Here is a 56,500-nt window from a genome sequence, read left to right on the forward strand (position 1 = left end):
CCATGAGCGCGGCGCTGGAAACCGGCCGCTGGAAGCCCACCGACAAGGTCGAGGTCTACCCCGGCACGCTGCAGATCGGCCGTTACACCATTCGTGACGTGTCCCGCACCGAAGGGCCGGTGCTGGACCTGACCGGCATCCTGATCCGCTCCAGTAACGTGGGCATGAGCAAGGTCGCCTTCGATATCGGTGGCGAAGCCATCTACAGCCTGATGCAGAAGGTCGGCCTCGGCCAGGACACCGGTCTGGGCTTCCCCGGCGAGCGCGTCGGCAACCTGCCGAATTACCGGGAATGGCGCAAGGCAGAAACCGCGACCCTGTCCTACGGCTACGGCCTCTCCGTCACCGCGATCCAGCTGGCCCATGCCTATGCGGCGTTGGCCAACAATGGCCGCAGCGTGCCGCTGACCATGGTCCGCGCTGATCGCCCGGCAGAAGCCACCCAGGTCATCCCCGAGCCGGTCGCCAAGACCATGCAGGGCATGCTGCAGCAAGTGATCGAAGCGCCGAACGGCGTATACCGCGCCCAGGTGCCGGGTTACCACGTGGCCGGCAAGTCCGGTACCGCGCGCAAGACCGCGACCGGCGCCAAGGGCTACGCCGAGAATTCCTACCGCTCCCTGTTCGCCGGCTTCGCGCCGATGAGCAATCCGCGCTATGTCGCCGTGGTGGTCATCGATGAACCCAGCAAGGCCGGCTACTTCGGTGGCCTGGTGTCCGCGCCGGTGTTCAGCAAGGTGATGTCCGGCACGCTGCGCCTGATGAACGTGCCGCCGGACAACCTGCCGGCGACCCCGCAGCAACAAGCTGATGCTGCGCCCGCTGCCAAAGGAGGGCGTGGCTGATGCCGATGAGCCTGAACCAGCTGCTGCCACAAGCCGAAAGCGGCGAACTGATCCGCGAACTGACCCTGGACAGCCGCACCGTCAAACCGGGCGACCTGTTCCTGGCCGTGCCGGGTGGTCGCCAGGATGGCCGCGGGCACATTGCCGCCGCGCTCAGCCTGGGCGCTGCGGCAGTCGCCTATGAGGCCGAGGGCGCAGTCGATCTGCCGCCCAGCGATGTGCCGATGATCGCCATCAAGGGCCTCGCCAAGCAGCTGTCCGCCATTGCCGGGCGCTTCTATGGCGAGCCGAGTCGTGGCGTCGAACTGGTGGGCGTGACTGGCACCAACGGCAAGACCAGCGTCAGCCAGCTGGTGGCCCAGGCGTTGGACCTGCTCGGCGAGCGCTGCGGCATCGTCGGCACCCTCGGCACCGGTTTCTATGGCGCGCTGGAAAGCGGCCGCCACACCACGCCTGATCCGCTCGCCGTGCAGGCGACCCTGGCACGCCTGAAGCAGGCTGGCGCCAAGGCCGTGGCCATGGAAGTGTCCTCCCACGGCCTGGAGCAGGGCCGTGTCGCGGCGCTGGGTTTCGATGTGGCAGTGTTCACCAATCTGTCCCGCGACCACCTGGACTACCACGGCTCGATGGAAGCCTACGGTGCCGCCAAGGCCAAGCTGTTCGCCTGGCAAGGCCTGCGTTGCCGGGTGATCAACCTGGACGACGATTTTGGCCGCCAGCTGGCCGCCGAGTCCCACGAGTCCCGCCTGATGGGTTACAGCCTGAGCGACCCGTCGGCCTACATCTACTGCCGCGAAGCCACCTTCAGCGATGCCGGCGTGCAAGCGCAGATCGTCGCCCCCCAGGGCGAAGGCCTGCTGCGCAGCTCGCTGCTGGGCAAGTTCAACCTGAGCAACCTGCTGGCCGTGGTCGGTGCGCTGCTGGGCCTGGACTACCCGCTGGGCGACGTGCTCAAGGTGCTGCCGCAGCTGGAAGGTCCGATTGGGCGCATGCAGCGCCTGGGCGGCGGCGAAAAACCGTTGGTAGTCGTGGACTACGCCCACACTCCGGACGCGCTGGAAAAAGTCCTGCTGGCCCTGCGCCCGCACGTTCATGGTCGACTGCTGTGCCTGTTCGGCTGCGGCGGCGACCGTGACAGTGGCAAGCGCCCGATCATGGCGCAGATCGCCGAGCAGCATGCTGACCGCGTGCTGGTCACCGACGACAACCCGCGCACCGAGAAGAGCGACGCGATCATCGCGGACATTCGTGCCGGCTTCGCCAAGCCCGAAGTGGTCGAATTCGTGCCGGGTCGGGGCGAGGCCATCGCCCGCCTGATCGCTGCTGCCGGCGTTGATGATGTCGTGCTGCTGGCTGGCAAGGGGCATGAGGATTACCAGGAGATCGACGGTGTTCGCCACCCGTTCTCCGATCTGGATCAAGCCGCCAAGGCGCTGGCTGCCTGGGAGGTGAAGCGTGCTTAAGCCCCTTTCGCTCAACGAAGTCGCGGGTACGCTGCAGGGCCGTGTGGTCGGTGCCGATACCAGCTTCGACGCCGTGAGCACCGATAGCCGCGCCATCGTGCCCGGCCAGCTGTTCATTGCCCTGACCGGGCCGCGCTTCGATGGTCATGATTACCTGGCCGACGTCGCTGCCAAGGGTGCAGTTGCCGCCCTGGTCGAGCGCGAAGTCGCGGGTGCGCCGCTGCCGCAATTGGTCGTGGCAGATACTCGTATCGCATTGGGCCAGCTCGGCGCGCTGAATCGAGCAGCCTTCACCGGCCGCGTCGCCGCCGTGACCGGTTCCAGTGGCAAGACCACTGTGAAGGAAATGCTAGCCAGCATCCTGCGCACCCAGGGCGAAGTCCTGGCGACCCGTGGCAATCTGAACAACGACCTCGGTGCGCCGCTGACCCTGTTGCAGTTGGCTCCTGAACACAAGAGTGCAGTCATCGAGTTGGGCGCCAACCGTGTCGGCGAGATCGCCTACACCGTCGCGCTGACCCGTCCGCAGGTCGCCATCATCACCAACGCCGGTACTGCCCACGTGGGTGAGTTCGGCGGCCAGGACAAGATCGTCCTGGCCAAGGGCGAGATTCTCGAAGGGCTGGCCGCTGACGGCGTGGCCATCCTCAACCGTGACGACAAGGCCTTCGACACCTGGCAGGCCCGCGCCGCCGGTCGCCGTATCTCCAGTTTCGGCCTGCACGACGCCCGTGCCGACTTCCGCGCCATCGATGTACAGCGTGATGCCCGCGGTTGCCCTGGGTTCACCCTGCAGGGCCCGGCTGGCGAGGCTGCCGTTCAGCTGAATCTGCTCGGTGAGCACAACGTCACGAACGCGATGGCCGCCGCCGCCGCCGCCCATGCCCTTGGCGTGCCACTGGTCGGGATCGTTTCCGGCCTGCAGAACCTGCAGCCGGTCAAGGGTCGCGCCGTAGCCCAGTTGGCGACGAATGGCATGCGTGTGATCGATGACAGCTACAACGCCAACCCGGCTTCAATCTGCGCGGCGATTGATATACTCGCCGGCTTTTCCGGCCGGACCGTCCTGGTCCTCGGGGACATGGGCGAGCTGGGTGCCTGGGCGGAATCTTCCCACCGCGAAGTGGGAACCTACGCCATTGGCAAAGTCACCGCGCTCTATGCCGTCGGACCGTTGATGAGCCACGCCGTGCAGGCGTTCGGTTCCGCGGGCCGGCACTTCGCCGATCAGGCCAGCCTGATCCAGGCCCTGGCCGAAGAAGCTTCGACAACCACCATTCTGATCAAGGGTTCCCGCAGCGCGGCGATGGACAAGGTCGTCGCGGCGCTCTGTGGTTCCTCCGAGGAGAGTCACTAAATGCTGCTGCTGCTCGCCGAGTACCTGCAACAGTTCTACAAGGGCTTCGGCGTCTTCCAGTACCTGACCCTGCGCGGCATCCTGAGTGTGCTGACCGCACTCGCCCTGTCGCTGTGGCTGGGCCCGTGGATGATCCGCACCCTGCAGATCCGCCAGATCGGCCAGTCCGTGCGCAATGACGGTCCGCAATCGCACCTGTCCAAGAAAGGCACGCCGACCATGGGTGGCGCGCTGATCCTCACCGCCATCGCCATCAGCACACTGCTGTGGTCCGACTGGTCGAACCGCTACGTCTGGGTCGTGCTGGCCGTGACCCTGCTGTTCGGCGCCATCGGCTGGGTGGATGACTACCGCAAGGTGATCGAGAAGAACTCCCGTGGCCTGCCGAGCCGCTGGAAGTATTTCTGGCAGTCGGTATTCGGCCTGGGCGCCGCGATCTTCCTCTATATGACTGCCGAGACGCCGGTCGAGACCACCCTGATCGTGCCGATGCTGAAGAACGTCGAGATCCCGCTGGGCATCTTCTTCGTGGTGCTGACCTACTTCGTGATCGTCGGCTCCAGCAACGCGGTGAACCTGACCGACGGCCTCGACGGCCTCGCCATCATGCCCACCGTGATGGTCGGCGGCGCGCTGGGGATCTTCTGCTACCTGTCGGGCAACATCAAATTCGCCGAATACCTGTTCATCCCGAGCGTTCCGGGTGCGGGCGAGCTGATCATCTTCTGCGGCGCCATCGTCGGCGCAGGGCTGGGCTTCCTCTGGTTCAACACCTATCCGGCGCAGGTCTTCATGGGTGACGTCGGCGCGCTGGCGCTCGGCGCCGCGCTGGGCACCATCGCGGTGATCGTCCGCCAGGAAATCGTGCTGTTCATCATGGGCGGCGTGTTCGTGATGGAAACCCTGTCGGTGGTGATCCAGGTCGCCTCCTTCAAACTGACCGGCAAGCGGGTGTTCCGCATGGCGCCGATCCACCACCACTTCGAACTCAAAGGCTGGCCGGAGCCGCGCGTGATCGTGCGCTTCTGGATCATCACGGTGATTCTCGTGCTGATCGGCCTGGCCACGTTGAAACTGCGTTGAGGACTGATCGAGCATGAGCCTGATCGCTTCCGACCAATTCCGCATCGTTGTCGGCCTCGGCAAGAGCGGCATGTCCCTGGTGCGCTACCTGGCGCGCCAGGGCGTGCCGTTTGCCGTGGCGGATACGCGCGCGAATCCGCCGGAGCTGGCGACCCTGCGCGAGCTGTACCCGCAGGTCGAGGTGCGCTGCGGTGACCTCGACGCCGATTTCCTCTGCCGCGCCCAGGAACTCTACGTGAGCCCCGGCCTGTCGCTGCGTGTCCCGGCGCTGATCGAAGCCGCTGCCCGTGGCGTACGCCTGTCCGGCGATGTCGACCTGTTCGCGCGTCACGCGAAGGCGCCGATCGTCGCCATCACCGGTTCCAACGCCAAGAGCACCGTCACCACCCTGGTGGGCGACATGGCCAAGGCAGCCGGCAAGCGCGTCGCCGTTGGCGGCAACCTCGGCACCCCGGCGCTGGACCTGCTGGCCGATGACGTCGAGCTGTATGTGGTGGAGCTGTCCAGCTTTCAGCTGGAGACCTGCGAGCGTCTGAACGCCGAGGTCGCCACCTGCCTCAACGTCAGCGAAGACCACATGGACCGCTATGACGGCATGGCCGATTACCACCTCGCCAAGCACCGCATCTTCCGCGGCGCCAAACAGGTCGTGGTGAATCGTGCCGACGCGTTGAGCCGCCCGCTGATCGCTGACAACGTGCCGTGCTGGACCTTCGGTATCAACAAGCCGGACTTCAAGGCCTTCGGCCTGATCGAAGAGGACGGAGAGAAGTGGCTGGCCTTCCAGTTCGACAAGCTGATGCCGGCGCGCGAGCTGAAGATCCGTGGTGCGCACAACCAGTCCAACGCCCTGGCCGCGCTGGCGCTGGGGCATGCCGTTGGCCTGCCGTTCGAGCCGATGCTGCAGACCCTGCGTGAGTTCGCCGGTCTCGCTCACCGCTGCCAGTGGGTTCGCGAGCGCAATGGCGTGAACTACTACGACGACTCCAAGGCCACCAACGTCGGTGCTGCCCTGGCTGCCATCGAAGGCCTGGGAGCGGACATCGACGGCAAGCTGGTGCTGATCGCCGGTGGCGACGGCAAGGGTGCCGACTTCCACGACCTGCGTGAGCCGGTCGCGCAACATTGCCGCGCCGTGGTGCTGCTGGGCCGCGACGCCGAGCTGGTGGGCGCTGCCATTGGCAACGTCGTGCCCAAGGTTCGCGTGAATACCCTCGAAGAAGCTGTCGAGCATGCCAGCGATCTGGCCCTGCCGGGCGACGCGGTACTGCTGTCGCCGGCCTGCGCGAGCCTGGACATGTTCAAGAATTACGAAGAACGCGGACGCCTGTTCGCCAAGGCCGTGGAGGAGCTCGCCTGATGTTCTCCTTCCTGCGCCCGTACCCGTCCCCGCTGATCAGCCGCAACGGCATCGACATCGACTTCCCGCTGCTTGCGGGTTGTCTGGCGCTGCTCGGCCTCGGCCTGGTGATGGTCACTTCGGCATCCTCCGAAGTCGCCGCGGCGCAGTCCGGCAACCCGCTGTACTTCTCGGTCCGCCACCTGATCTATCTCGCCATCGGCTTCGTCGCCTGCGGCGTGACCATGATGGTGCCGATGGAAACCTGGCAGCGCTGGGGCTGGAAGCTGCTGGCCGTGGCCTTTGTGCTGCTGGTGATGGTGATCACCCCCGGCATCGGTCGCGAAGTGAACGGTTCCATGCGCTGGATCGGCTTCGGCCTGTTCAACATCCAGCCCTCGGAGATCGCCAAGGTCTTCGTGGTGATCTTCATGGCTGGCTACCTGGTTCGCCGCCAGGAGGAGGTACGCGAGAGCTGGCTGGGCTTTTTCAAGCCGTTCGTGGTGCTGCTGCCGATGGCCGGCCTGCTGTTGCGCGAGCCTGACTTCGGCGCCACCGTGGTGATGATGGGCGCGGCCGCCGCGATGCTGTTCCTCGGCGGCGTGGGCCTGTTCCGCTTCGGCCTGATGGTCGCGCTGGCGGTCGGCGCCGTGGTGCTGCTGATCCAGACCCAGCCTTACCGGATGGCGCGTCTGACCAACTTCACCGATCCCTGGGCCGACCAGTTCGGCGCGGGCTACCAGCTCAGCCAGGCGCTGATCGCCTTCGGCCGCGGCGGCTGGACCGGCATGGGCCTGGGCAACAGCATCCAGAAGCAGTTCTACCTGCCCGAGGCGCACACCGACTTCGTGTTCGCGGTCCTCGCCGAAGAGCTGGGCATCGTAGGCGCGATGGCCACCGTGGCCCTGTTCGTCTTCGTCAGCCTGCGCGCGCTGTACATCGGTATCTGGGCCGAGCAGTCGAAACAGTACTTCTCCGCCTACGTCGCCTACGGACTGGCTTTCCTGTGGATCGGCCAGTTCCTGATCAACGTGGGAGTGAACGTCGGCCTGCTGCCGACCAAGGGCCTGACCTTGCCGTTCCTCAGCTACGGCGGCAGTTCCCTGGTGATCTGCTGTGCCCAGCTGGGGATGCTGCTGCGCATCGAATGGGAGCGCCGCACCGTGATGGGCAGCGAGGAATATGAATTCAGCGAAGAGGACTTTGCCGATGAAAGGTAACGTCCTGATCATGGCGGGCGGCACCGGCGGACACGTGTTCCCGGCCCTGGCCTGCGCACGTGAGTTCCAGGCACGCGGTTACAGCGTGCACTGGCTGGGCACCCCACGTGGTATCGAAAACGATCTGGTACCCAAGGCCGGCCTGCCGCTGCACCTGATCAACGTCAGCGGCCTGCGTGGCAAGGGCCTCAAGTCCCTGCTGCGAGCGCCGTTCGATCTGCTCAAGTCGCTGTTCCAGGCCCTGGGCGTGGTGCGCCAGCTCAAGCCGGTCTGCGTGCTCGGCCTGGGTGGCTACGTCACCGGTCCGGGCGGCCTGGCTGCCAAGCTGTCCGGCGTGCCGCTGGTGATCCATGAGCAGAACGCCGTCGCCGGCACCGCCAATCGCAGCCTCGCGCCGCTGGCCAAGCGTGTCTGCGAAGCCTTCCCGGATACTTTCGACAGCAGCGCCAAGCGCCTGACCACTGGCAACCCGGTGCGCGTTGAACTGTTCCTGGAGGAGGACGCCCGTGCGCCGTTGGCTGGTCGTCGCGTCAACCTGCTGGTGCTGGGTGGCAGCCTGGGCGCCGAACCACTGAACAAGCTGCTGCCCGAAGCGCTGGCGCAGGTGCCGGCTGAGATTCGCCCGGCCATTCGCCATCAGGCCGGTCGTCAGCATGACGAAATTACAGCGGAGCGTTATCGCACTGCGGGTGTCGAAGCGGACGTAGCTCCGTTCATCGCAGACATGGCCGCTGCCTACGCCTGGGCCGATCTGGTGATCTGCCGCGCCGGAGCGCTGACCGTGAGCGAGCTGACTGCCGCCGGCCTGCCGTCCTTCCTGGTGCCGCTACCCCATGCGATCGACGACCACCAGACCAAGAACGCCGAATTCCTGGTGCGGGAGGGCGCGGCCCTTCTGCTGCCACAGAAATCTACCAGCGCCGCCGAACTGGCCGCGCAGTTGTCCGAGGTATTGATGCATCCCGATTCCCTGACCCGCATGGCCGCTCGCGCACGCAGCCTGGCCAAGCCCGAGGCTACCCGCACGGTAGTCGATGCCTGCCTGGAGGTGGCCCGTGGTTAAAGAACCCACCGGCGTCACCCGCACCATGCGGCGCATCCGCCGCATCCACTTCGTCGGCATCGGTGGCGTGGGCATGTGCGGTATCGCGGAAGTGCTGCTCAACCTCGGCTACGAAGTCTCCGGCTCCGACCTCAAGGCGTCGCCGGTTACCGAGCGCCTGGAAAAATTCGGCGCGGAAATCTTCATCGGCCACCGCGCGGAGAACTCCGACGGCGCCGACGTGCTGGTGGTATCCAGCGCGGTGAACAAGTCGAACCCGGAAGTTGCCGCTGCGCTGGATCGCCGCGTGCCGGTCGTGCCGCGTGCCGAGATGCTCGCCGAGCTGATGCGCTACCGCCACGGTATCGCCGTAGCCGGTACCCACGGCAAGACCACCACCACCAGCCTGATCGCCTCGGTATTCGCTGCCGGCGGCCTGGACCCGACCTTCGTCATCGGCGGCCGCCTGAACGCCGCCGGCACCAACGCGCAGCTGGGTACCAGCCGTTACCTGGTGGCCGAGGCGGACGAGAGCGACGCCAGCTTCCTGCACCTGCAGCCGATGGTCTCGGTGGTCACCAACATCGACGCCGACCACATGAGCACCTACGGCGGCGACTTCAACAAGCTCAAGCGCACCTTCGTCGACTTCCTGCACAACCTGCCGTTCTACGGTCTGGCCGTGGTCTGTGTGGACGACCCGGTCGTGCGCGAGATCCTGCCGCAGGTCGCCCGCCCCACCGTCACTTACGGCCTGAGCGAGGACGCCGACGTCCGCGCCATCAACATCCGCCAGGAAGGCATGCGTACCTACTTCACCGTGCTGCGCCCCGAGCGCGAGCCGCTGGACGTTTCGGTGAACATGCCCGGCCTGCACAACGTGCTGAACTCCCTGGCGACCATTGTCATTGCCACCGACGAGGGCATCTCCGATGAGGCCATCGTCCAGGGCCTGTCCGGTTTCCAGGGCGTCGGCCGACGCTTCCAGGTCTACGGCGACCTGCAGGTGGAAGGCGGCAGCGTGATGCTGGTCGACGACTACGGCCACCACCCGCGCGAAGTCGCGGCGGTAATCAAGGCCGTGCGTGGTGGCTGGCCGGAGCGCCGTCTGGTGATGGTCTACCAACCGCACCGCTTCAGCCGTACCCGTGATCTGTATGACGACTTCGTGCAGGTGCTGGGCGAAGCCAACGTGCTGATGCTGATGGAAGTCTACCCGGCCGGCGAAGAGCCGATCCCCGGCGCCGACAGCCGTCACCTGTGCCACAGCATCCGCCAGCGCGGCCAGCTCGACCCGATCTATCTGGAGCGCGGCGGTGACCTCGCTTCTCTGCTCAAGCCGCTCCTGCGTCCGGGCGACATCTTGCTCTGCCAGGGCGCCGGCGATATCGGCGGGCTGGCTCCGGCACTGATCAAGAACCCGATGTTCGGCGCCGCTGCTGCTGGCGTCGAGGGGAAGAAACAATGAGTGACGCCCTCAAATCCGCCCTCGAGCCCCGCGCCTTCGGTCGCGTCGCTGTGCTGTATGGCGGCAAGAGCGCCGAGCGCGAGGTGTCGCTGAAGTCCGGCACCATGGTCCTGCAGGCTCTGCAGGGCGCAGGCGTGGACGCTTTTGGCATCGATGTGGGCGACGATCTGCTGGAGCGACTGACCCGCGAGAAAATCGACCGCGCCTTCATCATCCTCCACGGTCGTGGCGGTGAAGACGGCACCATGCAGGGCCTGCTGGAAATCGCTGGTATTCCTTACACCGGCAGCGGTGTGCTGGCTTCCGCATTGGCCATGGACAAGCTGCGCACCAAGCGTGTGTGGCTGAGCCTGGGCCTGCCGACGCCTGACCACGCTGTCCTCGCCAGCGAGGACGATTGCCGTGCCGCGGCCGCGAAGCTGGGTTTCCCGCTGATCGTCAAGCCTGCCAGCGAGGGCTCCAGTATCGGCATGGCCAAGGTGAACAGCGAGCAGGAGCTGATCGCCGCCTGGACCGTCGCCGCGAAATACGACCCGCAGGTGCTCGTCGAGCAATGGATCAGCGGCCCCGAGTTCACCGTCGCGATCCTTCGTGGCCAGGTGCTGCCGCCCATTCGCCTGGGCACCCCGCACACCTTCTATGACTACGACGCGAAGTACCTGGCCAACGATACCCAGTACCAGATTCCCTGCGGCCTCGACGCCGACAAGGAGCAGGAGCTCAAGGACCTGACCGCGCGCGCCTGCGATGCCCTCGGCATCCAGGGCTGGGGTCGGACCGATGTGATGCAGGACGCCCAAGGGCGTTTCTGGCTGTTGGAAGTGAACACCGCACCGGGCATGACCGACCACAGCCTGGTGCCCATGGCCGCGCGCGCGGCCGGCCTGGATTTCCAGCAACTGGTGCTGGCGATCCTCGCCGACAGCGTCGAGGCAAGGGGGTAAGTCATGAACGGCGCGCAGCTTCGTCACCAGAATCCCGGAATCGGCCGTGCCCCCGCACGCAAGCCGGTGCCGCGCGGCGCCAGCCGTCTGGTGGCCAAGGAGCCGCTCAGCGCTCGCATGCCCAAACCCAGCTTCGGCTTCCTGAAGGTGCTGCTGTGGCCTCTGGTGCTGGGCGTGCTCGGCGGCGGTGCTTACTACGGCGCGCAATACGTGCTGCCCTATGCCGACCGCCCGATTGCCAAGGTCAGCGTGGAAGGCGACCTCAGCTACATCAGCCAAGCAGCGGTGCAGCAGCGGATCAGCCCCTACGTGTCGGCCAGCTTCTTCACCATCGACCTGGCCGGCATGCGTCAGGAGCTGGAGCAGATGCCCTGGATCGCCCATGCCGAAGTGCGCCGCGTTTGGCCTGATCAGGTGGTTGTCCGCCTGGACGAGCAATTGCCCATCGCCCGTTGGGGTGACGAAGCCCTGCTGAACAACCAGGGTCAGGCTTTTGCCCCGCGTGAAGTGGCCAACTACGAGCACCTGCCGCGCCTGTCCGGCCCGCAGCGCGCTCAACAGCAAGTGATGCAGCAATACCAGATTCTCAGCCAGATGCTCCGCCCGCTGGGCTTCACCATCGCCAGCCTGGACATGAGTTCGCGCGGCGCCTGGACCCTGGGTACCGCTCAGGGCGTGGAGATCATGCTGGGCCGCGATCACGCGGTAGAACAGATTCGCCGGTTCGTGACCATCTACGACAAGGCGCTGAAAGACCAGATTACGAAAATTGCCCGCATCGACATGCGCTACCCCAACGGCCTGGCCGTGGGTTGGCGCGATCCGATGCCGGGAGCGACGGTGGCTCAGACCACCGCCGCGCAGTGAGTTGAGGAGACTTCTATAAACATGGCAAGCGTGCAGAGCGGCAAAATGGTCGTCGGCCTGGACATCGGCACCTCCAAGGTGGTGGCGCTGGTGGGCGAGGTGGCGGCCGATGGCAAGCTGGAAATCGTCGGCATCGGGACGCATCCGTCGCGCGGCCTGAAGAAGGGCGTGGTGGTCAACATCGAATCCACCGTGCAATCGATCCAGCGCGCCATCGATGAAGCCCAGCAGATGGCTGGCTGCCGTATCCACTCGGCCTTCGTCGGCATCGCCGGCAACCATATCCGCAGCCTGAACTCCCACGGCATCGTGGCGATCCGCGACCGCGAAGTCAGCGGCGCGGACATCGAACGCGTGCTGGACGCGGCCCAGGCCGTGGCCATCCCGGCCGACCAGCGTGTGCTGCACACCCTGGCCCAGGACTACGTGATCGATAACCAGGAAGGCGTACGCGAGCCGCTGGGCATGTCCGGCGTCCGCCTGGAAGCCAAGGTGCACGTGGTGACCTGCGCCGTGAACGCCGCACAGAACATCGAGAAGTGCGTGCGCCGCTGCGGTCTTGAGGTGGACGACATCATCCTCGAGCAGTTGGCCTCGGCCTACTCCGTGCTCACCGAGGACGAGAAGGAACTGGGCGTATGCCTGGTGGACATCGGCGGCGGCACCACCGATATCGCCATCTTTACCGAAGGCGCCATCCGCCACACGGCGGTGATCCCGATCGCTGGTGACCAGGTCACCAATGACATCGCCATGGCGCTGCGCACCCCGACTCAGTACGCTGAGGAAATCAAGATTCGCTACGCCTGTGCACTGGCCAAACTGGCCGGCCCCGGCGAAACCATCAAGGTGCCCAGCGTCGGTGATCGTCCGCCGCGGGAACTGTCGCGCCAAGCGCTTGCCGAAGTGGTCGAGCCTCGCTACGACGAGCTCTTCACCCTGGTTCAGGCAGAGCTGCGTCGCAGTGGCTACGAGGACCTGATTCCAGCCGGGATCGTCCTGACCGGTGGCACTTCCAAGATGGAAGGCGCCGTCGAGCTGGCCGAAGAGATCTTTCACATGCCGGTGCGCCTGGGCGTACCCCACAGCGTCAAGGGACTGGCCGACGTCGTGCGCAATCCAATCTATTCCACCGGCGTGGGGCTGCTCCTGTACGGACTGCAAAAGCAATCCGACGGCATCTCCATGTCCGGCAGCAGCTTCAGCAGCGACGAACCCAAGACACCGGTACTGGAAAAGCTCAAACGCTGGGTCCAGGGCAATTTCTGATTTACCACCGCGGTAAACGTAGGCAACACAACTAGAAAGGAAGGAGAGGGGAAATGTTTGAACTGGTAGATAACGTCCCGCAAACAGCAGTCATCAAAGTGATCGGCGTGGGTGGCGGCGGCGGTAACGCCGTGAACCACATGGCCAAGAACAACGTTGATGGCGTCGAATTCATCTGTGCCAACACCGATGCGCAGGCGCTGAAGAACATCGCCGCGCGCACCGTGCTGCAACTCGGCCCGGGTGTGACCAAGGGTCTGGGCGCTGGCGCCAACCCTGAAGTAGGCCGCCAGGCCGCCATCGAGGACCGCGAGCGTATCGCCGAAGTCCTGGAAGGTGCCGACATGGTCTTCATCACCACCGGCATGGGTGGCGGTACCGGTACCGGTGCTGCGCCGATCATCGCCGAGGTTGCCAAGGAAATGGGCATCCTCACCGTGGCCGTGGTCACCCGTCCCTTCCCGTTCGAAGGTCGCAAGCGCATGCAGATCGCCGACGAAGGCATCCGCTCGCTGGCGGAAAGCGTCGACTCGCTGATCACCATCCCGAACGAAAAACTGCTGACCATCCTGGGCAAGGACGCGAGCCTGCTGGCCGCCTTCGCCAAGGCTGACGATGTACTGGCCGGTGCCGTTCGCGGTATCTCCGACATCATCAAGCGCCCGGGCATGATCAACGTCGACTTCGCCGACGTGAAAACCGTCATGAGCGAAATGGGCATGGCCATGATGGGTACCGGTTGCGCCAGCGGCCCGAACCGCGCTCGCGAAGCGACCGAAGCCGCGATCCGCAACCCGCTGCTGGAAGACGTCAACCTGCAGGGCGCCCGCGGCATCCTGGTCAACATCACCGCCGGTCCGGACCTGTCCCTGGGCGAGTACTCCGACGTGGGTAACATCATCGAGCAGTTCGCTTCCGAGCACGCCACTGTGAAAGTGGGCACCGTGATCGATCCGGACATGCGCGACGAGCTGCACGTCACCGTGGTCGCCACCGGTCTGGGCGCGCGCCTGGAGAAGCCGGTCAAGGTCGTCGACAACACCGTTCAGACCCAGGCCGTCAGCACCCAGGCTCCGGTTCAGCGCGAGCAGCAGTCGGTGAACTACCGTGACCTGGACCGTCCGACCGTCATGCGCAACCAGAACCACGGCGGCGCAGCCACCGCGGCCAAGTTGAATCCGCAGGACGATCTGGACTATCTGGACATCCCGGCCTTCCTGCGTCGTCAGGCCGATTGAGTCGATTTATCAGGAGTATCAATGTGATTGGTGTTCAGCAAAGGGCGGTTCTGCTATCATCGCCGCCCATTGTTGACAACAGTTCGCAACTTGCGCGAAAGCGGCCAAAGCCATGATCAGACAACGCACCTTGAAGAACATCATCCGGGCGACCGGTGTCGGCCTGCACTCCGGGGAGAAGGTTTACCTGACCCTGAAGCCGGCTCCCGTCGATACTGGCATCGTGTTCTGCCGGGCTGACCTCGACCCTGTGGTGGAAATTCCTGCCCGGGCCTCGAACGTCGGCGAAACCACCATGTCGACCACCCTGATCAAGGGTGACGTCAAAGTGGATACCGTGGAGCATCTGCTTTCGGCCATGGCCGGCCTCGGAATCGACAACGCCTATGTCGAGCTGTCCGCGTCGGAAGTACCGATCATGGACGGCAGCGCGGGTCCCTTTGTATTCCTGATCCAGTCCGCTGGCCTGCAAGAGCAGGAAGCGGCCAAGAAGTTCATCCGAATCAAGCGCGAAGTGACGGTGGAAGAGGGCGACAAGCGCGCCACCTTCGTTCCGTTCGACGGCTTCAAGGTGAGCTTCGAGATCGATTTCGATCATCCGGTCTTCCGTGGTCGCACCCAGAAAGCCGTGGTGGATTTCTCCAGTACTTCCTTCGTGAAGGAAGTCAGCCGCGCCCGTACCTTCGGGTTCATGCGCGACATCGAGATGCTGCGCTCCCAGAACCTGGCTCTGGGTGGCAGCGTGGAGAACGCCATCGTGGTCGACGAGTATCGAGTGCTCAACGAAGATGGTCTTCGTTACGAGGACGAGTTCGTCAAGCACAAGATCCTGGACGCCATTGGTGACCTGTACCTGCTGGGTAACAGCCTCATCGGCGAGTTCATCGGCTACAAGTCCGGTCACGCCCTGAACAACCGTCTCCTGCGTACCCTCATCGCAGACAAGGACGCTTGGGAAGTGGTGACCTTCGAGGACGCCAAGACTGCGCCGATCTCCTATATGCGACCCGCTGCGGCCGTATAAGGAAACCTCCTCCTTTCAGCTACAACTTTCAAAGGCCACCTTCGGGTGGCCTTTTTTTATACCCGCTATTTACTCCTCGCCCGGCTCCGCTGATTTCCGGCTACGGCTGGCGAGTCGCTCGAGGGCGGCCTTGAGTTGCGGATTGCTGATGCCTTCGGCGGCTTCGTGGAGGGTGGCGGAGGCAGACTCGGTGATGCGGTTGGTGTTCACACGGGTTGGCGCCTGGATCGCCGGTTGCACCTTGAACAGGATGCGCGCCAGGCCCCTGAACTCCTCGAACGCGGCCAGTTGCCGCAGTAGGCGGTTCTGCTGGTAGCGCAGGCGCGTGGCCCAGTGGCCGTCGGTGACGACCAGCAGCAGACTGCCTTCTCGCCAGGAGGCGACACGGCAGTAAGGGCGCGCGGCGGGCTGCAGTTGCGAGTCGAGCAGTTCCTGCAGGCGCGAGAGGCGCTGTGCCTGGGCGAACAGCGACTGCAGCGGCTTGGCTTCACGAAGCAGCTTGGTCATCGCCTTGGCGGGCAGGGGGCGGAAGGCCATGGGGGGCAACCGGGAGTGAATGAAGAGGGATGGTAACAGATGCGCTCAGGGCCAGATGCCACCGTCCGCCCTTGAAGTTGCCCGGCTGCGTCACCATATCACCCACTCGGATTCAAAGTTGTCCGCCCATGCATTGCTCCCAAGCTCGCAGAATGCGAAGCTTCGGAGGATGACTTCGGCACTTTTTTCCCGGAAGTTTCCGGGTAGAATGCCCGCTTCATTGCCGTTCCGCGCCGCGGCCAGCCAGTCGGGCAGCCCTCCAATTCTCCAGTTCGGATGACCCAGTCGATATGTTTGCGCCTTTGTTGAAAAAACTCTTTGGAAGCAAGAACGAGCGCGAAGTGAAGCGCATGGCCAAGCAGGTCCAGGCCATCAATGCACTCGAGCCCCAGATGGTCCCGCTTTCCGATGAGCAACTGAAGGCCAAGACCGAAGAGTTCAAGGCACGTGTCGCCAAGGGTGAAACCCTCGACCAGATCCTTCCGGAAGCCTTCGCCGTAGCTCGCGAGGCCGGCAAGCGCGTGATGGGCATGCGCCACTTCGATGTCCAGCTGATCGGCGGCATGTCCCTGCACGAAGGCAAGATCGCCGAAATGCGTACCGGTGAGGGCAAGACCCTCGTAGGTACCCTGGCCGTCTACCTGAACGCCCTGTCCGGCAAAGGCGTGCACGTGGTCACCGTGAACGATTACCTGGCCCGCCGCGACGCCAACTGGATGCGTCCGCTGTATGAGTTCCTCGGCCTGACTGTCGGCATCGTCAGCCCGTTCCAGCCGCCGGAAGAGAAGCGCGCTGCCTACGCTTCCGATATTACCTACGGCACCAACAACGAATTCGGTTTCGATTACCTGCGCGACAACATGGCGTTCAGCCTGGAAGACAAGTTCCAGCGTGAACTGAACTTCGCCGTGGTCGACGAAGTGGACTCCATCCTCATCGACGAGGCACGGACCCCGCTGATCATCTCCGGCCAGGCCGAAGACAGCTCCGAGCTGTACATCAAGATCAACAAGCTGATCCCGCGCCTGAAGCGTCACATCGAGGAAGTCGAAGGCCAGGTGACCCAGCAGGGCCACTACAGCATCGACGAGAAGACCCGCCAGGTCGAACTCAACGAACAGGGTCATGCCTACGTCGAGGAACTGCTGACCCAGAACGGCCTGCTGGCCGAGGGTGAGAGCCTCTACTCCGCGCACAACCTCAGCCTGCTGACCCACGTCTATGCGGCGCTGCGTGCCCACACCCTGTTCCACCGCAACGTGGAATACATCGTCCAGGGCGACCAGGTCCTGCTGATCGACGAGCACACCGGCCGCACCATGCCGGGCCGTCGCCTCTCCGAGGGCCTGCACCAGGCCATCGAGGCGAAGGAAAACCTGCCGATCCAGGCCGAGAGCCAGACCCTGGCCTCGACCACCTTCCAGAACTACTTCCGCCTCTACACCAAGCTGGCCGGCATGACCGGTACCGCCGACACCGAGGCCTTCGAATTCCGCCAGACCTACGGCCTGGACGTGGTGGTGATCCCGACCCACCGTCCGGTTGCCCGTAAGGACTTCAACGACCTGGTCTACCTGACCCAGGACGAGAAGTACGCCGCCATCATCACCGACGTCCAGCAGTGCCAGGCGCTGGGTCGTCCGATCCTCGTGGGCACCGCCTCGGTCGAGACGTCCGAATACGTTTCGCAGTTGCTGCAGAACGCCGGCATCGAGCACAAGGTACTGAACGCCAAGTACCACGAGAAGGAAGCCGAGATCATCGCCCAGGCCGGTCGTCCGGGTGCGGTCACCATCGCCACCAACATGGCCGGTCGGGGTACCGACATCCTGCTGGGCGGCAACTGGGAAGTGGAAGTCGCCGCGCTGGAGAATCCCACTGACGAGCAGGTCGCGCAGATCAAGGCTGACTGGCAGAAGCGCCACCAGCAGGTCATCGAGTCGGGTGGCCTGCATGTGATCGCCTCGGAGCGCCACGAATCCCGCCGTATCGACAACCAGCTGCGCGGCCGTGCCGGCCGTCAGGGCGACCCGGGTTCCAGCCGCTTCTACCTGTCGCTGGAAGACCACCTGATGCGTATCTTCGCCTCCGACCGGGTGAAGAACTTCATGAAGGCCCTGGGCATGCAGCCGGGCGAGGCGATCGAGCACCGCATGGTGACCAACGCCATCGAAAAGGCCCAGCGCAAGGTCGAAGGCCGCAACTTCGACATTCGTAAGCAACTGCTGGAGTTCGACGACGTCGCCAACGAGCAGCGCAAGGTGATCTACCACATGCGCAACACCCTGCTCGCGGCCGACAACATCGGCGAGACCATCGTCGAGTTCCGCGAAGAGACCCTGAACAATACCGTCAGCGATCACATTCCGCCGCAATCGTTGCCTGAGCAGTGGGACATCACCGGCCTGGAGATGGCGCTGTACAGCGACTTCGGCCTGAAGCTGCCGATCCAGCAATGGCTGGACGAAGACGACAAGCTCTACGAAGAGACCCTGCGCGAGAAGATCCTCACCGAGCTGGTGGCGGCCTACAACGAGAAGGAAGACATGGCGGGTGCCGAAGCCCTGCGCACCTTCGAGAAGCAGATGCTGCTGCGCGTGCTGGACGATCTGTGGAAGGACCACCTGTCCACCATGGATCACCTGCGTCACGGCATCCACCTGCGCGGCTACGCGCAGAAGAACCCGAAGCAGGAGTACAAGCGCGAGTCCTTCAACCTGTTCCAGGACCTGCTGAACTCCATCAAGCGCGACACCATCCGCGTGCTGTCCTTCGTCCAGGTGCGCCGCGAAGACCCGGCCGAAGAAGAAGCCCGCCTGCGTCGCGAAGCCGAGGAAATGGCCAAGCGCATGCAGTTCCAGCACGCCGCCGCGCCGTCGATGGAGCAGGTCACCGCCGATCCGGAAGAGGAAGGCGAACTGCCGGCCGATAACGTGGTGCCGATGGAGCCCATCCGCAACGAACCGAAGATCGGCCGCAATGAGCCGTGCCCCTGCGGTTCGGGCAAGAAGTACAAGCACTGCCACGGTCAGGTGGAATAACACTTCCCGGCCTTGATACCGACGCCGCGACCGGCTCTGCCGCTCGCGGCGTTTTTCTCATTTGATCCACTGATTGAATGATTCACTGACTCGATAGGAGCGCGCCACATGGCTGTTGGTCTCGGCCCCATGTCCACCCTGCACCCGGTCCCCGGTTTCGAACTCGGCATCGCCTCTGCCGGCATCAAGCGACCCGGCCGCAAGGACATCGTGGTGATGCGTTGCGCCGAGGGCTCCACGGTGGCCGGTGTGTTCACTACCAACGCCTTCTGCGCCGCCCCGGTGATCCTGGCGCGCAAGCGCTTCCTGGGCCCGGTGCGCTACCTGCTGACCAACACCGGCAACGCCAACGCCGGCACCGGCGAGCCGGGCCTGGCCAATGCCACCCGCACCTGCGCCAAGCTGGCCGAACTGGCTGGGGTGCCGGAAAACGCCGTGCTGCCGTACTCCACCGGGGTGATTGGCGAGCCGCTGCCGGTCGAGAAGATCGAAGCCGCGCTGCCTGCAGCGCTGGCCAACCTGTCTGTGGATAACTGGGCCGACGCCGCTGCCGGCATCATGACCACCGACACCCTGCCCAAGGGCGCCAGCCGCCAGTTCCAGCACGATGGCGTAACCATCACCGTCACCGGCATCAGCAAGGGTGCCGGCATGATCAAGCCGAACATGGCCACCATGCTCGGTTACATCGCCACCGACGCCAAGGTTGCCCAGGGCGTGCTGCAGGACCTGCTGCGCGATGCGTCGAACAAGTCCTTCAACCGCATCACCATCGACGGTGACACCTCCACCAACGACTGCTGCATGCTGGTCGCCACCGGCCAGGCTGCGCTGCCGGAAATCACCGCCGCCACCGGCGCGCTGTTCGCCGCGCTGAAGCAGGCCGTGCTGGACGTCTCCATGGAACTGGCCCAGGCCATCGTCCGTGACGGCGAAGGCGCCACCAAGTTCGTCACCGTGCAGGTGAACGGCGGCGCCACTCATCAAGAGTGCCTGGACGTCGGCTACGCCGTGTCGCACTCGCCGCTGATCAAGACTGCGCTATTCGCTTCCGACCCGAACTGGGGCCGCATCCTCGCCGCCGTCGGCCGTGCCGGCGTGCCGGACCTGGATGTGAGCCTGATCGACGTGTTCCTGGACGACGTGGCCATCGCCAGCCGTGGCTGCCGTGCCACCAGCTACACCGAAGACCAGGGCGCGAAAGTCATGGCCCAGGAGGAGATCACCATCCGTATCGATCTCGGCCGCGGCACCTGCAGCGAGACCATCTGGACCACCGACCTGTCCCACGAGTACGTGAAGATCAACGCGGAATACCGCACCTGATCCCGCGCCGGCCCAGGCGCCGGCGCATCGCTTCACTCGGATTCCCGATTTTCATGGATCGATGAAAATCGGGAATTTGTTTTCATGGCTGCCGCGCTCTAAGGTCTCCTGACTGACCCTCAAGAGCATCGCGTCCATGTCCCTCACCCTGATCATCGGCAGCAAGAATCTTTCCTCCTGGTCCCTGCGCGGCTGGCTGGCCATGCAGCTCACCGGCGCCGAGTTCGAGGAAATCCTCATTCCCCTGGGCGGCCTGGATACCGCCCGGCGTATCCGCGAGCACTCGCCCAGTGGCAAGGTGCCGGCACTCAAGTGCGAGCACGGGCTGATCTGGGACTCTCTGGCGATTGCCGAATACCTCGCCGAACGCTTCCCCGAAGCGCACCTCTGGCCCCGTGGCGAAGCGGCGCGAGCGCTGGCTCGTTCAGTCTGCGCCGAGATGCACAGCGGCTTCATGGCGCTGCGCTCGCACATGCCCATGGATATCCAGCGCAACCAGCCGTTGGCCGATGTTCCCGAAGCGGTGGAGGCGGATATCGCCCGCGTCGTCGAGTTGTGGGCCCTGTGTCGCCAGCAGTTCGGCCAGGACGGTCCCTTCCTGTTCGGTCACGCCAGCATCGCCGATGCCTTTTACGCGCCAATTGCGACACGCCTGCGCAGCTACTGCGTGACCTTGCCCATCGAGGCGCAGAACTACGTCGATGCCATCTACGCCTGGCCGGTCTTCCGTCCCTGGCTGGACGCGGCGATGGTCGAACGCGCCTGATGCTGGCCGCCAATGACGTTAGAATGCTCCTCTGCGTAGGCCCCGCCTGAATCGGATTGAGGAGTAGCACTGTGAAACGAGTACATGTCGCCGCCGCCGTCATTCGCGGACTCGATGGCCGGGTGCTGATCGCCCGCCGTCCGGACGACAAGCACCAGGGAGGTCTCTGGGAGTTTCCCGGTGGCAAGGTGGAAGAAGGCGAAGCGGTGCAGGTTGCTCTGTCCCGCGAGCTGAAGGAAGAGCTCGGTATCGACGTCGAGCAGGCGCGCCCGCTGATCCGAGTACAGCACGACTATAGCGACAAGCATGTACTGCTGGATGTCTGGGAGGTCTCCGCCTTCTCCGGCGCGCCCCATGGCGCCGAGGGACAGCCGCTGGCCTGGGTCGCCCCGCGTGACCTGGTGGACTACGAATTCCCGGCGGCCAACGAGCCGATCGTGCAGGCCGCGCGCCTGCCAGACCGCTACCTGATCACCCCCGACGGCCTGGAGATCCCGCAGCTGGTGCAGGGTGTGCGTGCCGCCGTTGCCAGTGGTATCCGCCTGATTCAGCTGCGCGCGCCGAACATGTACAGCCCCGAATACCGCGACCTCGCTGTCGACGTGCAGGGCCTGTGCGCGGGCAAGGCGCAACTGATGCTGAAAGGCCCGCTGGAATGGTTGGGAGACTTCCCGGCGGCCGGCTGGCACCTGACTTCCGAGCAGCTGCGCAAGTACGCGCCCAACGGCCGGCCGTTCCCCCGCGAGCGCCTGCTGGCGGCTTCCTGCCACAGCGCCGAGGAGCTGGAGCTGGCGGCACGCATGGGTGTGGACTTCGTTACCCTGTCCCCGGTGCAGCCCACCGAGAGCCATCCGGGCGAGCCGGCGCTGGGCTGGGAGGTGGCGGCGGAGCTGATCGATGGCTTCAACCAGCCGGTGTTCCTGCTCGGTGGCGTCGGCCCGCAGGATGTCGAGCGCGCGTGGCAGGCTGGGGCCCAGGGCGTTGCGGGTATTCGAGCGTTCTGGCCGAAAGCCGAAGGCTGATCGGCACTTTACGTGGAGCGGCGATGGGTATCGCTTCGCTCCACACCATCCTACGAAACACCGCCGTGCTCCCTGTAAGCGCGCGCCATGCCCGCGATCGCGCGCATGGCGCGCTCCTACAGGTTGGCTGCGTCATTTCCCGGTGTGAGTGGCCTGTCACGTCGATCAGGCGGGCTTTTCAGCGGCTTGCCAGAGAATCTCTTCCACGCCCTGGCGTCGGGCTATGAAGCGCGCAGCGACGAACAGCAGGTCGGACAGGCGATTCAGGTAGCGCAGGCCCGCGCCTTCCAGTGGCTCTTCGGCGTTCAACTGCTGGCAGCGGCGCTCGGCGTTGCGCGCCTGGGCACGGCACAGGTGGGCGAGGGCGACCAGGCGCGAGCCGCCGGGCAGGATGAAGTTCTTCAGCGGCCCGAGCTCTTCGTTCCAGCGGTCGATGACCTGCTCCAGGCGTTCCACTTCGGCATCGTTCAGCGCGCGGTATTCCGGCATCGCCAACTCTCCGCCGAGATCGAACAGGCGATGCTGGATCGGTGCCAGTACCCCGATCACTTCTTCCAGCGCACTGCTGCGCGCCTCGTTCAGTCCAGCCAGCAGCAGGCCGAGATGGCTGTTCAACTCATCCACCGCCCCCATGGCTTCCACGCGCGGATGGTGCTTGGGCACTCGGCGACCGTCGGCCAGGCCGGTTTCACCGGCATCGCCGGTGCGGGTGTAGATCTTCGACAGGCGATTGCCCATGGCTCAATGCTCCTTGTCGCCCTGCGCCAATAGCGGCAGCGGCGCTGAAATCTCGGCGGCCAGCGGCAGACGGATGGTGAAGCAGGTGCCCACGCCCAGCTCGGACTGCACTTCCATCTGCCCCTTGTGGTTGTTGGTGACGATGAAGTACGAGACCGACAGGCCCAGCCCCGTGCCCTGGCCGACTTCCTTGGTGGTGAAGAAGGGCTCGAAGATGCGCTTGCGCACGTTCTCCGGCATGCCGCAGCCGTTGTCCTCCACGTGGATTTCTGCCCACGGTGGATTGAGCCGGGTGCGCAGGGTGATCCGGCCGTACTCGCCTTCTTCCTCGTCGTCGCGCAGGTGGATGGCCTGGGCTCCATTCTTCAGCAGGTTGAGCAGGACCTGTTCGATCTCGTTGGCGATCACGGGGACCGGGCCCAGGCGCGGGTCGTACTCGTGGACGATCTCCAGGGACTTGAAGTCGAAGCCGCCGGTGAGGTCGAAGTCGTTGCCGGCGATCTCCACGGCCTGTTCCAGCAGCGCCGGCAGCTCGCAGGCGGCCATCTGGCGGTGGCTGCGGCGGCTGAAGGAGAGCATATGGGTGACGATCTTCGCCGCGCGGGAACCGGCGTACTGGATGCCATCCATCAGCTTGGGAATCTCCCGTGCCTCCAGGTAGTGGTTGAGGTCGTCCAGGCGTACGCCCACTTCACCGGCCACTTCGAGATTCTTCGGCAGGTCCGGCGACAGGCGCCGGCGGATGTTCTGCACGTTGTGCAGGATGGCCCCCAGCGGATTGTTGATCTCGTGGGCCATGCCGGCGGCGAGGCCGCCGACGGAGAGCATTTTCTCCGACTGCACCATCATCTCTTCCATCCCCAGGCGGTCGGTGATGTCGTCGATACGGATCACTGCGCCGCGGCCGGTGCCGCCCATCAGTGGGTAGAAGGTCAGCGCGTAGTGGCGTGGGGCGTCGGTGAGGGCCCAGGTGACGCGCTCGACGCGCTCCACCTTGTGCTGCTCGGCGGCGCGGGTGAGCTGCGGCAGGAAGGGCTTGAGCGACGGGAAGGCAAGGAACACCGGCTGATTCACCGCATCGTCCAGGCTGGTGCCGGAGAGCTGGCTGGCTTCCTGGTTCCACTGGGTGACGTAGAGCTGTTCGTCCACCGCGATCAGCGCTGACGGCATGGAGTCGATGATGCTGTTGAGGTAGTGCTGGAAGCCGGTGAGCTTCTTCTCGATCTTGCTGCGCACCTGGACTTCCAGCTCCAGCTTGCGGTTCGAGCGGCGGGTCTCCTCGGCCAGTGACTGGGCCTGTTCCACGGCTTCCTGGGCATCGTCGCGCGCGCGCTTGAGCTGCTGCTCGCGAGCCTCGATGCGGGTCAGCATGGTGTTGAAGGCGTCCGCGAGGCGGCCAATCTCGTCGGCATTGCCGCGCTCGGCGCGCAGGGCGTAGTTCTCCTCGCGGGTGACCTGGCGCGAGAGCTCTTCCAGGCTGCGGATCGGCCGGGTGATCAGGCGGCGGATCTGCTGGGCGATGAGCAGCCAGAGCAGCACCGAGACGGCGAGGATGACCAGGCTGGCGGTGAGCGTGCCGGTGTAGAAGGCGCCGGGCAGTTCACTGCTAGCCACCAGCAGCAGGTAGCCACTGTTGCGGCCGGCCTGGGGCAGTTCGAACAGGGCATTGAGGCGGTATTCGTGCTGTCGCCAGCGCTCCAGATGGTCCAGGCGCTCGGGCAGAGCCACCGGGCCGTTGCTGGGCGTCTGCGCGATGCGTTCGCCATTGCTGTCGTAGAGCGCGGCGGCGCGCAGCGGCTGGTAGTCGTCCAACTGGCGCAGCAGCACCTGGGCCTGGGTCGGCGAGGACAGTGCCGGCTCGCTGAGAGCCGGGTTGGCGATCAGGCGGCCGATGGTTTGCAGGGCCTGGGGCGCGACGCTGTCCTGGGAAATCCAGTAGGCCGCGCTGATGAAGGCAAGGTTGGCTACCAGCATCACGGTCGCCAGCAACACCAGCAGGGCGGCGAGGATCTTCTGGCCGACCGGCAGGTCTTCCAGGCGCTGGCGCAGGTTCATGGGTGAAGGCATGGGCGCTTTCGTAGGAAACAGGGAAGGCGGGCAGGGTAGCCCGCGATCAGGTGTCGGGCAATCCGCGCGCCACCAGGTAGGCGCGCAGGCGTTCGTGCAGGGCGCGCAGTTGCGGCATGGCCAAGTGCAGGCGATCACCCTCGCGGCAGGCGTGGCCGAGCAGGTAGGCGATCTCGCTGCGCCGACCTTGGGCGACGTCCTGGTACATGGAGGAGAAGTTCGCCGCGGTGGCGGCAATGACGCGCTCCACGTCGCCTTGCAGCTCCCGCGCGGCTTCTGGGTAGCCGGATGCGTGCAGAAGTTGTCCGAGCTCGTCGCACAGCTTGGCGACTTCCTCCGGGTGGCTGGCCAGGTCACCGTTGCGGCACTGGTGCAGCACGGTGAGCGGGTTGATTGCGCAGTTCAGAGCGACCTTGCGCCACAGGCGCTCCAGGATGTTCTCGCTCCACTGGGCGGGAATCGCGGCCTGCTCCAATTCAGTCAGCCATCCCGGTGCGGGCCCACCATCCTTGTCGCCCAGCCAGGTCTGCCCTCGGCCTGCGAACACCACGCGGAAATCCGACTCGCGGAATGCGCCTTCGGTGCTGGAGGCATACAGGCAGCGTGCGCGCGGCAGATGGGCGCTGACCGCCTGCTGGCTGCCCAGGCCGTTCTGCAACAGGATCAGTTCGGCACCGGGTGCCAGCCGCGCGGCCACGCTGGCGGCCGCAGATTCGGCGTCGTAGGCCTTGCAGGCCAGCAACAGACGCTGGATCGGTGCGCCCTGGGCGGCGGTTTCCGCCGGGATGGGGTAGAGACTCTCGCGACCGTCTTCCACCAGGGTGATACCGCCGAGGGCGCGGTAGGCGTTGAGGCGCTGGCGGTCACGCAGCAATAAGCGCACCGGCAGGCCGGCGCGGGACAGGCGGGCGGCCCACAGGCAACCGAGGCTGCCGGCGCCGAGGATGGTCCAGGTCATGGGAGGAACTTCGCGGTTTCGGGGGCTTACCGCGAAGTTTAGCGCAGGCCGGTCAGCCGGCTGGCGTTGATTCGCCCACTGGCGAAGGCATCGGGCAACAGGGCGCGGCCTTGTTGCATCAGTTGCTCGACCTCAAGCGGCAGCGCCTTGGCGTCCAGCCCCACCAAACTGATACCGGCCTTCAGTGTGATGAAGCCTTCGCTGGTCTTGAACGCCTTGAGGTTCAGGCCTTCGTGCAGGCGGCGGAAGCTGCTGGGTGAGCACTCCTGCAGGTCTTCGAGCAGGGTGATCAGGGCAAAGTGCTGGCCATCGATGCGCGCCAGCACGTCCAGCGGCCGCACCAGTTGCTGCAGGCGTCGGGCGACGCCATGGAGCAATTCGTTCTGGAACGACTGACCGTGCTTCTGCCCCAGCTCGGCCAGCTCCGGCAGGCCGATCAACATGTAGCACACTGCGCCGCCACGGGACTCCACCTGGCGGATGCTGTCCGCCAGTTTCTGCTTCAGGTAACGCTGGTTGCCCAGGCCCGTAGCGCTGTCCACCAGGTTGCGCTCTTCCAGGCTGGTGATGTTCTCGGTGAGCAGGCGGTTTTCCATCAGGAGGCGCTGCAGGGTGTTGCTCAGGCGGTCGGCCGCCAGTACGCGAGGCACCAGTTGCTCGTTCATCGACGACTTGCTGACGAAGTCATCGACGCCGCGATCGAAGGCTTCGGCCAGGGCGTTGTCGCCCTCCTTGCCGGTAAGCAGGATGATGTAGGTGTAGTGGTCGCCGCTTTCGTCGAGCTGGCGCACCCGTGCGGTCAGCTCCAGACCGTCCATCTCGGGCATCAGCCAGTCAGCGAGCAGTACGCTTACCGGCTCCTTTTCCAGCAGGTCGAGCGCTTCGCTGGCGCTGCTGGCGAAGCGTACGTTCTGATAGCCGGCCTGACTCAGCGCGCGGCCGATCATGGCGCTGGAGAACTTGGCGTCGTCGACCACCAGAATGCTGAGATGGTTGGTTGGCATGGAAAGGAATGTCTCGCAAACGAGTGGGAAATGCCGACTCTCAATGTCGGAGGTCGGGCGCAGTCTTGTCTGTCAGTTATAATGACCGCGCATTTTTATCGTCAAGCCAGGCTCGATGCTGACTGTGAACCGCATCGCGCCGTCCATCTGGAGAGATGTCATGCCTTCGTTCGACGTGGTGTCCGAACTGGACAAACACGAACTGACCAACGCCTTGGATAACGCCACCAAGGAACTGGACCGCCGTTTCGACCTGAAGGGCAAGTGCAGCTTCGAGGCCAAGGAAAAGTCCATCACCCTGACCGCCGAGGCGGACTTCATGCTCGAGCAGATGCTCGACATTCTTCGCTCCAGCCTGGTCAAACGCAAGATTGACGCACAGTGCATGGAGGTCAAGGACTCCTTCGCCTCCGGCAAGGTGGTCAAGCAGGAAGTCGACTTCCGTGAGGGCATCGACAAGGATCTGGCGAAGAAGATCGTCGCCCTGATCAAGGACAAGAAGCTCAAGGTACAAGCCGCCATCCAGGGCGAACAGGTACGTGTCACCGGCAAGAAGCGTGATGACCTGCAAGAGGCCATCGCGCTGCTGCGCGGCGAGTCCCTCGGTATGCCGCTGCAATTCAACAATTTCCGCGACTGATGCGGGCTCTCGATGAAAAGCTGCGGAACCTCACCGCCCGCTTGACGTCGCAGTAATAGAGTCGCTCGGCGAACTCCCGACCGCCATGGCTTGCCATGGCGGTTTTGTTTTTGGAATGGCAATAGACAAGGGGCCTGCATCCATGGATATGAATTACGAGCAGATCATGAACAGTGCGGAGGCCTGGACTCCGCTTGCTCTGACCTACCTGGGCAATGCCGTCCTGGCGCTTCTGACCCTGCTGATCGGTTGGTGGGTGATCAACCTGTTCACCCGGCGCGTGGGTGGGTTGCTGTCCACCAAGCACGTGGACAAGACGCTGCAGGGCTTCATCGGCAGCATGGTCAATATCATCCTGAAGATCCTGCTGATGGTCAGCGTGGCGTCGATGATCGGCATCCAGACCACCAGCTTCGTCGCCGCCATCGGTGCCGCCGGCCTGGCCATCGGCCTGGCGCTGCAGGGCAGCCTGTCGAACTTCGCCGGTGGCGTGCTGATCCTGCTGTTCCGCCCGTTCAAGATCGGTGACTGGATCGAAGCCCAGGGCGTGTCCGGCACTGTGGACAACATCATGATCTTCCACACCGTGCTGCGTACCGGTGACAACCGCACCGTGATCGTGCCCAACGGAGCACTGTCCAACGGCATCATCACCAACACCTCGACCCAGACCACCCGCCAGGTGACCTTCGACGTGAAGCTGGCCTTCGACGCCGACCTGGAGGGCGCCCGTGCCATTCTCAAGGAACTGGCCGAGGATTCGCGCGTGCTCAAGTCGCCGGCGCCGGTGGTCGTGGTCGCGGGCCTGGGCGAGAACTCGGTGACCCTGTCGCTGCGCCTGTGGACCGCCAACTCCGACTACTGGGGGGTCACCTTCATGCTCAATGAGCAGGTGCGCCTGCGTCTGCGCGACTCCGGCATCGACCTGGCGCCGAACAAGGTAGTGCGCGTGGTCAAGGGCGAAGAGGATGCCGTACTGGCGGATTGATCCTGCAAGCTCGAACGAAAAGGCCGGCGATTGCCGGCCTTTTTCATGGGCGCTGGTTCATGAGCGGTTCAGTGACGTTCTGCGCTGGGTTGTTGCGCTGGCGCTTCCGTGGCTTCCTCGGTCGCGCCATTGGTCATGTCGTTATTGCGGCGCAGCCAGAGCCAGCCGATCAGCAGCAGTGTGGGTATGCCGAGCAGCGCGGTGAAGAAGAAGAAACGCTCGTAGCCCATGCCTTCGACCATGCTGCCGGAGTAACCGCCGATGAAGCGCGGTAGCAGCAGCATGGTGGAACTGAGCATGGCGTACTGTGTCGCCGAGAACTTCAGGTTGGTCAGGCTCGACAGGTAGGCGACGAAGGCAGAGGTGGCGAGGCCGCCGCTGAAGTTGTCGAGCATGATGGTCACCACCAGCATGGTGACATGGGGCTCCAGCACCTTGAGCAGGGCAAAGACGTTCTGGCTCATCAGGTGGGGATCGTCGATCGCTCCCATCTGCGCCAGCATGGCGAACAGCAGGTTGGTGCCCGCCGAGGCGGCGCCACCGATGAACAGGATCGGCAGGATGCTGAAGCGGGCGATCAGCACGCCGCCGGCCGCCGCGCCGATCAGGGTCATGACCACGCCGAACAGCTTGCTGACGGTGGCGATGGTGTCCTTGGTGAAGCCCATGTCGATATAGAACACGCTGGCCATGGTGCCCATGACGGTGTCGGACATGCGGTAGGTGGAGATCAGCCCGAGCAGCAGCAGCGCCTGCCAGCGGTAGCGGCGGACGAACTCGGTGATGGGCGTCAGCACCGGCGCCATCAGCAGGCGGCCGGGAGCGGAAATACAGCTCAGGGCGATCAGCAGGTAGAGGATGGCGAGCCACCACTTGCCAGCTTCGGCCATGTTGATGAAGGCGGTTCCGGTGACCAGCAGGATGATCAGGACGATCACTGAAACGGCCTGGTGGACGAAGTCGAATTGCGGCAGGCCGCGTCCGTGCACGGCTAGCAGCAACGGACGGCGTACCTTCGACAGCAGTTCGCGCACCGGGCGGATCTGCCGGCGGCCGTGGGGCGTCATGCAGATGCCGATGAAGATTCCGTACAGCGCGGCCCGTGGCCAGGCCTGGGCGGTCAGTGCGGTGAGCATGGCCGGCACGGAGATCAGCAGTACCAGCAGGGTCAGCACCGAGAGCAACTGGTGGTTGAAGGCGAAGGCTGAGCTGCCGGCCTGCGGCTGCACATTCACCGGCGGCTCTTTCATCAGCAGCGTGGTGACCAGGCCGGGCAGGATCGCCAGGGAGCAGACGGCATAGGTCAGCGCCCAGGCCGATTGGCTGTAGTGCAGGGCGCTGGAGCCGGCCCACTCGGCGAGGAACAGCACGCCGGCGGTGGCGAACAGTACGGCGACCCGGTAGCCGGTCATGTAGCACGCGGCCAGCGCGGCCTGGCGGGTGTTCTCGGCGATTTCCAGGCGATAGGCGTCGATGGCGATGTCCTGGGTGGCCGAGGCGAAGGCCACCACCATCGCCAGGGCAATCAGCCAGTTCAGGTGCGATTGCGGGTTGCACAGGGCCATGCCAAGCAGGCCGATGGCGATCAGCCCCTGGGAGAACACCAGCCACGAGCGGCGGCGGCCCAGGCGGCCGATGAAGGGCAGGCGCCACTGGTCGAGCATGGGCGACCACACCCACTTGAAGGCGTACACCAGCCCGATCCAGCTGGCGAATCCGATGGTTTCCCGAGCGACACCCGCTTCACGCAACCACACCGAGAGAGTGGAGAGCACCAGCATGTACGGCAGGCCGGCGGCGAAACCCAGCAGCAAAAGCGCGAGGCTGGCGGGAGACTTGTAGGCAATCCATGCCTCGCGCCAGGAATGCTCTTTCATGGGGGGTGTTTTCCAGCAGGTCGAAAAATTACGCGAACTCTACTAGGACTGCTCGCCGCTAGGCCAGCCGTGCCGACGTATGTCCACCCGATCGTTATGGATTCTGACACCCTCCGCACGCAATCGTGCGCGCTGTTCGTTACCCGAAACGGTGCCGAGCGGCAGGCTGATACGCCCGCCGGCAGCGATCACCCGGTGCCAGGGCAGGCGGGTGCCCTCCGGCAACTGGCTGAGGATGCGTCCTACAAGTCGTGCGGAGCGGCCCAGACCGGCCAGCCTGGCGACGTCGCCGTAGGTGACGACCGATCCTTCCGGTACTTGGGCGATCACCAGAAAAATCGCCTCGCGACGTACCTCCAGGCTTTCCAATCCGAGATCGGCAACCGGCACGCTGGATGGGGACTTGGGCTTGGGCATCGAAAGCACCGGAACAGAGGGGCTGACGATCAGGATATAGGCTGGCGCAGAGCTGACAAGTCGGCTTTTTCCTAAGACCAATCTGTCAGTCATGGTGAACTCCCTGCAACTGGGTCTGTCAGTCGTTGCTCTAGTGCCGGGTATCTGGATAATGCCCGGCTTTTTGCCCAATCAGTCCAGTTGAATTCGACTCATGTTGCCCAGAACCCTGCTCTCCCTTGCCCTCGCGTCCTGTTCCCTGTCCGCCCTGGCCGATACCGTCTGGTTGAAGAACGGTGACCGCCTCACCGGCACCATCAAGCTGTATGACGGCGGCAAGTTGCTGCTCGCGACCGACTACGGCGGAGAGATCACCCTCAAATGGGACAAGATCAAAACGCTGGAGACGGACCAGAATCTGCTGGTGAAGTACGACGATGAGCAGGGCGAGCACTCCAAGGGCCTGAAAGCGTCCGACCAGGGCAAGGTCACGCTGGTCAATGGCGAGGCGAAGACCGTGGAGCTGGCGAAGATCGAGCAGATGATGCCACCCAAGCCGATCCTCGAAGACTGGGTCTGGACCGGCAACGTCGACTTCTCCCTGGACCACAAGCAGGCTGAGAACGATGTCGAGGATTACGACATCGACTTCAAGACCAACGCCCGTCACGGTCGCTGGCGCCACAACCTGCAGGGCGAGTACAACCGCGAGAAGAAGGATAATCAGGTCAGCACCGACAATTACTCGGCACAGTACGCGCTGGACCGCTTCCTCGACGAGCACTGGTTCTGGCAGGGCCAGGCACAGTACAAACGCGACTGGATCGAGGACCTGCAGAAGAAGCGCACCGTTGGTACAGGCCCGGGCTACCAGTTCTGGGACAATGAGCTGGGCGCATTCTCCCTGGCGACTCTGGTCAACCGTAACGACTACGAGTTCGTCGACAACGAGAAATCCCACTTCTACAGCACCAGCCTGAAGTGGGACTACAACCGTTACCTGCTGGCCAAGCAGTTCGAGCTGTTCACCAACGGTGAGGTGAGCAAGCCGCTGGAGTCCAATGTGGAGTACGAACTGGAGAGCGAGGCGGGCATCCGCTACAAGCTCACCTCCTGGGCGTCCCTCAGCCTGAAGGCCGAGTGGGACAAGCTCAGTGGCAACGACGGCGACGTCAACGAGCGCCGCTATACCTTCGGCCTGGGCGTGGGTTGGTAACTGCGGCCAGGACGAATGAGCACAAAAAAGCCCCGCACCTGGCGGGGCTTTTTCATGGGCGGGCGGATTACAGGCGCAGGCCGCCGTCCAGCTCCAGCACACGGCCGGTGTAGTAGTCGTTCTCGAGGATGTAAGCCACCGAGTGGGCGATTTCCAGCGGCTTGCCCAGGCGCTTGAGCGGGATGCCGGAGGTCATCTTCTCCAAGGCCTCGGGCTTCATGCTGGCGACCATGTCGGTCTCGATGAAGCCGGGAGCCACGCCCGCCACGCGGATGCCGTAGCGCGCCAGTTCCTTCGCCCAAACCACGGTATCGGCGGCGACGCCGGCCTTGGCAGCGGAGTAGTTGGCCTGACCCATGTTGCCGGCGCGGGAAATGGAGGAAATGTTGACGATTGCGCCTTCGTTCTTCAGCTCGATCATCTTCGCCGCCACTTCGCGGGTGCAGAGGAACACGCCGGTCAGGTTGACGTCGATCACCGCTTGCCACTGGGCCAGGCTCATCTTGCTCAGTTCGCCGTCCTTGACCTTGATGGTCAGGCCGTCGCGCAGAATGCCGGCGTTGTTGACCAGGCCGTTGATGGCGCCGAAGTCGCTGGCGACCTGGGCCACCATGTGGGTAACCTGTTCTTCATTGGCGACGTTGCACAGATAGGCGCGTGCGTCACCGCCGGCGGCGTTGCAGGCGGTCACGGCTTCGTCCAGTTTTTCGGCATTGAGGTCAACCAGTGCCACGCGCGCGCCCTTGCCGGAGAGATACTCGCCCATGGCGCGGCCCAGGCCCTGGCAGCCACCGGTGATGATGATGACCTTGTCTTTCAATTGCATCGGAACAACCCCACGAACAGTTTCTGGTGAAAGGCCCCGCCGGCAGCTGTGCACAGAGTCAGTCCTGCCCGTCCGTTTGCGACGGATTCTTTGCGAGGAGTCATAAGTTGAGCGTGAAAGCTGCCAAGCATGCCCGAGAACTGCTGCTCAAGGAATACCGCGGCGTCCTCTCCACCCACTCGAAGAAGTGGCCAGGATTCCCCTTCGGCTCCGTGGTGCCCTACTGCCTGGACGAGGCGGGCCGGCCGCTGATCCTGATCAGCCGCATCGCCCAGCACACTCATAACCTGCAGATGGACGGCAAATGCTCGCTGCTGATCGGCGAGCGCGGTGTCGACGACATCCAGGCCGCCGGTCGCCTGACCCTGCTGGCCGAGGCGTTGCTGATCGAGGACGTCGACGCCATTGCCGGCGCTGCCGAGCGCTACTACCGTTACTTCCCCGGTTCGCAGGATTACCACATCGTCCACGACTTCGATTTCTGGGTGCTGGAGCCGGTGCAGTGGCGCTTCATCGGCGGCTTCGGCGATATCCATTGGCTGGGCGCGAACAGTGTGCCGCTGGCCAACCCCTTCGTTGGCGATGCGGAGAAAAGCATGGTCGAGCACATGAACAGCGACCATGCCAACGCCATCGAGCACTATGTCGAAATGGCCGGGCTACCCGTCGGCAAGGACCCGCAACTGGCGGGAATTGATACAGAAGGTTTCCACCTGCGCATCGGCCAGGGGCTGCATTGGCTGCCGTTCCCCGCGCCCTGCGGCAACGCCGGCGCGGTGCGCCAGGCGCTGGTGCAGCTGGCCAAAGCGGATGTCTGGCCGGGCAATGAAGTGATCCAGGCTTGAAATCGTAGCGGGGCGTCGCCACCTAGCCTTCTACCCGGGCAATGACCCCGCCAAGGATTCATCGATGCGAGTTCCCCTGTTTCTGATTCTTCTGTTCCCGCTGATCGAGCTGGCCGTGATGATCAAGGTCGGCAGTGTGATCGGCGTGGGCTGGACCCTTCTGCTGATCATCGCCGGTGCCTTCATTGGTGCCGCGGTGCTACGCGTGGCGGGCGTCGCCACTGCGCTGCGTGCCCGCGAGCGCCTGAATCGCGGCGAGCTGCCCGAGCAGGAAATGCTCGAAGGCCTGGTCATTGCCCTCGGCGGTGGCCTGCTGATGCTGCCTGGCTTCATCAGCGACATCGTCGGCCTGCTCTGCCTGATCCCCTTCACCCGCCGGCTGATGCTTGGCCGCGTACGCCAGCGCATGCAGGAGCAAGCCGAGCGTCGTCGCGCCTTCGCCGACGATCCGGCCGCCCAGCACCGTAGCGGCCCCAGCGTGATCGAGGGCGAGTACCAGCGCCGCGAGGAAGACCGCGACCGCTTGCGTTGAGCTTCGGGCGGTTTCGCCCGCCCAAGGCACCCTCCGTTAGCAAAAATTTTTTCGTCACACACTTGAAATGCCTTGTAGCGACCTTATGTACCGGTCACCGCAAGGTCCCTGTCATACGGACAGGCTGCTCTTTACGCGTCTCGCCAGCCGGGACGCAAACCGGCGCCGCCGGATTCAATAAAACCTGCCGGGCATCGATCCGGCCGTTGGAAATCACAGTTTGGGAGAGTTACGACTATGAAGCTTCGTCCTCTGCATGACCGCGTCGTCATCCGTCGCAGCGAGGAAGAGACCAAGACCGCAGGCGGCATCGTGCTGCCGGGTTCCGCCGCCGAGAAGCCGAACCGCGGTGAAGTGGTCGCTGTTGGTGCCGGCCGTGTCCTGGACAACGGCGAAGTTCGCGCTCTGGCCGTGAAGGTCGGTGACAAGGTGGTCTTCGGTCCGTACTCCGGCAGCAACGCCATCAAGGTCGACGGCGAAGAACTGCTGGTGATGGGCGAGTCCGAGATCCTCGCCGTCCTGGAAGACTGATTTTCAGTCCGTCCACTCCCCACCGAATTCGATTTAGAGGAAACAGAACATGGCTGCCAAAGAAGTTAAGTTCGGCGATTCCGCTCGCAAGAAAATGCTGGTCGGCGTAAACGTCCTGGCCGACGCTGTGAAAGCGACCCTGGGCCCGAAAGGCCGTAACGTCATCCTGGACAAGAGCTTCGGCGCTCCGACCATCACCAAGGACGGCGTTTCCGTCGCCAAGGAAATCGAGCTCAAAGACAAGTTCGAGAACATGGGCGCCCAGCTGGTGAAAGACGTGGCCTCCAAGGCCAACGACGCTGCCGGTGACGGCACCACCACCGCTACCGTTCTGGCCCAGGCCATCGTCAACGAAGGCCTGAAAGCCGTCGCTGCCGGCATGAACCCGATGGACCTGAAGCGCGGCATCGACAAGGCCACCGTGGCCATCGTTGCCCAGCTCAAGGAGCAGGCCAAGCCGTGCGCCGACACCAAGGCCATCGCCCAGGTCGGCACCATCTCCGCCAACTCCGACGACTCCATCGGCAACATCATTGCCGAAGCCATGGACAAGGTCGGTAAAGAAGGCGTGATCACCGTTGAAGAAGGCTCGGGCCTGGAAAACGAACTGTCCGTCGTAGAAGGCATGCAGTTCGACCGTGGCTACCTGTCCCCCTACTTCATCAACAAGCCGGACACCATGGTGGCCGAGCTCGACGGCCCGCTGCTGCTGCTGGTCGACAAGAAGATCTCCAACATCCGCGAAATGCTGCCGGTCCTGGAAGCCGTTGCCAAAGCCGGCCGTCCGCTGCTGATCGTGGCTGAAGACGTCGAAGGCGAAGCCTTGGCTACCCTGGTCGTCAACAACATGCGTGGCATCGTCAAGGTCGCGGCCGTCAAGGCTCCGGGCTTCGGCGACCGCCGCAAGGCCATGCTGCAGGACATCGCCATCCTGACCGGCGGCACCGTCATCTCCGAAGAAGTCGGTCTGAGCCTGGAAGGCGCCACCCTGGAGCACCTGGGCAACGCCAAGCGCGTGGTCCTGAGCAAAGAAAACACCACCATCATCGATGGCGCTGGCGCTCAAGCCGACATCGAAGCTCGCGTCCTGCAGATCCGCAAGCAGGTCGAAGAGACTTCCTCCGACTACGACCGTGAGAAGCTGCAAGAGCGTCTGGCCAAGCTGGCTGGCGGTGTTGCCGTGATCAAGGTTGGCGCTGCCACCGAAGTCGAGATGAAAGAGAAGAAAGCCCGCGTTGAAGACGCCCTGCACGCTACCCGCGCTGCTGTGGAAGAAGGCGTGGTTCCTGGCGGCGGCGTCGCTCTGGTTCGTGCTCTGCAAGCCATCGAAGGCCTGAAGGGTGACAACGAAGACCAGAACGTCGGTATCGCTCTGCTGCGTCGCGCCGTTGAAGCTCCGCTGCGCCAGATCGTTGCCAACTCCGGTGACGAGCCGAGCGTCGTGGTCGACAAGGTCAAGCAGGGTTCGGGCAACTTCGGCTACAACGCTGCTACCGGCGTGTACGGCGACATGATCGAGATGGGTATCCTCGATCCGGCCAAAGTCACCCGTTCGGCTCTGCAAGCTGCTGCTTCCATCGGTGGCCTGATGGTCACCACCGAGGCCATGGTTGCCGAAGTGGCTGACGACAAGGCTGCTCCGGCCATGCCGGACATGGGCGGCATGGGTGGCATGGGCGGCATGATGTAAGCCACCTGGCACCTGCTGTAGGAAAAAGCCCCGCCTAGGCGGGGCTTTTTCATGGGCGCAGGTTATGCCAGACTGCGCCGCAGGAGATGGCATTCCTCCTTCAACCGCCCTTGTGGCTGATGATGCCTACGCATAGACCTGGAAAGGCGCGTAGGCGCTCGCCTGCAGCCTGTCCAAAACACCTTCCCCAGGACAGGACCATGTGGAAATCCATTCTCGCCGTCTCACTCGGAGCCGCCCTCGGCGCACTGCTGCGCTGGGTGCTCGGGCTCAAGCTCAATACCCTCCTGCCATCCATGCCGCCGGGCACGGTTGTCGCCAATCTGGTTGGTGGCTACATCATTGGCGCAGCCATCGCCTTCTTCGCCAACTCCCCCGGCCTGGCGCCAGAATGGCGGTTACTGATCATCACTGGCTTCTGCGGTGGCCTGACGACCTTCTCCACCTTCTCGGCTGAAGTCGTCGTGCTGTTGCAGCAGGGGCGTCTCGCCTGGGCAATGGGCACTGTCGCCACGCACCTCGCCGGTTCCCTGTTGATGACCCTGGCCGGACTCTGGTCTGTGCACGCGCTGATGGGCCGCTAGGCCCTGGGAGGAAACCATGAACGGCTTTCAGTTGAAGTTCTTCACCCAGCAGGACCGCAAGCATGCCGGCCTGCCTTTGGCTCAATGGCTGCTGGAAGAGGCGCGCCGGCAAGGCGTGCGCGGTGCCACCCTGATGACGGCAAGCGAAGGTTTCGGCAAGACCGGTCGCATCCACTATGCACACTTCTTCGAACTGGCCGACCAGCCGCAGGAAGTCACCATGGCCGTGAGCGAGGAAGACTCGGAGCGCATCTTCGAGGCGATCCGCAATGCGGGTGTGAAGTTGTTCTACGTGAAGACGCCGATCGAGTTCGGGGTCACGGGCGAGGACGACTGACTCCCGCCTGGTTATTGCATTCAGCGCGTTGCGTGTCAGTGCTACCGTGTCAGTGCGAGCAAGTGTGAAAAATCCGTCAAGGGCGCTTAAGTTCCATTTAAGCCAGTTACGCTAGAGTGCTGTTCGCGAAAGGAGAGCACATGCGCATTCTGTTGGTTGAAGACAATCGGGACATCCTGGCCAATATGGCCGACTACCTGGGCCTCAAGGGCTATACGGTGGATTGTGCCCAGGACGGCCTGTCCGGATTGCACCTGGCGGCGACGTCCCATTACGACCTGATCGTGCTGGACGTGATGCTGCCGGGGCTGGACGGCTTCACCCTGTGTCGCCGCCTGCGCGAAGATGCGCGCCGTGACACTCCGGTGATCATGCTCACCGCTCGCGACCAGCTGGACGACCGCCTGCAGGGCTTCCGCTCCGGCGCCGACGATTACCTGCTCAAACCCTTCGCGCTCTCCGAGCTGGCCGCCCGCATCGAAGCGGTGCTGCGTCGTAGCCAGGGTGGCGGGCGTCGCGAACTGCAGGTCGCCGACCTGAGCTACAACCTCGACACCCTCGAAGTGAACCGTGCCGGCAAGCCGCTGAAGCTCAACCCCATCGGCCTCAAGCTGCTGGCGGTGCTGATGCAGAAGAGCCCGCATGTGGTGCGCCGTGACGTGCTCGAGGAGGCTGTGTGGGGTGATGACTGCCCCGACAGCGACAGCCTGCGCAGCCACGTTCACCAGTTGCGTCAAGTGATCGATAAGCCCTTCGGCTCCTCCCTGCTGCACACGGTGCATGGCGTCGGCTACAAGCTGGCGGAGGATGCGCATGGAGTATAAGCAGAGCCTTTCCCGACGGATTGTCTTTGCCTTCGTACTCATGACCGCCGCCGTAGGCGGCCTGTTTTCGGTGGGAATCGTCGGCGTCGTTCATATTGTCGAAGAGCGCCTGATCTCCCGCGACCTCGGCGGTGAACTGGACCGCATCATCAATGAGGACCTGGGCAACGGCCAGGCCCCCAAGCTCGACCCGGGCATGCGCTTCTTCATCAGCGATGGTGCCGGCGTCTATGCCATGCCGCCGGCGCTGCGCCGGCTGGATGCTGGTTTCCACGAGGTTTTTGACGGCGAGTTGTCATTCCATGCGCTGGCGCGCGATATCGACGGCCGCCGTTTCGTCCTGCTGCAGGACCAGAGCGATTTCGAGGCGCGTGAGCAGATTCTCTACGCCGCCGTCGTCACCGGCTATGTCCTTAGCCTGGCCCTGTCCGGAGTCCTTGGCTGGCTGCTGGCGCGCAAGGTCATGGAGCCGGTGTCGCGCCTGGCGCGGCAGGTTCGCCACCGAGACCAGTTGCTGGAACTGGCGCCGCCCATGTCGCCGGACTACGCCAACGACGAGGTGGGCGAGCTGGCGGCGGCCTTCGATTACGCCATGGGTCGGCTGCACGATGTGCTGACCCGGGAGAAGCTCTTTACCAGCGATGTCAGCCATGAACTGCGCACCCCGTTGATGGTGATCGCCACCAGTTGCGAACTGCTGGCGGAGGAGCCGGGGCTCAGCCCGCGGGCGCGCGCTCAGCTGGCGCGCATGAACAGCGCCTGCGAAGAGATGCGTGATCTGGTGCAGACCTTCCTGATGCTGGCGCGGGCCCAGCGCAGGGACATGGCCATGGTGTCCCAGGCTGGATTGCGGAAGATCGGCGACGAGCTGGTCGCACAGTGGCGCGGCCCTATCGAAGCGAAGGGCCTGACCCTGGAATACAGCGTCGACGAGGAGATGCCCGGGCAGTTCAACGCACCTTTCCTGCGCTCGGTAATGAGCAATTTATTGCGCAATGCCATGCATTACACCGAAAGCGGCAGCATCCGCTTACAACTTGGACCGACCGGATTCTGGGTCGAAGATACCGGCGCTGGCATCCCGGAGGAACAGCGCGAACGCGTCTTCCAGCCGTTCGTGCGCGGCCAGAACCCGCGTGGTGAGGGGCTTGGCCTGGGGTTGTCGCTGGTCAAGCGGATCTGCGCGTCCGAAGGCTGGGACGTCACGCTGCGTCCTGCCGAACCCCATGGCTGTCGCTTCGAAGTTCGCCTAGCTGTCGTTTGACAAAAACTTCACAAGTGCATGACCCGGCTGTGACAGGCTGGTTTGTATCGTTCGCCCTGAATTCGGGAAAGGTAAATATCCGATGACTGAAAAACCCGTCGACCTGGAGTTCTCCCAAAAGTACGACCGCCAGCACGCAGAGCGTTACCTGCGCAAGCACCAGGCCGGACTCTCCCGGAAACTTTCCCACTGGCGCGATGTCCAAGTCGCCCGCCAGGCTCTCAAGCTTGCCGGCCAGCCCAACCTGGTACTCGACCTGCCATGCGGTGCCGGTCGTTTCTGGCCAATGCTGGCCGAAAAGGAGAACCGGGTGATCATCGGGGCGGACAATTCCCCGGACATGATCGCCGTGGCCTGCGCCGGTCAACCGAATGAGGTTGTAAAACGCGTCCGACCTTTGCAGACTTCCGCGTTTGCCATTGATTTACCCGACAACGCCGTCGATAGCATCTTCTCGATGCGCCTGATGCACCACATCGGCGAATCTGAGGATCGTTTGACGATGTTGCGCGAATTTCACCGCGTAACCCGTGACTCGGTGATCCTGTCGATGTGGGTCGATGGCAACTTCAAGTCCTGGAAACGTGCTCGCGCCGAGTCGAATCGCAAGAAACACGCCTACCAGAACCGCTTCGTGATTCCCGCCAAGACCATTGAGGCGGAGTTCCGCCAGGCTGGTTTCAAGGTCCAGGATCACATTGATTTCGTCCCGCTCGTACACATGTGGCGGGTCTACATTCTGCGTAAGGAGTGATGGATGGCCGTTGATCTGGCTTCGCTGCAGCAAATTTCCGGTGAGAACGCCATCGACCGTTGGCTCCAGGTGCCCGGCAAGTGGGTCGAGGAACCCAACCGTCGGCGTGGCGGCGAAAGCGGCGTGCAGCGAGTCCTGACCTCCGACGGCCGGATGCTCTATCGCAAGCAGCAGATGGGGCACATCTATCGCGATCTGCTGCATCCCTTCGGCTATCCCACCGCCATCCGCGAGCGCAATGCGCTGAAGGCCGCCGAAGCACTGGGTGTGAAAGTGCCGACCCTGGTCTACGCCGGCTGCCGCAAGGTGGACGGCGAATGGCAGGCGCTGCTGGTCACCGAGTCTCTGGACGGCTTCAGCAGCCTGGAAGATTGCTACGCCCGTGGTGACCAGGAGCGCTGGGGTGAAGCCCTGCACCAAAGAATTCTGCAACATTACGGTAGTACCCTTGCAAAGCTTAACGCCGGCCGTTGGCAGCATGGCTGCCTCTACCTGAAGCACGTGTTCGTGAAGGTGGACGGTGACAAGATCGAAGTGGCCCTGATTGACATGGAAAAAGCCCGCCAGCGCTTCAGCGCCCAGCGTGCTGCCCGTCACGATCTTCGCCAGGTGAAACGCCGCTCGTCGTGGACAGAGGCGCAATGGCAGGCCTTTGTCTATGGTTACCAAGCGGCGTTTGGCAGCGCCATCAAAGGGTTGCAGACATGAAGTTAGAAATTACGCGAGGTTTGCTCCTCGTCGGCGCGCTCGGGGTGGCAACCCTGGCGGCGGCGGCCTGGCATGAGCCGGGGCCTTCGGTCATTTCCGGAAAAGGCGGCCTGGACAGCTGCCCGATGCCGCCCAACCTGCGCGCCAAGCAACAGGACATCCGTCCGGATGACGACCTGCTGCTTTTCCTGTTCGGGATGTCGCAGAGCAAAGCACGCTGATTTCTGATTCCAACTCAAAACCCCGCCCAGGCGGGGTTTTTTGTGGGCGACGGGTTTAGACTGCCGATTCAAGCCTGCAATGAGATGAGCATGAGCGACAGCGCATTTTCCCGGCGGATCGTGCAGAACCTGCTGGATACCGACTTCTACAAGCTGAGCATGATGCAGGCGGTGCTGCACAACTACCCCAACGCCGAAGTCGAGTGGGAGTTCCGCTGCCGCAACGAAGAGGACCTGCGCGCCTACCTGGACCCGCTGCGCGAGCAGATCGAGCAACTGGCGGAGCTCTCCTTCGCAGCACAGGACCTGGCTTTCCTCGAGCGCATTCCGTTCTTCAAGCCCGACTTCATTCGATTTCTGGGTCTGTTCCGCTTCAATCCCCGTTACGTGGAGTTGGGTGTGGAGAACGAGGAGCTGTTCCTGCGCCTGAAAGGGCCGTGGCTGCACGTGATTCTCTTCGAGGTACCGCTGCTGGCGATCATCAGCGAAGTGCGCAACCGGCACCGCCATCCGGGCACGACGCTGACGATGGTTCGCGAGCGTCTGCAGGAGAAATTCGACTGGCTGCGCAAGGAGGCCAGTGCCCAGGAGCTGGCGGGTTTCAAGATGGCCGACTTCGGTACTCGCCGACGCTTCTCCTACCCGGTACAGGAGGCCGTAGTCCGCGACCTGCGCGACGGTTTCCCGGGGCACTTCGTCGGTACGAGCAATGTCCATCTCGCCCGTGAGCTGGGAGTGAAACCGCTGGGGACCATGGCCCACGAGTGGCTGATGGCGCACCAGCAGCTCGGCCCGCGGCTGATCGACAGTCAAGCCGCTGCCCTGGACGCCTGGGTTCGCGAGTACCGCGGCCAATTGGGCATCGCCCTGACCGATTGCATCACCATGGAAGCCTTCCTGGCGGATTTCGACCTGTACTTCGCCAAGCTCTTCGACGGCCTGCGCCACGACTCGGGCGACCCGCTGGAGTGGGCGGAGAAGGCCATCCGTCATTACGAGCACCTGGGTATCGACCCGCTGACCAAGACCCTGGTGTTCTCCGACGGCCTCAACCTGCCGCGTGCGCTGGAAATCTACCGTGCGCTGCGCGAGCGCATTGACGTCAGCTTCGGTATCGGCACGCATTTCACCTGCGATGTGCCGGGTGTGCAGCCGATGAACATCGTTCTGAAGATGACCGCCTGCAACGGCCACCCGGTGGCGAAGATCTCCGATGCGCCGGGCAAGACCCAGTGCAAGGACGAGAACTTCCTGCACTACCTCAAGCACGTCTTCAAAGTACCGGGGTAGCCGATTGCGCGGCACGTCGGGACGCGCCACTCTTGTTCAAGCATTCATCGCGACAGGCCTACTGGCGCGACAGGTCCACTGAAGGGGAACAACGGATGTCAGCCACCAACGAACTCATCATCGGCGCGGGGCCCGACGGGCAGCCGGTCGGCCAGTCCTGGAAACTCGCCAACCGCCACGGCCTGATCGCCGGCGCCACCGGCACCGGCAAGACGGTGACGCTGCAGCACCTTGCCGAATCCTTCAGCGACGCCGGCATCGCGGTGTTCGCCGCCGACATCAAGGGTGACCTGTGCGGCATCGCCGCGGCCGGCAACCCGCAGGGCAAGGTGGCCGAGCGCATCGCCAGCATGCCCTGGTTGAACTACAAGCCCCAGGCCTACCCAGTGAGCATCTGGGACGTGGCCGGGAAGACCGGCCATCCGCTGCGCACCACGCTGTCGGAGATGGGCCCGCTGCTGCTGGCCAACCTGCTGGAGCTGACCGAGAGCCAGCAGGCGGCGCTGTTCGCCGCGTTCAAGGTCGCTGACCGCGAAGGCCTGCTGCTGCTCGACCTGAAGGACCTCAAGGCGCTGCTCAACCATTTCAAGGAAAACCCGGAAATCCTCGGCGAGGACCGCGCGCTGTTCACTGGCGCCTCGGCCCAGGCGCTCCTGCGGCGACTGGCTCTACTGGAGCAGCAGGGCGCCGAGGACTTCTTCGGCGAACCGGCGCTGCAACTGGAAGACCTGCTGCGCCCTGAAGCCGACGGCCGTGGCCGCATTCACCTGCTGGACGCCAGCAAACTGGTGCATGACGCGCCCAAGGTCTACGCCACCTTCCTGCTCTGGCTGCTGGCCGAGCTGTTCGAGCAACTGCCCGAGCGGGGCGATGCGGACAAACCCATCCTTGCGCTGTTCTTCGACGAGGCGCACCTGCTGTTCAACGGCACGCCCAAGGCCCTGCAGGATCGTCTGGAGCAGGTAGTGCGGCTGATCCGCTCCAAAGGCGTGGGCGTGTACTTCGTCACCCAGTCGCCCGGCGATCTGCCGGATGACGTGCTGGCGCAACTGGGGCTGCGTATCCAGCACGGCCTGCGTGCGTTCACTGCCAAGGAACAGAAATCCCTGCGCGCGGTGGCCGATGGCTTCCGCCCCAACCCGGCGTTCGACACCCTGAAGGTGCTCACCGAACTGGGCATTGGCGAGGCACTGGTCGGCACGCTGGAAGAGAAGGGCACGCCGGCGGTGGTCCAGCGCGTGGCCGTGGCTCCGCCGCAGTCGCGCATCGGCCCGCTGACTGACGCCGAGCGTGCCGACGTCATTCGCCGTTCGCCGTTGGCAGGTCGTTATGACCAGCCGATCGATCGAGAGTCCGCCTACGAGAAACTGACCGGCCGCGCCGACGACAAGATGGCGCCGACCCAGGAGAAGGAAGAGAAGGGCGCTGGCACCGATTTCAGCGGTATGGCCGGGGAAATTCTCGGTTCGCTGGCCAGTCAGGTCAGCAAGACGGTGGTGCGCCAGGCAGCGAACCAGATCGGCCGGCAATTGGTGCGTGGGCTGATGGGCGCGCTGTTGGGCGGTAGCAAGCGGCGCTAGGCATCTGCCTGTCGAAGTCGAATCGAGATCCAATGAAAAAGGCGCCCTGAGGCGCCTTTTTCGTTTCTTCCGCAATCAGATGCGGAAGCTGTCCACCAGTTGCCGCAGGCGTCCAGCCTGGTTCTCCAGGTCGGCGCAGGCGCGCAGGGTGGCTTGCAGGTTCTCCACGCCTTCCTGGTTCAGGGTGTTGATCTCGGTGATGTCCATGTTCAGCGAGTCGACCACGGCGGTCTGCTCTTCGGTGGCGGTGGCCACCGACTGGTTCATCGAGTCGATCTCGCCGATGCGATGGGTGACGCTGGCCAGGCGCTCGCCGGCGCGGTTGGCGATCTCCACGCTTTCCAGGCTGTAGCGCTGGCTCTCGGTCATGGTGTCCACCGCTTCGCGGGCGCCGACTTGCAACTCCTCGATCATCTTCTGAATCTGCTGCGCCGACTCCTGGGCGCGGTGGGCGAGGTTGCGCACCTCGTCCGCCACCACAGCGAAGCCACGGCCCGCTTCACCGGCGCGGGCGGCCTCGATGGCGGCGTTCAGGGCCAGCAGGTTGGTCTGCTCGGAGATGCCCTTGATCACTTCGAGGATCTGCCCGATGTTCACCGTGCGGCTGTTCAGCGCTTCGATGTTGGCGCAGGCCGAGCTGATCTTGTCGGACAACAGGTTCATCGCACTGATGGTCTGCTCCACCACCTGGCGGCCGTCACCGGCCTGGTGCGAGGCATCGGTGGCGTGGTGCGAGGCGTCGGCGGCGTTGCGGGCGATTTCCTGGGCGGCAGCGCCCAGTTCGTTGATCGCCGCGGCCACACTATTGGTGCGGTTGGATTGTTCGTCGGAGTTGCTCATGGACGAGTTGGAGGCGTTCACCACCAGCTGCGAGACGTCGTGCAGCTGGCGTGCAGTGGAGGCCACCTCGCGAATCGATTCGTGGATACGCTCGACGAAGCGGTTGAAGGCATTGCCCAGCACGCCAAACTCGTCGTTGCTGGCGACCTTCAGGCGCTTGGTCAGGTCGCCTTCGCCCTGGGCGATGTCTTCCATGGCGCGGCCCATGGTGGTCAGCGGCTGCATCAGCACGCGGATCAGCATGCCCAGCAGGAGCAGGATGGCGACGATGGCGATGGCGGCGGCAACGATGGCCGATGCGCGGAACTTGCTCAGCATGGAGTAGGCGGCGTCCTTGTCGATGGACAGGCCGATGTACCAGTTCACCGACGGTAGGCCCTTCACCTGGGTGAAGCTGAGGATGCGCGTGTGGCCATTGAGCTCGGCCTCGCTGAAGCCGCCGCCGATCTTCGGGGTGTTCTGCGGGTAGATGTCGGAGAGAGACTTCATGATGAAGCTCTTGTCCGGGTGCACCAGGATCTTGCCGTCACCGCTGACCAGGAAGGCGTAGCCCATGCCGCTGAAGTCCAGCGAGTTGATGATCTGTACCAGGGTCTGCAGGCCGAGGTCGCCGCCGACCACGCCCACGGTCTTGCCAGCGGCGCGGGCCGGGGTGGCCACGGTCATGATCAGTTCCTGGGTGGCTGCGTCGATGTACGGCTCGGTCAGCGTAGTGCCGCCCGCCGCGACGGCATCCTTGTACCAGGGGCGGGTGCGAGGGTCGTAACCGTCAGGCATGGCACTGTTGGGGCGCATGGTGAAGGTGCCGTCTTCCTGGCCCAGGTAGGTGAAGTTGAAGGTCTTGCGCAGGGTGTCCTGTTCCAGTAGCGCGCTCAGGTGTTCCGGCGTGCTGTCGCGGGCGATGGTCTGCGCAGTGCTTTCGATCAGCAGCAGTCGGCCGCTCAGCCAGTTCTGGATATTGCTGGCGCTCACGTCGCCCATTTCCCGCAGATAATCCTCGAGGTCCTCGCGGATCGCGTTGCGCTGCAGGTAGTCGTTGTAGAGGGTGAAGAGGGCGAATGCCGAGAAAACAACAAGCGAGGCGGCCAGAAGGATCTTATGGCTGAATTTCAGGCTCTTGATCATGCTGCGAGTCCGGAAGTAGTGGGATGCCTGAACGGCGTTGGTCCGGGCGACAGATCCGGTGTCGCCGCAGAACGTCCGTCCCCTTGGTGTGAAACGGACGGCACCGGCGCGGCGGATAGCCGTGCGGGCGTGGCCGGAACTCCCTTGTGCCGGCGGTGACGACAGGCCCGGTTTGTTGGTTGCTATCAAAGGCCTTCACCCTTGATTTCGGCGTGCGCGAGGGAAGCTTGAAAGAGTCGGACGAACGGTAGAGGTGGCTCTGTGGCGGGTGTTTCAGCGCTGATACAGGTGTGTTGACACGGCCCCTGTGCAAGCGGCGTCTGCTGCTGGATAGCTCGCGAAAAAAAAGGCGCCCGAAGGCGCCTTTTTCATCCGTGCTGAAAATCAGATGCGGAAGCTGTCCACCAGGTGACGCAGGCGGCCAGCCTGGTTCTCCAGGTCGGCGCAGGCGCGCAGGGTGGCTTGCAGGTTCTCCACGCCTTCCTGGTTCAGGGTGTTGATCTCGGTAATGTCCATGTTCAGCGAGTCGACCACAGCGGTCTGTTCCTCAGTGGCGGTGGCCACCGACTGGTTCATCGAGTCGATCTCGCCGATGCGGTGGGTGACGCTGGCCAGGCGCTCGCCGGCGCGGTTGGCGATTTCCACGCTCTCCAGGCTGTAGCGCTGGCTTTCGGTCATGGTGTCCACGGCCTCGCGAGCGCCGACCTGCAACTCCTCGATCATCTTCTGGATTTCCTGCGCGGACTCCTGGGCGCGGTGCGCCAGGTTGCGCACCTCGTCCGCCACCACAGCGAAGCCACGGCCCGCTTCACCGGCGCGGGCGGCCTCGATGGCGGCGTTCAGGGCCAGCAGGTTGGTCTGCTCGGAGATGCCCTTGATCACTTCGAGGATCTGCCCGATGTTCACCGTGCGGCTATTCAGCGCTTCGATGTTGGCGCAGGCCGAGCTGATCTTGTCCGACAGCAGGTTCATCGCGCTGATGGTCTGTTCCACCACCTGACGACCGTCGCCGGCCTGGTGCGAGGCGTCGGTGGCGTGGTGGGACGCGTCGGCGGCGTTGCGGGCGATTTCCTGGGCGGCAGCGCCCAGCTCGTTGATCGCTGCGGCCACGCTGTTGGTGCGATTGGCCTGCTCGTCGGAGTTGCTCATGGAGGAGTTGGAGGCGTTCACCACCAGTTGCGAGACGTCGTGCAGCTGGCGTGCGGTGGAGGCCACCTCACGGATGGACTCGTGGATACGCTCGACGAAGCGATTGAAGGCGTTGGCCAGCACACCGAATTCGTCGTTGCTGGCGACCTGCAGGCGCTTGGTCAGGTCGCCTTCGCCTTGAGCGATGTCCTGCATGGCGCGGCCCATGTCGGTCAGCGGTGCCATCAGCACGCGGATCAGCATGCCGAGCAGGAGCAGGATGGCGACGATGGCGATGACGGTGGCGATGATGGCGGTGTTGCGGAAGTCGCTGAGCATCGCGTAGGCGGAGTCCTTGTTGAGCACCAGTGCGACGTACCAGGTCACGCCCGGCAGGCCCTTCACCGGAGTCATGGAGACCAGTTGGTCTTCGCCGTTGATGCTGACTTCCTGCACGCCCGGCTGCACCTTGGGTGCGCCTTGCTGGTAGACCTCGCCGAGGCTCTTGAAGATCAGGCTGCTGTCCGGGTGCAGGAGGATCTTGCCGGCGTCGCTGACCAGGAAGGCGTAGCCGTCGCCGTCGAACTTCAGCGAGTTGATGATCGCGGTGATGGTTTCCAGCTTCATGTCGCCGGCCGCCACGCCAACCAGTTGGCCGTTGCGCATGACCGGCATGGACATGGCGAGGATCTGCTCGTTGGTCCCCGCATCCAGGAAGGGCTCGGTGACGATCAAGCGGCCTGCGGCCACGGCGTCCTTGTACCAGCCGCGGGTGCGCGGGTCATAGCCATCGGGCATCGGTGCGTAGGGTCGCATGGTGAACACGCCGCTGGCGGCTTCACCCAGGTAGACCGATTCGAAGTTCTTCTGGAATACCTGCTGTTCCAGGATGTGCTGGATACGTTCAGGTGTTGGCTCGCCGTCGGCCAGCTGTGCGGCCTCGGCCTCCACCAGTTGGATGCGTCCTTCCAGCCAACTCTGGATGTTGCTGGCGGTCAGGCTGCCGACCTCGGAGAGGTAGGATTCGGTGTCGGAGTGGATGGCCTCGCGCTGGCGGAAATCGTTGAAGAAAATGAAACAGGTGAAGGCGAAGGTGACCACGAGAGAGGCTGCCAGGAGGATCTTCCTGGAGAAGGACAGCGAACGAAGCATCGGTAAAGCATCCTGCTGTAAAACGGGTTTGAGCAGGCTGTATCGGCAGATGCGCGGGGAGCTTTAGGAGAATTGCGGCAGGCAGGCGAACAAGTTCCCGCGCGGGGCGCGGGAACCATGAATCCGGTCGTCAGGAAGTTGGATCAGGATGGGCTGTTATTTAACAGCTTTTGCAACTTCGTCTTGAATGCTGGTCATGATAGTGCCCAGGTCGCCACCGATAATACTGGCTCCCGCGATAACAACCACCGAGATCAGTCCCGCAATCACTGCATATTCGATCGCTGTTGCACCTTCCTTGTCGGCTGCGAATGCCTTGGCTATGCAGATCAGTTTCAGGGACAGGTTTTTTATTTTCAGGTCCATGGCGGGTGCTCCCTCGAATACCACCGGGGCGGCGCCCCGACTTCATCGTCAGGCTAGGCGTCGTATGGCTGAATGCAATTGTTCAAATAGCGCTAATACCAAAGTTATAGTCATCTCGGCATATAAATAATTGCAGGTCGGAAATTTAACCTGTGCGGTTGACGCTCTAAACACAGCTACTAGATTCAGCCTTGTAGCCAGCAGAGTCTGGTTATGAGGAATGATTATTATCGAACTTTCCCGTCTGGCCGAAACAACAATAAAGGTCTGAAGGAATAGCATCGGCGGTACCGGTGCTGGAACTTCTTACGACAAGGCCGTGGACCTTCGGGTCCGCATCCCCGACTTCACCCAAGGAAGTGGTCATGAATAGCAAGGTGCTGATGGTATTCGCCGGGCTGTTGTTGGTGTGCGCAGGTGTCGTGGGGTACCTGGGGCTTCAGGTTGGCAAGCCGGCCGCGCCGGTAGCCGGTGTCGTGCAGGAGGTGGCGCCGGCGGCGCTGGCCGAGGCGGACAAGCTGCAACGCACCGCCGTGGTGGTGGCTGCCCGTGACCTGCCGGCCCTGGCGGTGATTGGCAAGGAAGACCTCACCGTGGAGATGCTGCGTACCGCGCCTGCGGGCAGCGTTCCCAAGCCTGAAGCCTTGATCGGCCAGCGCGTCTGGGTCGCCGTTCCGGCGGGCAGTATCCTCACCTCCGCCGTCACCGAGCCGGGCGGGCCATTGGCCCGCACCATCCGCCCGGATGAGCGCGCCATGGCCATTGCCGTGGACGAGGTCATCGGCGGCGGCGGCTTCGTACTTCCCGGCGACTATGTCGATGTCATGCTCTTCGTCCAGGATCAGCAGAGCACCGAGCGCAGCCTCAGCGCCCAGGTCGTTTTGCCGGGTGTGCGGGTGCTGACCTACGGCGAACAGATCGCCGTCTCCACCGATGGCCAGGCACGCAACGCCGGCGACCCCAAAGACAAGACGCCCAAGCCGCCGCGCACCGCCGTGCTGGCAGTGCCCGCCGAAGCCGCTTCGCGCCTGATGCTCGCCAGCCAGGCCGGTTCGCTGCGGCTGGCCGTGCGCAGCAAGGACGAGAACCTCTACGAGAAGGAGCAGCAGGGCCGTTATATCCAGGCCTCGCTCGGCGGCGCCTCCAGCCAGCCGATCACCCTCGAGCAACTGATCGGCAAGCCGCGCCAGGCTCCAGCCGTACGCCAGGTTTCCGCACCGCAAGTAGACGCTGGCGTAGTGGTCTACCGCGGCACCACTGTTACCCGTGAAGCACATTGAGCAAGGAGTGCATCGATGTCCAAGCGCTTCATCCTTCCCCTGGTCGCCTTGCTGGCCTGTGCCGTCCACTCTGCGGCGCAGGCCGTACCGAGCGCGTGCGCGGGCTTCGCTGACCAGCAACTGAATCTCGACGTCGAGCAGGGCGCCCAGCGCGACCAGCAGCTTCCGGTGCCGATCAAGCGTCTGGCCATTGGTGATCCGAACATCGCCGACGTGCAGGTGCTGGACAAGCGTGACTTCCTCGTCACCGGCAAGGCCGAGGGCCTGACCAGCCTGCTGATCTGGACCAGTTGCAGCGATCAGCCGATGCGTACTGTGGTGCGGGTTGGCGCGCGGGCGGTGGGCGACGTGGCGGGGGCCACGGGCGTCGGCGCCGGCAGCCTTCCCAACCAGGTGCAGACGGATATCCGCTTCGTCGAGGTCAGCCGCAGCAAGCTCAAACAGGCCAGCACTTCGCTGATTCGCCAGGGCTCCAACACCTTCGTCCTTGGCTCGCCAGGCAGCCTGGGCGGCCTGGAAGTCTCTCCACGAGGTGTGCTGGATGGCGGCACCTTCGGCTCCACTGACGGCTTCAACATCATCTGGGGCGGCGGCAGCAGCAAGTGGCTGGGGTTTATCAACGCCCTGGAAGGCAGCGGCTTCGCCTACACCCTGGCGCGCCCCAGCCTGGTGGCTACCAGCGGGCAGAGCGCTTCGTTCCTGGCCGGTGGCGAGTTTCCGATCCCTGTCCCCAATGGCGACAACGACACCATCACCATCGAGTACAAGGAGTTTGGCGTACGCCTGACCCTGACCCCGACGGTGATGAACGACAAGCGCATCGCGCTGAAGGTGGCGCCGGAAGTCAGCGAACTGGACTTCTCCAGCGGCATCCGCACCAACAACATCGCCGTACCGGCGCTGACCGTGCGACGCACTGACACCAGCGTGATGCTGGCCGACGGTGAGAGCTTCGTGATCAGCGGGCTGATCAGCAGCAGTACCATCAGCAATGTCGACAAGTTCCCCTTCCTGGGCAGCATCCCGGTGATCGGTGCGCTGTTCCGTTCCTCCAACCTGGACAAGGACGACCGCGAACTGCTGATGATCGTCACCCCGCACCTGGTCCAGCCGCTGGCGGCCAATGCCGCGCTGCCGAAGCTTCCCGGTGAGGGACTGCGTGACTACGACCCGGGATTCGGCGAGTTCTATTTCCTTGAGGACGGCCGCTTCGACAAGCGTAAGGCCAGCAGCGGGATGTCGCACTGATGGATACCTACGAAGCGTTGACCCGCCAGAGAGCGGGAGGCAAGGCTAAGCAAGGGAGCACGGGCATGAGTCAGACTTTCGTGGCGCTGGTCCAGCATCCTGGTGAGCAGGAGTGGCTGCAGAGCAGCCTGGCCGGCTGCGGGCAGGTGGTGCTGGCCAACAGCGGGACGCTGGAAGAACTGCTGTCGCTGCTGGACGTCACCGGTGCGACGGTCCTGTTCACCAGCCTGAACAAGGCCAACCTGGTCTCCCAGGGCTCGCTCATCGAGGGGCTGGTTTCTGCGCGGCCGCTGCTCTCGGTCGTCGCCGTCGGCGATGGTCTGGACAACCAGTTGGTGCTGGCGGCCATGCGAGCCGGCGCACGGGACTTCGTCACTTACGGCGCCCGCGCCAGCGAACTGAGCGGGCTGGTCCGCCGTCTCGGCGGGCGCCTGCCCACGGTGCCTGTGAGCGCTACCCAGCAGGGCGAATTGATCAGCCTGATCAGTGCCCGACCTGATGCCGACGGCGCCTTCGTCGCACTGCACCTGGCCCTGGCCCTGCAACGCCAGCCGGATCATCGCGTGCTGCTGGTGGACATCGGTCAACCCACCGGTGAGGCGCTGGCGATCCTCGGCATGGAGCCGTCGTTCACCTTCGCCGATGCGTTGCGCAACCTGCGTCGCCTGGACCAGACCCTGATCGACAGTGCCTTCGCCCGTCACGAGTCCGGCCTGCGTGTGCTCAGCCTGTCAGATGAGCCCGGCGTGCTGGAGCGCATCACCACTGCCGAGCTGTACCTGCTGCTGGGCAACCTGCGCAGCGCCTTCAGCCATATCCTGATCAACCTTACAGGCGTTGCCGAAGGCGAACTCAGCGGCCAGTTGCTGATGCAGGCCAACCGCGTGCTGTGGCTGGTGGACCAGAGTGTGCCGTCGTGCAAGAAAGGACTGGAACGTCTGCGCCGCCTGCGCGAGCGCACCCCCTCGCTGCCGCGCATCGAGTTGCTGATCGAGCGTTACTGGGCCTCGGTGCCACCAGATGCCCCGGCGCTGGGCAAGATGTTCGGCCTGGAACTCTTCGGCGTGCTGCCGGCCTCGCCCGAAGCCCGCCTGCGTGCCAAGAACGTCGGCCAGAGCCTGTTCGACCTGGCCCCGCGTGACCCGTTGACGGTGAAGCTACGCGACCTGGCCGAGGCACTGGGCGCGGGCGTGGCCGAGAAGCGCGGGCTGTTCAGCTGGATCGGTCGGGCGAAGGCCGCACGCTCATGAGCCAGCACTACGGCGGCGGTCACGGCCGTCACGACCAGGACCTGCAGACGCTGAAGATGCGCCTGCACCGCTACATCATCGATGAGATCGACGAAGACGGCATGAACCTGCTGGAGGGCGCGCGGCCGGCGGTGGCGCAGTACGTCTCCGAGAAGGTCTGCGAATACGCCTCGCGCCGCCAACTGGCGATCTCTCGCTACGAATTGGACCGCCTCGCCGAAGAGGTGGTGGACGAACTCACAGGCTTCGGCCCGCTGGAAATCCTCCTGCGCGATCCGGGCATCTCGGAAATCCTGGTCAACGGCCCGGACCGGGTGTTCATCGAGCACGAAGGCCGGCTGTACCAGAGCGACCTGCGCTTCATCGACGACCACCATGTACAGCGGGTGATCCAGCGCATCCTTGCGCCCCTGGGCCGGCGCCTGGACGAGTCCAGCCCGATGGTGGACGCGCGCCTGCCCGACGGCAGCCGGGTCAACGCGATCATCCCGCCAGTGGCACTGGACGGGCCGTGCCTGTCGATTCGCAAGTTCAGCAAGGAACTGCTCAAGAGCGCCGACCTGCTGGCCTACCAGAGTGTCGACGAAGCCATGCTGGCTTTTCTCCGCCAGGCAGTGGCGAGCCGCTGCAACATCCTCATCAGTGGCGGCACCGGTACCGGCAAGACCACGCTGCTCAACGTCATGAGCAGCTTCATCGACGAGCGCGAGCGCATCGTCACCATCGAGGACACCGCCGAACTGCAACTGGGCCATGATCACGTGGTGCGGCTGGAGACCCGTCCGCCGAACGCCGAAGGCTTCGGTGAGGTGACCGCTCGCGACCTGATCCGCAACGCTCTGCGGATGCGCCCGGACCGCATCATCCTCGGCGAGATCCGCGGCGTCGAAGTGCTCGACGTGCTGCAGGCGATGAACACCGGTCACGATGGCTCGATGAGCACCGTGCACGCCAACTCGGCGATGGATTCGCTGTTACGCCTGGAGATGCTGGTGGGGCTTACCGGCCAGCGTGTGCCGGAGCAGACCCTGCGGCAGATGCTCTGCTCGGCGCTGGATATCATCGTGCAGATCACCCGCCTGTCCAACGGGCGCCGCTGCGTCAGCGAGATCCTCGAGGTGCTGGAAGTGCGCGACGGCGTCTACGTCACCAACTCGCTGTTCAGCCTCGACCGACGCGGTACCGGGCAGTTCGTCCGTACGGCTCAGCCAAACGGGCTGAAATTCCACCAGGTGCTGATGTGAGCGGCGCCCTCTGGCTGGTCGCGGCCAGCTTGGCGCTGGCGGTTCTGGGCGCGCTGCTGGCGGGCTTGAGCTGGCGCGCTCGGCACCATGAACTGGTGATGCGCCGCCTGAGTGGGGAGGGCGTGGTCGCCGGTGGCAGCCGTGTCCGCAGCAGCCACTGGCTGGCGAGACGCATGCGCCGCGCGGGGATCACGGAGATGGGGCGCTGGTTGCTGGGAGCGGCAGCAGTCTCCGTCGTGCTGGGGCTTTTCGGGCAGCGCCTGGCCGGGCCGTTTGGCGCGCTCTGTGGCGTCGGCTTGGGCGTGCTGGGCTTCCATGGCCTGGTTAACCTGCTGTACCGGCGACGCCTGCAGAAGATGATCCGGCAGATGCCCAATTTCCTCGACCAGGTGGTTCGCAGCCTGCACTCCGGCCGCACCCTGGGCGATGCCATCACCCAGGCGGTGAACGCGGCCGACGATCCGCTGCGGGAAATCTTCTCGTTGGTGAACAACCATGTGCTGCTGGGCATCAGCCTGCCCGAGGCCTTGCAGGAAGTGGCGGAACTGTACGACGTGGAGGAGCTTCACGTGCTCTCCCTGGGGGTGGCGGTGAACCACCGTTACGGCGGCAATACCACCGACCTGCTGGAGAACATCATCAAGGTCATCCACGAGCGGGAGAAATTGGGTCGACAATTGCGCGCCATGACTGGCGAGACCCGCATGAGTGCCCTGGTGCTGGCGCTGCTGCCGGTGAGCCTGGGCGCCTACATCCTGTTCAGCAATCCGGGCTACCTGATGAACATGTGGCACGACCATGGCGGCCGCATGATGCTGCTGACATCCCTGGGATTGCAGGTGCTGGGGTGCTACACGCTCTGGCGCATGCTTAAGAGTGTCTGAGGAGGCCGGCATGCCCCTGATGTACGGATTGATGATGGTCATCCTGGCCCTTGCGGCGACCCTCCTGTGGCTTTCCCAGAGCCGCTCTGCCAGTCGCGAGCAGCGTCTGATCCAGCAGCGCCTGGGGGGCGATCCGCTGCCGCGCGGAGCCGGCCAGCGCGTGGCGCAGGCGTTCGACCGGATGAGCGACAGTGGCCTGGGCAAGCGCCTGCAGCTGCGCGACGAAGAAGTCCGGTTACTGCTCAACCAGGCCGGCTGGTCCGGTAGTACGCCGCGCCGTATTTACCTGATGTCGATCTTCCTGGTGCCTCTGCTGTTCGTGGCCATCGTGCTGGTGATCCTCGCCACGCCGGGGCACGCCCATACCTCTCCGCTGTTGCCTCTGTCCTTCGCCGCCGGCATCGGCTTCCTGCTGCCCAAGCGGGTCCTTGCCTATTTCGCCGGCCAGCGCCGGCAGCGCCTGTCGGACGAAGTGATCCTATTCATCCAGCTGATCCGCATCCTCTTCGATTCCGGCCTCACCGTGGAGCAGAGCCTTCGTGTGGTCTGCCGGGAAGGGCGGAGCATCGTGCCGGTACTGGTGGAGGAACTCGATGGCGTGCTGGTCCACGCCGAAAGCGGCCTGGACCTGGCTGACGAGCTGGAGCTCCTGAGCAAGCGTCTGGCGGTCGGCGAACTGACGGACTGCTGCAATGTGCTGCGCCAGATGGTGCGCCAGGGCGGCAGCGCACGAGGCTCGCTGCTGACGCTCAAGCAACTGTTCGAGGACCGGCGCCTGACCGGCCTGCAGGAAAAGGTCAGCAAGATGTCGGCGAAGATGAGCCTGGTGATGATGACGCTGTTGTTCCCGGCGTTGCTGATCATCCTCGCCGGGCCCGGCTTCCTCGCCATTACCAAGGCCATGGGGAGAATGGGATGAGAAACGCCTGCTGGATCGGCTTGCTGGGCCTGACGCTGGGTGGCTGCGCCAACTTCGACACCCTGGGTGGCGGCCCGAGCGTCGGGCAGAACTGCGATGAAAAGCTCGGCCAGTCGGTGGAGCTGCAGCTCAACCTGGCCCGCGAAATGCTCGACAACGGCCGTGCTCACGCAGCGCTGGCCAATCTGGAAACCTTGCCGCCGAACTCGCTGGAAGTGCGCGAAAGCAAGGCGCTGGCGCTGCGCCGCATTGGCGATCCCAAGGCGCGGATCGTCTATGAAGGTCTGCTCGGTACCTGCAAGGCAGCCGACGCGCACCACGGCCTTGGGCAGATCGCCATGCGCGGTGGCAACACCGTGGAAGCCGAGCGCGAGTTGCGTGAAGCGGCACGCCTGCAGCCGACCGACAGCTCACTGCGCAACGACCTGGGCTACGTCCTGTTGCGGCGTGGTGAGATGGAGAAGGCACGTTTCGAGTTCATCACCGCCATGGAGCTGAACGAGCACGACAAATTGCCGGCCACCAACCTGCTCAGTGTCATGTTCATCCAGGGCGAGACCAGTGAGGCCAGCCGGTTGATCCAGAGCGTCGGGCTGTCTGCCGACCAGGTTCGCGCGGCCCAGGACCAGGCGAAGGACCTTCGCCCGATAAGCCCTGCCAGCCCGGCCAGTCAGCCGGCGGTGCAGGTCGAAAGCGTGAGCTACGTGAACGATCCGGTGGACGAAGCGCACCCGGCGCTGGTCGAGTCGACACCGGCGGTAGCGCGCGACGCCAAGCTGCTGGTCAAGGCCCGCTGACATGGGCAGGGAGGGAAGCATGAAGACATGGATTCTGGCCGGCGCATTGCTGGCGACGCCGATGCTGGCCCAGGCGGTGGAGAACACTCGCCCTGAAGCTGGTACCACCGCTCGTGACCAGCAGGAAGTGCTGACCTGGCTGGACTTGCAGAGCAGCGGCAAGGCCGCCTCGCCACACCGGCAGAGCGCCACTCCGGCCGAGCGTGACCGCGCCTACCAGCGCTACCTGAAGAGCTATACCCGCGAGATTCCCGAGTATCTGCTCGACGACAACAGCTTCAGCACCGACAACAAGTAGTCCTTCGGGAGGCTGCCATGGGACGTGAGCGGCAGCGAGGTGCCATCGGCATCATGGCGGCAGTCACGCTGTTGATGGCGTTGATCTGTCTGGCCCTGGTGATCGATACCGGGCGCTTGTACTACGAGCAGCGCAAGTTGCAGCGCGTGGCGGATGTGGCTGCGCTGGAGGCGGCGACTCAGAGCGGCATGTGCGGATCGCAGGAGGCGACAGAGATCCAGGGATATGTGCAGGCCAGCGCCACAAAG

53 protein-coding genes and 1 riboswitch (2 of these 54 only partly in view) are annotated in these 56,500 nt (G+C 64.2%); of the genes, 42 read left to right on the top strand and 11 right to left on the bottom strand.

Annotated elements, in window-relative coordinates:
- The 13 genes from FAS41_RS08855 to lpxC form a co-directional block, all read left to right on the top strand.
- Window positions 1–845: the final stretch of a peptidoglycan D,D-transpeptidase FtsI family protein gene (locus FAS41_RS08855; protein WP_138521311.1), read on the top strand. 904 nt of this gene lie to the left of the window's left edge; the window shows 845 of its 1,749 coding nt (coding positions 905–1,749); its start codon lies beyond the left edge, outside the window; its stop codon occupies window positions 843–845.
- Complete coding sequence (locus FAS41_RS08860) at window positions 845–2,308, top strand: UDP-N-acetylmuramoyl-L-alanyl-D-glutamate--2,6-diaminopimelate ligase (RefSeq protein ID WP_138521313.1); 1,464 nt, start codon at window positions 845–847, stop codon at window positions 2,306–2,308. The genes FAS41_RS08855 and FAS41_RS08860 overlap by 1 nt, the downstream gene beginning before the upstream one ends.
- Window positions 2,301–3,665 carry a UDP-N-acetylmuramoyl-tripeptide--D-alanyl-D-alanine ligase gene (locus tag FAS41_RS08865; protein ID WP_138521315.1) on the top strand — a complete coding sequence of 455 codons (1,365 nt, stop codon included), beginning with the start codon at window positions 2,301–2,303 and terminating at the stop codon, window positions 3,663–3,665. Before FAS41_RS08860 ends, FAS41_RS08865 begins: the two co-directional genes overlap by 8 nt.
- Entirely contained in the window at window positions 3,666–4,748 is a 1,083-nt protein-coding gene (gene mraY / locus FAS41_RS08870) for a phospho-N-acetylmuramoyl-pentapeptide-transferase (protein WP_081517491.1), read from the top strand. It begins immediately after the preceding gene.
- Between the two features lie 13 nt (window positions 4,749–4,761).
- A complete protein-coding gene (gene murD, locus FAS41_RS08875; RefSeq protein WP_138521317.1) occupies window positions 4,762–6,108 on the top strand; it encodes a UDP-N-acetylmuramoyl-L-alanine--D-glutamate ligase in 1,347 nt (448 codons plus the stop codon).
- Window positions 6,108–7,307, top strand: coding sequence for a putative lipid II flippase FtsW (ftsW, locus tag FAS41_RS08880; protein ID WP_017518101.1), 1,200 nt, complete (start codon window positions 6,108–6,110; stop codon window positions 7,305–7,307). The genes murD and ftsW overlap by 1 nt, the downstream gene beginning before the upstream one ends.
- Complete coding sequence (gene murG, locus FAS41_RS08885; RefSeq protein WP_138521319.1) at window positions 7,297–8,370, top strand: undecaprenyldiphospho-muramoylpentapeptide beta-N-acetylglucosaminyltransferase; 1,074 nt, start codon at window positions 7,297–7,299, stop codon at window positions 8,368–8,370. The genes ftsW and murG overlap by 11 nt, the downstream gene beginning before the upstream one ends.
- Window positions 8,363–9,817 carry a UDP-N-acetylmuramate--L-alanine ligase gene (murC, locus tag FAS41_RS08890; RefSeq protein ID WP_138521321.1) on the top strand — a complete coding sequence of 485 codons (1,455 nt, stop codon included), beginning with the start codon at window positions 8,363–8,365 and terminating at the stop codon, window positions 9,815–9,817. The genes murG and murC overlap by 8 nt, the downstream gene beginning before the upstream one ends.
- Entirely contained in the window at window positions 9,814–10,761 is a 948-nt protein-coding gene (locus FAS41_RS08895) for a D-alanine--D-alanine ligase (protein WP_138521323.1), read from the top strand. Before murC ends, FAS41_RS08895 begins: the two co-directional genes overlap by 4 nt.
- A 3-nt stretch (window positions 10,762–10,764) precedes the next feature.
- A complete protein-coding gene (locus tag FAS41_RS08900) occupies window positions 10,765–11,628 on the top strand; it encodes a cell division protein FtsQ/DivIB (RefSeq protein WP_138521325.1) in 864 nt (287 codons plus the stop codon).
- Between the two features lie 21 nt (window positions 11,629–11,649).
- Complete coding sequence (gene ftsA, locus FAS41_RS08905) at window positions 11,650–12,897, top strand: cell division protein FtsA (protein WP_045209630.1); 1,248 nt, start codon at window positions 11,650–11,652, stop codon at window positions 12,895–12,897.
- Between the two features lie 53 nt (window positions 12,898–12,950).
- On the top strand, window positions 12,951–14,135 hold the full coding sequence (ftsZ, locus tag FAS41_RS08910) for a cell division protein FtsZ (RefSeq protein ID WP_017518095.1): 1,185 nt from the start codon (window positions 12,951–12,953) through the stop codon (window positions 14,133–14,135).
- A 112-nt stretch (window positions 14,136–14,247) separates the two neighbouring features.
- A complete protein-coding gene (lpxC, locus tag FAS41_RS08915) occupies window positions 14,248–15,159 on the top strand; it encodes a UDP-3-O-acyl-N-acetylglucosamine deacetylase (protein ID WP_015475884.1) in 912 nt (303 codons plus the stop codon).
- A 69-nt stretch (window positions 15,160–15,228) separates the two neighbouring features.
- Here lpxC and FAS41_RS08920 read toward each other — a convergent pair whose 3' ends face one another.
- Window positions 15,229–15,696, bottom strand: coding sequence for a DUF721 domain-containing protein (locus tag FAS41_RS08920; protein WP_138521327.1), 468 nt, complete (start codon window positions 15,694–15,696; stop codon window positions 15,229–15,231).
- 290 nt (window positions 15,697–15,986) lie between these two features.
- Here FAS41_RS08920 and secA point away from each other — a divergent pair, with 290 nt between their 5' ends.
- From secA to FAS41_RS08940, 4 genes are all read left to right on the top strand, one after another.
- Entirely contained in the window at window positions 15,987–18,737 is a 2,751-nt protein-coding gene (secA, locus tag FAS41_RS08925; RefSeq protein ID WP_138521329.1) for a preprotein translocase subunit SecA, read from the top strand.
- Between the two features lie 108 nt (window positions 18,738–18,845).
- The gene (gene argJ, locus FAS41_RS08930; protein WP_138521331.1) at window positions 18,846–20,063 is read left to right on the top strand and encodes a bifunctional glutamate N-acetyltransferase/amino-acid acetyltransferase ArgJ; all 1,218 of its coding nucleotides are present in this window, start codon (window positions 18,846–18,848) and stop codon (window positions 20,061–20,063) included.
- Window positions 20,064–20,199: 136 nt separating this feature from the next.
- Window positions 20,200–20,829 (top strand): glutathione S-transferase family protein, encoded by a 630-nt coding sequence (locus FAS41_RS08935; RefSeq protein WP_138521333.1) that lies wholly within the window; start codon window positions 20,200–20,202, stop codon window positions 20,827–20,829.
- Between the two features lie 71 nt (window positions 20,830–20,900).
- Complete coding sequence (locus FAS41_RS08940) at window positions 20,901–21,851, top strand: Nudix family hydrolase (protein ID WP_138521335.1); 951 nt, start codon at window positions 20,901–20,903, stop codon at window positions 21,849–21,851.
- Window positions 21,852–22,016: 165 nt separating this feature from the next.
- Here the strand turns inward: FAS41_RS08940 and FAS41_RS08945 are convergent, their stop codons facing one another.
- From FAS41_RS08945 to FAS41_RS08960, 4 genes are read right to left on the bottom strand one after another with little or no spacing between them, the layout of a single operon-like run.
- Window positions 22,017–22,589 carry a cob(I)yrinic acid a,c-diamide adenosyltransferase gene (locus FAS41_RS08945; RefSeq protein ID WP_138521337.1) on the bottom strand — a complete coding sequence of 191 codons (573 nt, stop codon included), beginning with the start codon at window positions 22,587–22,589 and terminating at the stop codon, window positions 22,017–22,019.
- A gap of 3 nt (window positions 22,590–22,592) precedes the next feature.
- Window positions 22,593–24,644, bottom strand: a complete 2,052-nt coding sequence (locus FAS41_RS08950) for an ATP-binding protein (protein WP_138521415.1) — start codon at window positions 24,642–24,644, stop codon at window positions 22,593–22,595.
- A gap of 58 nt (window positions 24,645–24,702) precedes the next feature.
- Window positions 24,703–25,614, bottom strand: coding sequence for a putative 2-dehydropantoate 2-reductase (locus FAS41_RS08955; RefSeq protein WP_138521339.1), 912 nt, complete (start codon window positions 25,612–25,614; stop codon window positions 24,703–24,705).
- A 38-nt stretch (window positions 25,615–25,652) separates the two neighbouring features.
- Entirely contained in the window at window positions 25,653–26,618 is a 966-nt protein-coding gene (locus FAS41_RS08960; protein WP_138521341.1) for a response regulator, read from the bottom strand.
- Between the two features lie 160 nt (window positions 26,619–26,778).
- On the opposite strand from FAS41_RS08960, the gene FAS41_RS08965 reads away from it, so the two are divergent.
- Both FAS41_RS08965 and FAS41_RS08970 read left to right on the top strand, forming a co-directional pair.
- Window positions 26,779–27,258, top strand: a complete 480-nt coding sequence (locus FAS41_RS08965) for a YajQ family cyclic di-GMP-binding protein (RefSeq protein WP_138521343.1) — start codon at window positions 26,779–26,781, stop codon at window positions 27,256–27,258.
- A 142-nt stretch (window positions 27,259–27,400) separates the two neighbouring features.
- Window positions 27,401–28,246, top strand: a complete 846-nt coding sequence (locus FAS41_RS08970) for a mechanosensitive ion channel family protein (RefSeq protein WP_138521345.1) — start codon at window positions 27,401–27,403, stop codon at window positions 28,244–28,246.
- Window positions 28,247–28,314: 68 nt separating this feature from the next.
- Here FAS41_RS08970 and FAS41_RS08975 read toward each other — a convergent pair whose 3' ends face one another.
- Together FAS41_RS08975 and FAS41_RS08980 are read right to left on the bottom strand one after the other, a co-directional pair.
- Window positions 28,315–30,123 carry an AmpG family muropeptide MFS transporter gene (locus FAS41_RS08975; protein ID WP_138521347.1) on the bottom strand — a complete coding sequence of 603 codons (1,809 nt, stop codon included), beginning with the start codon at window positions 30,121–30,123 and terminating at the stop codon, window positions 28,315–28,317.
- Between the two features lie 42 nt (window positions 30,124–30,165).
- The gene (locus FAS41_RS08980; RefSeq protein WP_138521417.1) at window positions 30,166–30,540 is read right to left on the bottom strand and encodes an MGMT family protein; all 375 of its coding nucleotides are present in this window, start codon (window positions 30,538–30,540) and stop codon (window positions 30,166–30,168) included.
- 193 nt (window positions 30,541–30,733) lie between these two features.
- On the opposite strand from FAS41_RS08980, the gene FAS41_RS08985 reads away from it, so the two are divergent.
- Window positions 30,734–31,735 (top strand): DUF481 domain-containing protein, encoded by a 1,002-nt coding sequence (locus tag FAS41_RS08985; protein WP_138521349.1) that lies wholly within the window; start codon window positions 30,734–30,736, stop codon window positions 31,733–31,735.
- A gap of 67 nt (window positions 31,736–31,802) precedes the next feature.
- Here the strand turns inward: FAS41_RS08985 and FAS41_RS08990 are convergent, their stop codons facing one another.
- Window positions 31,803–32,561, bottom strand: coding sequence for an SDR family oxidoreductase (locus FAS41_RS08990; protein ID WP_138521351.1), 759 nt, complete (start codon window positions 32,559–32,561; stop codon window positions 31,803–31,805).
- 107 nt (window positions 32,562–32,668) lie between these two features.
- Here FAS41_RS08990 and FAS41_RS08995 point away from each other — a divergent pair, with 107 nt between their 5' ends.
- The 13 genes from FAS41_RS08995 to FAS41_RS09055 all read left to right on the top strand — a co-directional run bounded on the left by FAS41_RS08995 (window position 32,669) and on the right by FAS41_RS09055 (window position 43,721).
- A complete protein-coding gene (locus tag FAS41_RS08995) occupies window positions 32,669–33,406 on the top strand; it encodes a HugZ family pyridoxamine 5'-phosphate oxidase (protein ID WP_138521353.1) in 738 nt (245 codons plus the stop codon).
- 64 nt (window positions 33,407–33,470) lie between these two features.
- A complete protein-coding gene (locus FAS41_RS09000) occupies window positions 33,471–33,938 on the top strand; it encodes an FxsA family protein (RefSeq protein ID WP_138521355.1) in 468 nt (155 codons plus the stop codon).
- A 237-nt stretch (window positions 33,939–34,175) separates the two neighbouring features.
- Window positions 34,176–34,469 carry a co-chaperone GroES gene (locus FAS41_RS09005; protein WP_009617968.1) on the top strand — a complete coding sequence of 98 codons (294 nt, stop codon included), beginning with the start codon at window positions 34,176–34,178 and terminating at the stop codon, window positions 34,467–34,469.
- 49 nt (window positions 34,470–34,518) lie between these two features.
- Window positions 34,519–36,159: a chaperonin GroEL gene (groL, locus tag FAS41_RS09010; protein ID WP_045209649.1), complete on the top strand. Its 1,641-nt coding sequence runs from the start codon at window positions 34,519–34,521 to the stop codon at window positions 36,157–36,159.
- Between the two features lie 73 nt (window positions 36,160–36,232).
- Window positions 36,233–36,295, top strand: a riboswitch (Fluoride riboswitch).
- 64 nt (window positions 36,296–36,359) lie between these two features.
- Window positions 36,360–36,743: a fluoride efflux transporter CrcB gene (gene crcB, locus FAS41_RS09015; RefSeq protein ID WP_138521357.1), complete on the top strand. Its 384-nt coding sequence runs from the start codon at window positions 36,360–36,362 to the stop codon at window positions 36,741–36,743.
- 16 nt (window positions 36,744–36,759) lie between these two features.
- Entirely contained in the window at window positions 36,760–37,080 is a 321-nt protein-coding gene (locus FAS41_RS09020) for a DUF190 domain-containing protein (protein WP_138521359.1), read from the top strand.
- A 140-nt stretch (window positions 37,081–37,220) separates the two neighbouring features.
- The gene (locus tag FAS41_RS09025; protein ID WP_138521361.1) at window positions 37,221–37,904 is read left to right on the top strand and encodes a response regulator transcription factor; all 684 of its coding nucleotides are present in this window, start codon (window positions 37,221–37,223) and stop codon (window positions 37,902–37,904) included.
- Window positions 37,894–39,168: a sensor histidine kinase gene (locus FAS41_RS09030; RefSeq protein WP_138521363.1), complete on the top strand. Its 1,275-nt coding sequence runs from the start codon at window positions 37,894–37,896 to the stop codon at window positions 39,166–39,168. The genes FAS41_RS09025 and FAS41_RS09030 overlap by 11 nt, the downstream gene beginning before the upstream one ends.
- A gap of 82 nt (window positions 39,169–39,250) precedes the next feature.
- A complete protein-coding gene (locus FAS41_RS09035; RefSeq protein ID WP_138521377.1) occupies window positions 39,251–39,922 on the top strand; it encodes a class I SAM-dependent methyltransferase in 672 nt (223 codons plus the stop codon).
- A gap of 3 nt (window positions 39,923–39,925) precedes the next feature.
- Complete coding sequence (locus FAS41_RS09040) at window positions 39,926–40,630, top strand: lipopolysaccharide kinase InaA family protein (protein WP_138521379.1); 705 nt, start codon at window positions 39,926–39,928, stop codon at window positions 40,628–40,630.
- Entirely contained in the window at window positions 40,627–40,851 is a 225-nt protein-coding gene (locus tag FAS41_RS09045) for a hypothetical protein (RefSeq protein ID WP_138521381.1), read from the top strand. Before FAS41_RS09040 ends, FAS41_RS09045 begins: the two co-directional genes overlap by 4 nt.
- A 90-nt stretch (window positions 40,852–40,941) precedes the next feature.
- Window positions 40,942–42,141 (top strand): nicotinate phosphoribosyltransferase, encoded by a 1,200-nt coding sequence (gene pncB / locus FAS41_RS09050; protein WP_138521383.1) that lies wholly within the window; start codon window positions 40,942–40,944, stop codon window positions 42,139–42,141.
- 95 nt (window positions 42,142–42,236) lie between these two features.
- Window positions 42,237–43,721 (top strand): helicase HerA-like domain-containing protein, encoded by a 1,485-nt coding sequence (locus FAS41_RS09055; protein WP_138521385.1) that lies wholly within the window; start codon window positions 42,237–42,239, stop codon window positions 43,719–43,721.
- A gap of 75 nt (window positions 43,722–43,796) precedes the next feature.
- Here FAS41_RS09055 and FAS41_RS09060 read toward each other — a convergent pair whose 3' ends face one another.
- The 3 genes from FAS41_RS09060 to FAS41_RS09070 all read right to left on the bottom strand — a co-directional run bounded on the left by FAS41_RS09060 (window position 43,797) and on the right by FAS41_RS09070 (window position 48,320).
- Window positions 43,797–45,686: a methyl-accepting chemotaxis protein gene (locus tag FAS41_RS09060; protein ID WP_138521387.1), complete on the bottom strand. Its 1,890-nt coding sequence runs from the start codon at window positions 45,684–45,686 to the stop codon at window positions 43,797–43,799.
- A 384-nt stretch (window positions 45,687–46,070) separates the two neighbouring features.
- Window positions 46,071–47,966 carry a methyl-accepting chemotaxis protein gene (locus FAS41_RS09065; protein WP_138521389.1) on the bottom strand — a complete coding sequence of 632 codons (1,896 nt, stop codon included), beginning with the start codon at window positions 47,964–47,966 and terminating at the stop codon, window positions 46,071–46,073.
- Window positions 47,967–48,122: 156 nt separating this feature from the next.
- The gene (locus FAS41_RS09070) at window positions 48,123–48,320 is read right to left on the bottom strand and encodes a Flp family type IVb pilin (RefSeq protein WP_138521419.1); all 198 of its coding nucleotides are present in this window, start codon (window positions 48,318–48,320) and stop codon (window positions 48,123–48,125) included.
- A 377-nt stretch (window positions 48,321–48,697) separates the two neighbouring features.
- Here FAS41_RS09070 and cpaB point away from each other — a divergent pair, with 377 nt between their 5' ends.
- From cpaB to FAS41_RS09115, 9 genes are all read left to right on the top strand, one after another.
- Window positions 48,698–49,612 carry a Flp pilus assembly protein CpaB gene (gene cpaB, locus FAS41_RS09075; RefSeq protein ID WP_138521391.1) on the top strand — a complete coding sequence of 305 codons (915 nt, stop codon included), beginning with the start codon at window positions 48,698–48,700 and terminating at the stop codon, window positions 49,610–49,612.
- A 15-nt stretch (window positions 49,613–49,627) separates the two neighbouring features.
- Window positions 49,628–50,860, top strand: coding sequence for a type II and III secretion system protein family protein (locus FAS41_RS09080; protein WP_138521393.1), 1,233 nt, complete (start codon window positions 49,628–49,630; stop codon window positions 50,858–50,860).
- A gap of 65 nt (window positions 50,861–50,925) precedes the next feature.
- Window positions 50,926–52,110: a type 4b pilus Flp biogenesis protein TadZ gene (gene tadZ / locus FAS41_RS09085; protein WP_138521395.1), complete on the top strand. Its 1,185-nt coding sequence runs from the start codon at window positions 50,926–50,928 to the stop codon at window positions 52,108–52,110.
- Window positions 52,107–53,354, top strand: a complete 1,248-nt coding sequence (gene tadA, locus FAS41_RS09090; protein ID WP_138521397.1) for a type 4b pilus Flp biogenesis ATPase TadA — start codon at window positions 52,107–52,109, stop codon at window positions 53,352–53,354. The genes tadZ and tadA overlap by 4 nt, the downstream gene beginning before the upstream one ends.
- Window positions 53,351–54,238 carry a type II secretion system F family protein gene (locus tag FAS41_RS09095; protein WP_246084845.1) on the top strand — a complete coding sequence of 296 codons (888 nt, stop codon included), beginning with the start codon at window positions 53,351–53,353 and terminating at the stop codon, window positions 54,236–54,238. Before tadA ends, FAS41_RS09095 begins: the two co-directional genes overlap by 4 nt.
- Before the next feature lie 10 nt (window positions 54,239–54,248).
- A complete protein-coding gene (locus FAS41_RS09100; RefSeq protein ID WP_138521399.1) occupies window positions 54,249–55,157 on the top strand; it encodes a type II secretion system F family protein in 909 nt (302 codons plus the stop codon).
- A complete protein-coding gene (locus tag FAS41_RS09105; RefSeq protein WP_138521401.1) occupies window positions 55,154–55,954 on the top strand; it encodes a tetratricopeptide repeat protein in 801 nt (266 codons plus the stop codon). The genes FAS41_RS09100 and FAS41_RS09105 overlap by 4 nt, the downstream gene beginning before the upstream one ends.
- A 19-nt stretch (window positions 55,955–55,973) precedes the next feature.
- Window positions 55,974–56,252 (top strand): DUF3613 domain-containing protein, encoded by a 279-nt coding sequence (locus FAS41_RS09110; protein WP_138521403.1) that lies wholly within the window; start codon window positions 55,974–55,976, stop codon window positions 56,250–56,252.
- A gap of 17 nt (window positions 56,253–56,269) precedes the next feature.
- On the top strand, window positions 56,270–56,500 hold the 5' end (the start) of the coding sequence (locus tag FAS41_RS09115; protein ID WP_138521405.1) for a pilus assembly protein TadG-related protein. 1,491 nt of this gene lie beyond the right edge of the window; 231 of the gene's 1,722 nt are visible here — the first part of the coding sequence; it begins with the start codon at window positions 56,270–56,272; the stop codon falls past the right edge of the window.

Origin of the sequence: Pseudomonas nicosulfuronedens, assembly GCF_005877905.1 — a bacterium.
Classification (GTDB): Bacteria; Pseudomonadota; Gammaproteobacteria; order Pseudomonadales; family Pseudomonadaceae; genus Pseudomonas; species Pseudomonas nicosulfuronedens.

Bases quoted from the DNA above. Each gene is read 5' to 3' on its own strand.
- FAS41_RS08860 (WP_138521313.1), top strand. From the start codon at position 845: ATGCCGATGAGCCTGAACCAGCTGCTGCCACAAGCCGAAAGCGGCGAA.
- mraY (WP_081517491.1), top strand. From the start codon at position 3,666: ATGCTGCTGCTGCTCGCCGAGTACCTGCAACAGTTCTACAAGGGCTTC.
- murD (WP_138521317.1), top strand. From the start codon at position 4,762: ATGAGCCTGATCGCTTCCGACCAATTCCGCATCGTTGTCGGCCTCGGC.
- ftsW (WP_017518101.1), top strand. From the start codon at position 6,108: ATGTTCTCCTTCCTGCGCCCGTACCCGTCCCCGCTGATCAGCCGCAAC.
- murG (WP_138521319.1), top strand. From the start codon at position 7,297: ATGAAAGGTAACGTCCTGATCATGGCGGGCGGCACCGGCGGACACGTG.
- FAS41_RS08895 (WP_138521323.1), top strand. From the start codon at position 9,814: ATGAGTGACGCCCTCAAATCCGCCCTCGAGCCCCGCGCCTTCGGTCGC.
- FAS41_RS08900 (WP_138521325.1), top strand. From the start codon at position 10,765: ATGAACGGCGCGCAGCTTCGTCACCAGAATCCCGGAATCGGCCGTGCC.
- ftsA (WP_045209630.1), top strand. From the start codon at position 11,650: ATGGCAAGCGTGCAGAGCGGCAAAATGGTCGTCGGCCTGGACATCGGC.
- ftsZ (WP_017518095.1), top strand. From the start codon at position 12,951: ATGTTTGAACTGGTAGATAACGTCCCGCAAACAGCAGTCATCAAAGTG.
- lpxC (WP_015475884.1), top strand. From the start codon at position 14,248: ATGATCAGACAACGCACCTTGAAGAACATCATCCGGGCGACCGGTGTC.
- FAS41_RS08920 (WP_138521327.1), bottom strand. From the start codon at position 15,696: ATGGCCTTCCGCCCCCTGCCCGCCAAGGCGATGACCAAGCTGCTTCGT.
- secA (WP_138521329.1), top strand. From the start codon at position 15,987: ATGTTTGCGCCTTTGTTGAAAAAACTCTTTGGAAGCAAGAACGAGCGC.
- argJ (WP_138521331.1), top strand. From the start codon at position 18,846: ATGGCTGTTGGTCTCGGCCCCATGTCCACCCTGCACCCGGTCCCCGGT.
- FAS41_RS08935 (WP_138521333.1), top strand. From the start codon at position 20,200: ATGTCCCTCACCCTGATCATCGGCAGCAAGAATCTTTCCTCCTGGTCC.
- FAS41_RS08945 (WP_138521337.1), bottom strand. From the start codon at position 22,589: ATGGGCAATCGCCTGTCGAAGATCTACACCCGCACCGGCGATGCCGGT.
- FAS41_RS08950 (WP_138521415.1), bottom strand. From the start codon at position 24,644: ATGAACCTGCGCCAGCGCCTGGAAGACCTGCCGGTCGGCCAGAAGATC.
- FAS41_RS08955 (WP_138521339.1), bottom strand. From the start codon at position 25,614: ATGACCTGGACCATCCTCGGCGCCGGCAGCCTCGGTTGCCTGTGGGCC.
- FAS41_RS08960 (WP_138521341.1), bottom strand. From the start codon at position 26,618: ATGCCAACCAACCATCTCAGCATTCTGGTGGTCGACGACGCCAAGTTC.
- FAS41_RS08965 (WP_138521343.1), top strand. From the start codon at position 26,779: ATGCCTTCGTTCGACGTGGTGTCCGAACTGGACAAACACGAACTGACC.
- FAS41_RS08970 (WP_138521345.1), top strand. From the start codon at position 27,401: ATGGATATGAATTACGAGCAGATCATGAACAGTGCGGAGGCCTGGACT.
- FAS41_RS08975 (WP_138521347.1), bottom strand. From the start codon at position 30,123: ATGAAAGAGCATTCCTGGCGCGAGGCATGGATTGCCTACAAGTCTCCC.
- FAS41_RS08980 (WP_138521417.1), bottom strand. From the start codon at position 30,540: ATGCCCAAGCCCAAGTCCCCATCCAGCGTGCCGGTTGCCGATCTCGGA.
- FAS41_RS08985 (WP_138521349.1), top strand. From the start codon at position 30,734: ATGTTGCCCAGAACCCTGCTCTCCCTTGCCCTCGCGTCCTGTTCCCTG.
- FAS41_RS08990 (WP_138521351.1), bottom strand. From the start codon at position 32,561: ATGCAATTGAAAGACAAGGTCATCATCATCACCGGTGGCTGCCAGGGC.
- FAS41_RS09000 (WP_138521355.1), top strand. From the start codon at position 33,471: ATGCGAGTTCCCCTGTTTCTGATTCTTCTGTTCCCGCTGATCGAGCTG.
- FAS41_RS09005 (WP_009617968.1), top strand. From the start codon at position 34,176: ATGAAGCTTCGTCCTCTGCATGACCGCGTCGTCATCCGTCGCAGCGAG.
- groL (WP_045209649.1), top strand. From the start codon at position 34,519: ATGGCTGCCAAAGAAGTTAAGTTCGGCGATTCCGCTCGCAAGAAAATG.
- crcB (WP_138521357.1), top strand. From the start codon at position 36,360: ATGTGGAAATCCATTCTCGCCGTCTCACTCGGAGCCGCCCTCGGCGCA.
- FAS41_RS09020 (WP_138521359.1), top strand. From the start codon at position 36,760: ATGAACGGCTTTCAGTTGAAGTTCTTCACCCAGCAGGACCGCAAGCAT.
- FAS41_RS09025 (WP_138521361.1), top strand. From the start codon at position 37,221: ATGCGCATTCTGTTGGTTGAAGACAATCGGGACATCCTGGCCAATATG.
- FAS41_RS09030 (WP_138521363.1), top strand. From the start codon at position 37,894: ATGGAGTATAAGCAGAGCCTTTCCCGACGGATTGTCTTTGCCTTCGTA.
- FAS41_RS09035 (WP_138521377.1), top strand. From the start codon at position 39,251: ATGACTGAAAAACCCGTCGACCTGGAGTTCTCCCAAAAGTACGACCGC.
- FAS41_RS09040 (WP_138521379.1), top strand. From the start codon at position 39,926: ATGGCCGTTGATCTGGCTTCGCTGCAGCAAATTTCCGGTGAGAACGCC.
- FAS41_RS09045 (WP_138521381.1), top strand. From the start codon at position 40,627: ATGAAGTTAGAAATTACGCGAGGTTTGCTCCTCGTCGGCGCGCTCGGG.
- pncB (WP_138521383.1), top strand. From the start codon at position 40,942: ATGAGCGACAGCGCATTTTCCCGGCGGATCGTGCAGAACCTGCTGGAT.
- FAS41_RS09055 (WP_138521385.1), top strand. From the start codon at position 42,237: ATGTCAGCCACCAACGAACTCATCATCGGCGCGGGGCCCGACGGGCAG.
- FAS41_RS09060 (WP_138521387.1), bottom strand. From the start codon at position 45,686: ATGATCAAGAGCCTGAAATTCAGCCATAAGATCCTTCTGGCCGCCTCG.
- FAS41_RS09065 (WP_138521389.1), bottom strand. From the start codon at position 47,966: ATGCTTCGTTCGCTGTCCTTCTCCAGGAAGATCCTCCTGGCAGCCTCT.
- cpaB (WP_138521391.1), top strand. From the start codon at position 48,698: ATGAATAGCAAGGTGCTGATGGTATTCGCCGGGCTGTTGTTGGTGTGC.
- FAS41_RS09080 (WP_138521393.1), top strand. From the start codon at position 49,628: ATGTCCAAGCGCTTCATCCTTCCCCTGGTCGCCTTGCTGGCCTGTGCC.
- tadZ (WP_138521395.1), top strand. From the start codon at position 50,926: ATGAGTCAGACTTTCGTGGCGCTGGTCCAGCATCCTGGTGAGCAGGAG.
- tadA (WP_138521397.1), top strand. From the start codon at position 52,107: ATGAGCCAGCACTACGGCGGCGGTCACGGCCGTCACGACCAGGACCTG.
- FAS41_RS09100 (WP_138521399.1), top strand. From the start codon at position 54,249: ATGCCCCTGATGTACGGATTGATGATGGTCATCCTGGCCCTTGCGGCG.
- FAS41_RS09105 (WP_138521401.1), top strand. From the start codon at position 55,154: ATGAGAAACGCCTGCTGGATCGGCTTGCTGGGCCTGACGCTGGGTGGC.
- FAS41_RS09110 (WP_138521403.1), top strand. From the start codon at position 55,974: ATGAAGACATGGATTCTGGCCGGCGCATTGCTGGCGACGCCGATGCTG.